The sequence below is a fragment of the Streptomyces sp. NPDC002156 genome (assembly GCF_053593675.1).
The window spans coordinates 1-42,805 of sequence record NZ_JBSFDA010000089.1 but is presented as its reverse complement, the minus strand read 5'-3'; the positions used below and the strand labels follow the sequence as shown (position 1 = coordinate 42,805).

Annotated in this window: 35 protein-coding genes and 3 pseudogenes; 18 read left to right on the top strand and 20 right to left on the bottom strand. The window is 70.6% G+C overall.

All coding sequences use genetic code 11. From position 1 onward, the window contains the following. A pseudogene (locus ACWCRB_RS30340) lies at positions 1-96 on the bottom strand (DNA-binding response regulator); the annotation flags it as partial. 141 nt (positions 97-237) lie between these two features. On the opposite strand from ACWCRB_RS30340, the gene ACWCRB_RS30335 reads away from it, so the two are divergent. Continuing rightward, on the top strand, positions 238-948 hold the full coding sequence (locus tag ACWCRB_RS30335; RefSeq protein ID WP_450999081.1) for a YcnI family copper-binding membrane protein: 711 nt from the start codon (positions 238-240) through the stop codon (positions 946-948). An 87-nt stretch (positions 949-1,035) separates the two neighbouring features. Here the strand turns inward: ACWCRB_RS30335 and ACWCRB_RS30330 are convergent, their stop codons facing one another. Then, positions 1,036-1,830, bottom strand: coding sequence for a CDP-alcohol phosphatidyltransferase family protein (locus ACWCRB_RS30330; protein ID WP_450999080.1), 795 nt, complete (start codon positions 1,828-1,830; stop codon positions 1,036-1,038). Positions 1,831-1,936: 106 nt separating this feature from the next. Here ACWCRB_RS30330 and ACWCRB_RS30325 point away from each other — a divergent pair, with 106 nt between their 5' ends. The 6 genes and pseudogenes from ACWCRB_RS30325 to ACWCRB_RS30300 form a co-directional block, all read left to right on the top strand. Further along, a complete protein-coding gene (locus tag ACWCRB_RS30325; protein WP_450999079.1) occupies positions 1,937-2,914 on the top strand; it encodes a dehydrogenase in 978 nt (325 codons plus the stop codon). Positions 2,915-3,014: 100 nt separating this feature from the next. Next, a complete protein-coding gene (locus ACWCRB_RS30320) occupies positions 3,015-3,413 on the top strand; it encodes a 6-pyruvoyl trahydropterin synthase family protein (protein WP_450408650.1) in 399 nt (132 codons plus the stop codon). Continuing rightward, entirely contained in the window at positions 3,410-4,660 is a 1,251-nt protein-coding gene (locus ACWCRB_RS30315) for a glycosyltransferase family 4 protein (protein ID WP_405534548.1), read from the top strand. Before ACWCRB_RS30320 ends, ACWCRB_RS30315 begins: the two co-directional genes overlap by 4 nt. Continuing rightward, positions 4,657-5,076: a hypothetical protein gene (locus ACWCRB_RS30310; RefSeq protein ID WP_450999078.1), complete on the top strand. Its 420-nt coding sequence runs from the start codon at positions 4,657-4,659 to the stop codon at positions 5,074-5,076. The genes ACWCRB_RS30315 and ACWCRB_RS30310 overlap by 4 nt, the downstream gene beginning before the upstream one ends. Positions 5,077-5,248: 172 nt before the next feature. Beyond that, on the top strand, positions 5,249-6,283 hold the full coding sequence (locus tag ACWCRB_RS30305) for a trans-aconitate methyltransferase (protein ID WP_450999077.1): 1,035 nt from the start codon (positions 5,249-5,251) through the stop codon (positions 6,281-6,283). Next, positions 6,280-7,347 (top strand): annotated as a pseudogene (locus ACWCRB_RS30300) (lysylphosphatidylglycerol synthase transmembrane domain-containing protein); the annotation flags it as partial. The gene ACWCRB_RS30305 and the pseudogene ACWCRB_RS30300, both read left to right, overlap by 4 nt. 80 nt (positions 7,348-7,427) lie before the next feature. On the opposite strand, the gene ACWCRB_RS30295 reads toward ACWCRB_RS30300, so the two are convergent. Further along, positions 7,428-8,210 (bottom strand): creatininase family protein, encoded by a 783-nt coding sequence (locus ACWCRB_RS30295; protein ID WP_369031757.1) that lies wholly within the window; start codon positions 8,208-8,210, stop codon positions 7,428-7,430. Between the two features lie 38 nt (positions 8,211-8,248). On the opposite strand from ACWCRB_RS30295, the gene ribA reads away from it, so the two are divergent. The 5 genes and pseudogenes from ribA to ACWCRB_RS30270 all read left to right on the top strand — a co-directional run bounded on the left by ribA (position 8,249) and on the right by ACWCRB_RS30270 (position 12,590). Beyond that, entirely contained in the window at positions 8,249-8,905 is a 657-nt protein-coding gene (gene ribA, locus ACWCRB_RS30290; protein WP_235473729.1) for a GTP cyclohydrolase II, read from the top strand. Positions 8,906-9,006: 101 nt separating this feature from the next. After that, the gene (locus ACWCRB_RS30285) at positions 9,007-9,987 is read left to right on the top strand and encodes an ornithine cyclodeaminase family protein (RefSeq protein ID WP_450999076.1); all 981 of its coding nucleotides are present in this window, start codon (positions 9,007-9,009) and stop codon (positions 9,985-9,987) included. Positions 9,988-10,061: 74 nt separating this feature from the next. Next, positions 10,062-10,373: pseudogene (locus ACWCRB_RS30280) on the top strand (sarcosine oxidase subunit beta); the annotation flags it as partial. Continuing rightward, positions 10,370-11,425, top strand: a complete 1,056-nt coding sequence (locus ACWCRB_RS30275; protein ID WP_450999075.1) for a saccharopine dehydrogenase — start codon at positions 10,370-10,372, stop codon at positions 11,423-11,425. The pseudogene ACWCRB_RS30280 and the gene ACWCRB_RS30275, both read left to right, overlap by 4 nt. Next, positions 11,418-12,590, top strand: a complete 1,173-nt coding sequence (locus tag ACWCRB_RS30270; RefSeq protein ID WP_450999074.1) for a saccharopine dehydrogenase family protein — start codon at positions 11,418-11,420, stop codon at positions 12,588-12,590. The genes ACWCRB_RS30275 and ACWCRB_RS30270 overlap by 8 nt, the downstream gene beginning before the upstream one ends. A gap of 41 nt (positions 12,591-12,631) precedes the next feature. Here the strand turns inward: ACWCRB_RS30270 and ACWCRB_RS30265 are convergent, their stop codons facing one another. The 3 genes from ACWCRB_RS30265 to ACWCRB_RS30255 are packed head-to-tail and all read right to left on the bottom strand — an operon-like array spanning position 12,632 to position 15,873. After that, positions 12,632-13,858 (bottom strand): serine hydrolase domain-containing protein, encoded by a 1,227-nt coding sequence (locus tag ACWCRB_RS30265; protein WP_450999073.1) that lies wholly within the window; start codon positions 13,856-13,858, stop codon positions 12,632-12,634. A gap of 54 nt (positions 13,859-13,912) precedes the next feature. Further along, positions 13,913-15,295 carry an MFS transporter gene (locus ACWCRB_RS30260; protein WP_450999072.1) on the bottom strand — a complete coding sequence of 461 codons (1,383 nt, stop codon included), beginning with the start codon at positions 15,293-15,295 and terminating at the stop codon, positions 13,913-13,915. Beyond that, a complete protein-coding gene (locus ACWCRB_RS30255; protein ID WP_450999071.1) occupies positions 15,292-15,873 on the bottom strand; it encodes a TetR/AcrR family transcriptional regulator in 582 nt (193 codons plus the stop codon). Before ACWCRB_RS30255 ends, ACWCRB_RS30260 begins: the two co-directional genes overlap by 4 nt. Before the next feature lie 93 nt (positions 15,874-15,966). Here ACWCRB_RS30255 and ACWCRB_RS30250 point away from each other — a divergent pair, with 93 nt between their 5' ends. Both ACWCRB_RS30250 and ACWCRB_RS30245 read left to right on the top strand, forming a co-directional pair. Then, positions 15,967-16,404 (top strand): PPOX class F420-dependent oxidoreductase, encoded by a 438-nt coding sequence (locus tag ACWCRB_RS30250; RefSeq protein ID WP_450999070.1) that lies wholly within the window; start codon positions 15,967-15,969, stop codon positions 16,402-16,404. A 112-nt stretch (positions 16,405-16,516) separates the two neighbouring features. Then, positions 16,517-18,622, top strand: coding sequence for a tetratricopeptide repeat protein (locus ACWCRB_RS30245; RefSeq protein ID WP_450999069.1), 2,106 nt, complete (start codon positions 16,517-16,519; stop codon positions 18,620-18,622). A gap of 152 nt (positions 18,623-18,774) precedes the next feature. Here ACWCRB_RS30245 and ACWCRB_RS30240 read toward each other — a convergent pair whose 3' ends face one another. After that, positions 18,775-20,073, bottom strand: a complete 1,299-nt coding sequence (locus ACWCRB_RS30240; RefSeq protein WP_450999068.1) for a hypothetical protein — start codon at positions 20,071-20,073, stop codon at positions 18,775-18,777. 154 nt (positions 20,074-20,227) lie between these two features. On the opposite strand from ACWCRB_RS30240, the gene ACWCRB_RS30235 reads away from it, so the two are divergent. Continuing rightward, complete coding sequence (locus ACWCRB_RS30235; protein WP_450999067.1) at positions 20,228-20,542, top strand: hypothetical protein; 315 nt, start codon at positions 20,228-20,230, stop codon at positions 20,540-20,542. A gap of 220 nt (positions 20,543-20,762) precedes the next feature. Here the strand turns inward: ACWCRB_RS30235 and ACWCRB_RS30230 are convergent, their stop codons facing one another. Together ACWCRB_RS30230 and ACWCRB_RS30225 are read right to left on the bottom strand one after the other, a co-directional pair. Continuing rightward, on the bottom strand, positions 20,763-22,118 hold the full coding sequence (locus tag ACWCRB_RS30230; RefSeq protein ID WP_450999066.1) for an MFS transporter: 1,356 nt from the start codon (positions 22,116-22,118) through the stop codon (positions 20,763-20,765). 208 nt (positions 22,119-22,326) lie between these two features. Continuing rightward, a complete protein-coding gene (locus ACWCRB_RS30225; RefSeq protein WP_369031768.1) occupies positions 22,327-22,989 on the bottom strand; it encodes a TetR/AcrR family transcriptional regulator in 663 nt (220 codons plus the stop codon). 133 nt (positions 22,990-23,122) lie between these two features. Between ACWCRB_RS30225 and ACWCRB_RS30220 the strand changes: the two genes are divergently transcribed. After that, positions 23,123-24,010: a shikimate dehydrogenase gene (locus ACWCRB_RS30220; protein ID WP_450999065.1), complete on the top strand. Its 888-nt coding sequence runs from the start codon at positions 23,123-23,125 to the stop codon at positions 24,008-24,010. 87 nt (positions 24,011-24,097) lie between these two features. Continuing rightward, positions 24,098-25,882: a TIM barrel protein gene (locus ACWCRB_RS30215; RefSeq protein ID WP_450999064.1), complete on the top strand. Its 1,785-nt coding sequence runs from the start codon at positions 24,098-24,100 to the stop codon at positions 25,880-25,882. A 20-nt stretch (positions 25,883-25,902) separates the two neighbouring features. On the opposite strand, the gene ACWCRB_RS30210 is transcribed toward ACWCRB_RS30215, so the two are convergent. The 8 genes from ACWCRB_RS30210 to tkt form a co-directional block, all read right to left on the bottom strand. After that, positions 25,903-27,366, bottom strand: coding sequence for a membrane-associated oxidoreductase (locus tag ACWCRB_RS30210; RefSeq protein ID WP_450999063.1), 1,464 nt, complete (start codon positions 27,364-27,366; stop codon positions 25,903-25,905). A 101-nt stretch (positions 27,367-27,467) separates the two neighbouring features. After that, positions 27,468-28,067: a histidine phosphatase family protein gene (locus ACWCRB_RS30205; RefSeq protein ID WP_450999062.1), complete on the bottom strand. Its 600-nt coding sequence runs from the start codon at positions 28,065-28,067 to the stop codon at positions 27,468-27,470. Between the two features lie 6 nt (positions 28,068-28,073). After that, positions 28,074-28,949, bottom strand: coding sequence for a phosphogluconate dehydrogenase (NAD(+)-dependent, decarboxylating) (gene gnd, locus ACWCRB_RS30200; protein WP_450999061.1), 876 nt, complete (start codon positions 28,947-28,949; stop codon positions 28,074-28,076). A gap of 1 nt (position 28,950) precedes the next feature. Further along, positions 28,951-30,612 (bottom strand): glucose-6-phosphate isomerase, encoded by a 1,662-nt coding sequence (pgi, locus tag ACWCRB_RS30195; protein WP_450999060.1) that lies wholly within the window; start codon positions 30,610-30,612, stop codon positions 28,951-28,953. Further along, positions 30,605-31,540 (bottom strand): glucose-6-phosphate dehydrogenase assembly protein OpcA, encoded by a 936-nt coding sequence (gene opcA, locus ACWCRB_RS30190; RefSeq protein ID WP_450999059.1) that lies wholly within the window; start codon positions 31,538-31,540, stop codon positions 30,605-30,607. Before opcA ends, pgi begins: the two co-directional genes overlap by 8 nt. Further along, the gene (gene zwf / locus ACWCRB_RS30185; protein ID WP_450999058.1) at positions 31,537-33,135 is read right to left on the bottom strand and encodes a glucose-6-phosphate dehydrogenase; all 1,599 of its coding nucleotides are present in this window, start codon (positions 33,133-33,135) and stop codon (positions 31,537-31,539) included. Before zwf ends, opcA begins: the two co-directional genes overlap by 4 nt. Beyond that, positions 33,132-34,280 carry a transaldolase gene (gene tal, locus ACWCRB_RS30180; protein WP_450999057.1) on the bottom strand — a complete coding sequence of 383 codons (1,149 nt, stop codon included), beginning with the start codon at positions 34,278-34,280 and terminating at the stop codon, positions 33,132-33,134. The genes zwf and tal overlap by 4 nt, the downstream gene beginning before the upstream one ends. Before the next feature lie 19 nt (positions 34,281-34,299). Further along, positions 34,300-36,375, bottom strand: coding sequence for a transketolase (gene tkt / locus ACWCRB_RS30175; protein WP_450999056.1), 2,076 nt, complete (start codon positions 36,373-36,375; stop codon positions 34,300-34,302). Between the two features lie 156 nt (positions 36,376-36,531). Here tkt and ACWCRB_RS30170 point away from each other — a divergent pair, with 156 nt between their 5' ends. Further along, complete coding sequence (locus tag ACWCRB_RS30170) at positions 36,532-37,443, top strand: helix-turn-helix domain-containing protein (protein ID WP_450999055.1); 912 nt, start codon at positions 36,532-36,534, stop codon at positions 37,441-37,443. Between the two features lie 60 nt (positions 37,444-37,503). Here ACWCRB_RS30170 and ACWCRB_RS30165 read toward each other — a convergent pair whose 3' ends face one another. The 3 genes from ACWCRB_RS30165 to ACWCRB_RS30155 form a co-directional block, all read right to left on the bottom strand. Continuing rightward, positions 37,504-38,895 carry a glycoside hydrolase family 16 protein gene (locus ACWCRB_RS30165; protein ID WP_450999054.1) on the bottom strand — a complete coding sequence of 464 codons (1,392 nt, stop codon included), beginning with the start codon at positions 38,893-38,895 and terminating at the stop codon, positions 37,504-37,506. 184 nt (positions 38,896-39,079) lie between these two features. Next, complete coding sequence (locus tag ACWCRB_RS30160) at positions 39,080-40,327, bottom strand: L,D-transpeptidase (protein WP_450999053.1); 1,248 nt, start codon at positions 40,325-40,327, stop codon at positions 39,080-39,082. A 168-nt stretch (positions 40,328-40,495) separates the two neighbouring features. Beyond that, positions 40,496-42,598 carry an MMPL family transporter gene (locus ACWCRB_RS30155; protein WP_450999052.1) on the bottom strand — a complete coding sequence of 701 codons (2,103 nt, stop codon included), beginning with the start codon at positions 42,596-42,598 and terminating at the stop codon, positions 40,496-40,498. Positions 42,599-42,805: the final 207 nt, after the last annotated feature.

The window sequence follows — 42,805 nt, the reverse complement described above, 5'->3', positions numbered from 1 at the left end:
GTCGCGGAGTTCGGCGGCGCGGCGGATCGCCTCGGCGAGGCGTTCCTTGCGTACGGGCTTGAGGACGTAGTCGACGGCCTTGAGGTCGAAGGCCTCGTCTGTCGTCGTCGGTCGTCCGGCCGCGCCGACTGCTCCTCCGATACGCGGTGAGCGGTCGAGGACCGCCGACAGGGATTCCGTACACGCCCTGAAAGTCCTCGACAGCAGTCACCAGTACGGAAATACGGAGTTCCGCCCATGTTCCCCACACGCATCACCCTGCGCCGCGCCGGCGTCGTCACCGGGCTCACCGCCGCCGGTGTCCTCGCGGCGGCCGGTTCCGCCTTCGCGCACGTCACCGTGAACCCCGAGAGCTACACCAAGGGCGCCACGGACGGCGTCCTGACCTTCCGGGTCCCCAACGAGGAGGACACCGCGAGCACTACGAAGGTCCAGGTCTTCCTGCCCACCGACCATCCCGTCCTCGGCGTGCTGGTCACCCCGGAGGAGGGCTGGACCGCGAAGGTCACGACCACCAAGCTCAAGACGCCGATCAAGACGGACGACGGGACGATCACCGACGCCGTCTCCGAGATCACCTGGTCCGGCGGGAAGATCGGGAAGGGGGAGTACGAGGACTTCGACGTCGCGTTCGGTCAACTCCCCGATGACGCCGACCAGCTGGCCTTCAAGACTCTCCAGACGTACTCCGACGGCAAGGTCGTCCGGTGGATCGAGATGCCCGAGGCGGGGCAGGAGGAGCCGGAGAATCCGGCGCCTGTGCTGAAGCTTGTGGCGGCGTCGGCGCCGGCTTCGGCGAAGAGTGGCGCCGGTCAGGCTGTATTGGCCTCGGCCAGTGACTCGACGGCTCGTGGGTTGGGGATCGCCGGGTTGGTTGTGGGGGTGTTGGGGCTGGGTGCGGCGGTGTTCGTGCTGGTCAGGAGCCGAGGTTCACGTTCGTCGAGTTAAGGGTTAGGTGGTTCTTCGGCCGCGGGCCGGTGGGGGCTGGTCGCGCAGTTCCCCGCGCCCCTTTCGGGGCGCTGCGCGCACCCTCATTCACCGGGACACGGACTCGGCCGGTACCAGTGCGCGCAGCTGCTGCTCCACGTCCGCGTACGACGCGACCGGCGTCGTACGCGGACGGGACGTCCGGTACAGCCACAGGATGTCGCGGCCGAACGACCAGACCAGGGTGCCCAGGGCCAGTGCTACGACGGCCTCCGTGGCCGTGTGGGGCAGGTAGCCGGAGGCGCCGACCAGGAGCAGGATGCCCTGGAGGGCGGCCACCGTTTTGCGGGCGGTGCTCGGGGGGAGCGGGGCGTTCAGCCAGGGCAGGACGCGGGCCGCTGCCACGAAGGCGTAGCGCATGCCGCCGATCAGGAGGACCCACGGGCCCAGCGACATGGACACGTACACGCTGAGGACGAGGATCAGGAACGCGTCGACCTCCATGTCGAAGCGTGCGCCCAGCGTCGAGCAGGTCCCGGTGCGGCGGGCGACCTTGCCGTCCACGCCGTCGAGGATCAGGGCCACGGCCGTCAGACCGACGAACAGCGTGACCGGCGGCGAGCTCTCGAAGGAGTCCGCGACCAGGGCCGTCACCCCGCCGACCAGGGTCGCCCGGCCGAGGGTCACACGGTTGGCCGGGCCGAAGGACTTCGACCCGGACCGGTGGAGCGCACGGGACAGAACGGCCCAGGTGGCGAACGCGAACGTCAGCCCGGTCAGCCAGCCCGCCGGGCCCAGACCGATCGCGGAGCCCAGCAGGGCCAGCAACAGGATCTGAATGCCCGCTCCCAGAGCGGTCTCCTGCTGTGCCGGCCTTACGTCGTACGTGTAGTTCAGGGCCACCGCTCGTCCTCCGCCGTATGTACAGAGTGGATCATGCCGCGTACTGTGCGCGGACTGTGCACATCTCGGTACGTGAACAACTTCCCAAGCGTTCAGGAGGACTCCGATGAAGCGCGCCGCACGTGCGTTCTGGATCGGTTCGCCGGACCACGGAGAGATCCGTGACGTCGAGCTGCCGGCGCCCGGCGAGGGCGAGGTGCTCGTCCGCAGTCTGTGGTCGGGCGTGAGCCGCGGCACGGAGACGCTCGTCTTCCGGGGCGGGGTCCCGGTCAGCCAGTACGCGGCCATGCGGGCGCCGTTCCAGGAGGGCGACTTCCCCGGGCCGGTGAAATACGGCTACCTCAACGTCGGTGTCGTGGAGGAGGGTCCGGACGCGCTCGTCGGCCGTACGGTCTTCTGTCTCTATCCGCATCAGACGCGGTACGTCGTCCCTGTGGGCGCGGTGACAGTGGTGCCGGACTCGGTGCCCGCCGAACGGGCGGTGCTCGCCGGGACCGTCGAGACCGCCGTGAACGCCCTCTGGGACGCGGCGCCGCTCGCCGGTGACCGGATCGCCGTGGTCGGCGGCGGGATGATCGGCTGCTCCGTGGCTGCCCTGATCGCCCGCTTCCCGGGTGTGCGCGTGCAGTTGGTGGACGCCGATCCCGGGCGGGCGAAGACCGCCGAGGCGCTCGGCGTCGACTTCGCGCTGCCGCAGGACGCGTTGGGGGAGTGCGACCTGGTCGTCCATGCGAGCGCCACGGAGGCGGGGCTCGCGCGCTCGCTCGAACTCCTCGGCGCCGAGGGCACGGTGGTCGAGCTGAGCTGGTACGGCGACCGGCGCGTCAGCCTGCCGCTGGGCGAGGCGTTCCACTCCCGGCGGCTCACCGTCCGCAGCAGCCAGGTGGGGACGGTGTCCCCGTCCGCGCGCCCCGGCCGTACGTACGCCGACCGACTCGCCCTCGCGCTCGACCTGCTGGCGGACCCGGCGCTCGACGCCCTCATCACCGGGGAGAGCGACTTCGAGGAACTCCCGGACGTGCTGCCGAAGCTGGCCTCCGGGGAGATCCCGGCCCTCTGTCACCGCGTCCGCTATTCCATTTGAACAAGCCGTTGAACAAGCTGCCCTGAGCAGCCGTACTACTCGGCATGCCCCGGCAGCGATCAGCACGGGGCAAGACGCGCCGCACCTGGAGGGTCGTCCGTTGTTCAGCATCACCGTCCGCGATCACATCATGATCGCCCACAGCTTCAGCGGAGAGGTCTTCGGGCCCGCGCAGCGCCTGCACGGGGCGACGTTCCTCGTCGACGCCACGTTCCGCCGCGAGCAGCTGGACGACGACAACATCGTCGTCGACATCGGCCTGGCCACCCAGGAGCTCGGTGCCGTGGTGAGCGAGTTGAACTACCGCAACCTCGACAACGAGCCCGACTTCGCGGGCGTCAACACCTCCACGGAGTTCCTGGCCAAGGTCATCGCCGACCGGCTCGCCGCCCGCATCGAGAAGGGTGCGCTGGGCGAGGGCGCGCGGGGCCTGGCAGGCCTGACCGTCACGCTGCACGAATCCCACGTCGCCTGGGCGAGCTACGAGCGTGCCCTGTGACCGACACGACCCTCGACCGCGCGGTTCCCCTTTCCCCGGCGGCCTCCTCGGTCGCCCCGGCTCAGGTACAGGTACAGGCTCACGTGCAGAAGACGCTCAACTACGTGCCGGTGCAGAACGCGGCCCTCAAGAACGCGGCGATCATCCCCATGTCCCTGCGCTCCGTGCACTTCGTGATGCCGGGCGGCGTCGACGACCCGGCCACGCCGAGCGGCGGCAACGCCTACGACCGGCGGATCAGCCTCGACCTGCCCGGCTTCGGCTGGCAGGTGCACAAGCACGCCGTCGCCGGTGACTGGCCCCGGCCCGGCGCCGACGCCCGCGCGGAACTGGCGCGGACGCTGCGCGAGCTGCCGGACGGCACGGTCGTCCTGCTCGACGGCCTGGTGGCCTGCGGGGTCCCCGAGATCATCGTCCCGGAGGCCGAACGCCTGCGCCTCGCCGTGCTGGTACACCTTCCGCTGGGCGACGAGACGGGCCTCGACCCGGCGGTCGCGGCCGAGCTGGACGCCCTGGAGCGGACCGTCCTGCGGGCGGTGCCCTCGGTGATCGCGACCAGCGACTGGGCGGTCCGACGCCTCGTCTCCCACCACGGACTCGCCCCGGACCGCGTCCACATGGCGGCCCCCGGCGCGGACATCGCCCCCCTCGCCTCCGGCACGGACGGCGTCTCCCGCCTCCTGTGCGTGGCCGCCGTGACCCCGCGCAAGGGCCAGCACCGCCTGGTGGAGGCCCTGGCCGCGGTGACCGACCTGCCGTGGAGCTGCGTCTGCGTAGGCGGCCTCGAACAGGACCCGGAGTACGTCTCCGACCTGCGCGCCCTGATCGCCAAGCACGGCCTGGAGGACCGCCTGCACCTGGCCGGCCCCCAGGCGGGCGCCCAACTCGACGCCAGCTACGCCGCAGCCGACCTCATGGTCCTCACCTCGTACGCGGAGACCTACGGCATGGCAGTCACGGAGGCCCTGGCCCGTGGCATCCCGGTCCTCGCCACGGACGTCGGCGGCCTCCCCGAGGCGGTCGGCCGCGCCCCCGACGGAGGCGTCCCCGGCATCCTCGTACCCCCGGAGAACCCGGCGGCCCTCGCGGCGGAACTGCGCGGCTGGTTCGGCGAGGCGGACGTCCGCCGCCGCCTGAAGGCAGCGGCGCGAGGCCGCCGGGCAGCCCTCGACGGCTGGGCGGCAACGGCACGAAGCCTGGCCGGAGTACTGGGCCGGATCCCCTGGGAACCTCGGAGGGCGGCATGAAGAGGGCGATGACCATGTCGGCGGCCGGACGGCCGGGGCTGGTGGTGCTCGTGGCCACCGACGCCGAAGCGGCGGCCGTACAGGGACGCCGGGAAGTGTCACTGCTACGACGGGCGCTTCTCCCGGGAGTTGAGGAGGCCGACGTGAGTAACGCGACGACGACGCCCTCGACCGGCTCGAAGGCGCTCAGGGACGACGACATCGAGTCGGTCGCCACCCGTGCACGCCGGGTCGCTGCCCTGCGCAGCGCCGTCAGGGTGCTGGGGCGGATTCCCTCGGGAACCTCGCCGGGTTCGGTGGCCTCCGTGGACGCCGACACCGAGCTGTCCGCTGCTCGGGGACGCCGGGTCGCCGCGTTGCGGAGTCTGGTCGGGACGTCGGAGCGGGCTCCCGGGCGAGTGGGGAGCGCGGCATGAGGAAGGCGATGACGGTGGCGGTTTCGGCCGGGTCGGAGGCGGGGCGGCGGGGTTCTACGACGCCCGTGGACGCCGACGTGGAGCTGGTCGCCGCTCGGGGACGCCGGGTGGCCGCGTTGCGGAGTCTCATGAGGACGCCGGAACGGACTCCCCCAGAAGCAAGGAGCGCGGCATGAAGAAGGCGACGACGATCACGACTTCGGCGGCGTCCGAGATCCAGCGACGGGGACCGGTGACTCCGGTGGACACGAACTCCAAGCCCGCCGCCGGGATTCCGGCCCAGCCCACGCACCGGGACGTCAAGGCGGGCGCCGGGCCGGTGGGCCCGGCGGAGCGGGGCACGATCCGGCTGCGCGAGGCCGGGCCCGACGACCCGCCCCGGTACGCCCCCGACTGGCTGGAGCTGCGCGAGGGCGCCGACGCCGCCGCACGCGCCGTCGAACTCCTCGACCCGCTCCGCATCCGGCTGGCCAACCTGCCAGGCAAGGCGGGCGGCCTCGTCGTCCACGACCTGGGCTGCGGCACCGGCTCCATGGGCCGCTGGCTCGCGCCCCGGCTCGACGGCGCCCAGCACTGGGTCCTGCACGACCGCGACCCCTACCTCCTGCACTTCGCCGCCGTGGCCTCGCCGCGCGCCGCCGCCGACGGCAGCCGCGTGACGGTCGAGACCCGGCGCGGCGATGTCGCCCGGCTGACCTCCGACGCCTTGGTCGGCGCCTCGCTGGTCACCGCGTCCGCCCTCCTTGACGTCCTCACCCGCGAGGAGGTCGACGCCCTCGCCACAGCCTGTGCGGGCGTCGGCTGCCCGGCCCTGCTGACCCTGTCCGTGGCCGGCCGCGTCGACTTCGCCGCCCCCGACCCGCTGGACGGGGACATCGCCGACGCGTTCAACGCCCACCAGCGACGGGCGGGACTGCTCGGCCCCGACGCGGTCACGGCGGCCTGCGAGGCCTTCGACCAGCGAGGCGCCACCGTTCACGTCCACCCGAGCGCCTGGCGCCTCGGCCCCGTCGAGGCCCCGCTCACCGCGGAGTGGCTGCGCGGCTGGGTAGCGGCAGCGGTGGAGGAACGCCCGTCCCTGAAGGCGAAGGCCGACAAGTACCTCGCCGCCCGCCTGGAGGCGTGCGCGGCGGGCGAGTTGCGGGTCGAGGTCCACCACAGCGACCTCTTGGCACTGGCGAGGCCGACGGGCGGGACGACGTCATGAGCATCCAGACGGTGGACGCGCCCGAGGTTGTCATGGGCGGGCGCGCGCCAGCGCCCCGCCAGGGGCGCGGGGCTGTATCAATCAGCGGCTCCGCCGCGGGGCGCGCCCAGCCCCCACCGGCCCGCAGCCGACGAACCACACATCTCGCGGCGCACGCCTCGGCCGGCCGCGCAGGAGTCATCGGTTTCGTCGGAGACAGGGTCGCCCCCCAGACACCCCGCCCGAGCCGACTCCGCCGAGCCGCCCGAGCCCTGAGGCCCCACCTGGGAACCCTCGCCGGAGTAACGATCCTCGGCGTACTCCTCTGGCGCCTCGGCACCGGCGTCTTCCTCGACGGCCTGCGCCGCATCGACGTACCGACCCTGTTCATCGCCCTCGGCATCGGCCTGCTCACCACCGTGTTCAGCGCCTGGCGCTGGGCCCTGGTCGCCCGCAGCCTGCGGATCAGGCTCCCCCTCGTCCCCGCGATCGCCGACTACTACCGCTCGCTGTTCCTGAACGCGGCCCTCCCCGGCGGCGTCCTCGGCGACGTGCACCGCGCGGTACGGCACGGCCAGAGCGCCGGTGACGTCGGACGCGGAGTCCGCGCGGTCGTTCTCGAACGGGCCGCCGGACAGATCGCGCTGCTCGCCGTCGGCGCGGGCGTGCTGCTGACCCAGCCGTCGCCGGTGATGGCCGAGGCCCGCCGGGTCGCCCTGATGGCCGCCTTCGCCGCCGTGGGCGCCCTCGCGGTCGTCGCCGCGGTCCGGATGAACCGGGCCCCGAGCGTCGCGGCCCGCAAGGCCCGGGCCGTGCACGCCGTGCTAGCCGAGGCCCGTGGCGCCCTGCTCTCCCGCGAGAACGCGCCGGGCGTGGCCCTCTCCTCCGTGATCGTGCTCTCGGGCCACCTCGGCATGTTCGTGGTCGCCGCCCGGGTCGCCGGATCCTCGGCGTCCGTCGCCGAGTTGCTGCCGCTGGCCGTACTGGCGCTCCTGGCGATGGGCCTGCCGCTGAACGTCGGCGGCTGGGGCCCCCGCGAGGGCGTCACCGCCTGGGCGTTCGGTGCGGCGGGGCTGGGCGCGAGCATGGGGCTGAGCGTCGCCGTCGTGTACGGAGTGCTGAGCTTCGTGGCCGCCCTGCCCGGCGCGGTCGTCCTGGTCGTCCGCTACTTCTGGTCGCCCACGGAGCCCTCGGTGCTCACCGAATCGTCGTCCCCGGACTCGGTGAGCATCGAGAAATACGCCCCGAAGGAGTCGGCGAAGCTCGCCAGCAACGCCTTCCCCTTTTCGGCGGAACCGAGTGAAGGACGGCCGATGACACCGGAATCGGTGTAACCGGCCATGCCCAGGGTCAGGAGATGCCGGCGGTCGTCGGCGACGAAATCAGAGGTCTCATAACCGGGACGGAGCAATTCGGGATGAGCGTGCAGAAGGATGGAGGTCTCGATTTCCCCCGCGTGCATGTCGGTGAGCAGCGAGGTCACCACTCCGGCCCGCTCGCGCGCCGTCTCCCAGTCCTCCGCGGCCGGGAACAGCGCCATCCGCTCACCGCGCGCGGAGGATTCCTGAACGACGTTGCCCAGTACGTAGTTTCCGCCGTGTCCGTTGACGACCACCAGGGCGTCCACGCCCGAGCGGCGCAGCGAATCGGCGATGTCCCGTACTACCGCGTGAAGGGTCACGGAGGAGATGCTGACGGTTCCCGGCCAGGCAGCGTGCTCGTGCGAGCAGGCGATCGTCACCGGCGGAAGGAGGTGCACCGGGTATGCGGCTGCGATCTCCCGGGCTATGGCACACGCGACCAGGGTGTCCGTCGTCAACGGAAGGAAGGGACCGTGCTGTTCGAAGCTCCCGACCGGAAGAACGGCGACCTGTGTTGAGACGCCGGCGGCTCGCGTCCGTACGTCTTCCGTAGTGTCCACCGGCAACCGTATTCCCGAATCATCCATGTTCTCACGGCCTTTCGTCTCTGCTTAGGAACCAGATCATGACAGAAAAAATTGGCGTACTCGGCAAAGCCTCCCAGCCGTCGGGAGTCGAACGCGTCGTTAATGCGCCGTTGCCCACCGTGTACGGCGATTTCCAGGCGGTCGGTTACATGGACCACGATCGCGGTGACGAGCAAGTGGCGCTGGTCTACGGCGAGATCACCGAGGACGACGTACTCACCCGGCTGCATTCCGAGTGCCTGACCGGCGACGCGTTCGGCTCCCAGCACTGCGAATGCGGCGACCAGCTCGACTCCGCACTGCGCGCGATAGTCGCCGAGGGACGCGGCATTCTCGTCTATCTCAGAGGGCATGAGGGCCGGGGCATCGGCCTGCTCGCCAAGCTCCGCGCGATGCAGCTCCAGTCGGAGGGCCTGGACACCGTCGAGGCGAACCTCGCGCAGGGCCTGCCGGTCGACTCCCGCGACTACGGCGTCGCCGCGGAGATCCTCCACGACCTCGGCGTCCGCTCGGTCCGGCTGATGTCCAACAACCCGCGCAAGCGCGAGGCGCTGCTCCGCCACGGCATCAAGATCGCCGAGGACGTGCCGCTGCTGATCCCGCCGTGCGAGAACAACATCACCTACCTGCGGACCAAGCGCGAGCGCCTCGACCACGTCCTCCCGCACCTGGACGCGGTGGCACACTGGTCCTGACCTGACCGGGAGACCCGGCCGGGAGTCCCGATCAGGGGGCACTCGTCGCTTCGCCGTGCGCGGGGAGTGACAGAAGCCCCGATTCCGGAAAGGAAGAGGGAATGACCGACGATGTCCTCTTCCTCTCCCGGGACCAGGTGACAGCCCTCCTCGACCCCGACACGGCGATCGCCTCGCAGCGCGCGGCATTCGGCGCGCTGGGCGCGGGCGGTGCCGGCAGGCCTGATCTGCCCGGGAAGATCATGCACCCCAGCCGCTTCGACGACAGTGTGGTCTTCGCGTACGTCTCCCGGCTGTCCAAGGACACCGGCGCGGTGGCGAAGTTCGGCAGCGTCAACCCCGGCAACGCGGCGGCCGGCCTGCCGACCATTCACGCCGTCATCACCGCCCTCGACCCGGTGACGGGCCGACTCGCCGCCGTCATGGACGGCACGGCGGTCACGACCCTGCGTACGGCGGCCGCCAGCGCGGTGGCCTTCGACGTGCTGTCCACCGCCGACAGCGCCGAACTGGCCCTCATCGGCTCGGGCACCCAGGCCCTCGCCCACGCCCGGGCCGTCGCCCGCGTACGGAACCTGAAGTCCGTACGGGTGTGGAGCCCGACCCCGGAGCGCCGAGCGCGAGCGGCGGAACACCTCGCGGCCGAACTCGGCATCGCCGCCGAGGCGACCGACACCCCGGAGAAGGCGGTGTCCGGGGCCTCCATGGTCGCGACCTGCACGCTCAGCACCACCCCCGTCGTGCACGGCGCCTGGCTCGCACCCGGCTGCACGGTGGTCAGCGTGGGCTCCTTCGAACCGACCCGCAGCGAGATCGACGCCGACGTCCTACGGCGGGCAGCGGCCGTGGTCGTCGACGACCCGGAGACCGCGACGGAGCACGCCGGCCCGGTGATCGACGCCCTACGGGACCGCCTGCTGACCCGCGAGCACCTGATCGGCCTCGGAGACGTCCTCACCGGCGCCCGGACCGGCCGTACAGGCCCCGACGACATCGTCTTCTACAACAGCGTCGGGCTCGGTGTGCAGGACGCGGCGGCGGCCTGGGCTGTCGTGCGAGCGGCGCGGGGAGCGGGCCGATGAGCGCCCCGCGGCGGGCGGGCGTCGTCGTGATCGGCGGTGGGGCGATGGGGGCGGGCATCGCCTGCCGGCCGGCCCGCTGGATCCCCCGCCTGCGCTAGGCGACGGAACACCGGGCGCCCGCCCTGCTCGACCTGCGCCGCACCGGCGGCCGGGCGGGCCGATGCGAGATCACCCCGGACCACAACGTCCTGATCGGCGAGGCCGGTTCGGTCTCCCGTTTGCTCTACGCGACCGGCTTCTCCGGGTACGGCTTCCTCCGGGGACCGACGGTCGGCGAGGTGATCCCGGACCTCCACCTCAGCCGCGTACCCTTCGTCGACATCAGCCCCTTGAACGCCGGCCGTCTCGCGGTCGATGCCCTGCGCCCGGAGGTCAACCCCGTATGACCCAGCTCCACTTGTGGCTGCGCCACGAGACCCGCACGACCGAACGCCGTACCGCTGTCGTCCCGTCCGACGCCCGGCGGCTCGTCGAGGAGGGCGTGCGCCTGACCGTGGAGGAGTCCCCGCAGCGGATCTTTCCGATCGAGGAGTACGAGGCGGTCGGCTGCGAGGTCGCCCAGGCCGGGTCCTGGGTCTCCGCCCCCTCGGACGCGGTGATCGTCGGCCTCAAGGAACTCCCCGACGAGCCGGGAGCGTTGCGTCACCGGCACATCTTCTTCGGGCACGCCTACAAGGGTCAGCCGGGCGCGGCCGAGCTGCTGAAGCGCTTTGTCGCCGGGGGCGGGGCCCTGCTGGACCTGGAGTACCTGGCGGACGACCAGGGGAGGCGGCTGGCCGCCTTCGGCTACTGGGCCGGATATCTCGGCGCCGCTCTCGCCGTGCTCCAGCACCGGGGGAAGCTGACGACTCCCTTGCTGCCCACCACCAAGGAGGCCCTGGAGGCCGAACTCCGGTCGCCCGGAACCCGGATGAGCGCGTTGGTGATCGGCGCCCTGGGCCGCAGCGGCCGGGGTGCGCGGGTCGCGCTCGACGAGGCCGGCGTCGACCCCACCTGCTGGGACCTGGCCGAGACCCGCGATCTGGACCGACCGGCCCTGCTGGCCCACGAGTTGATGGTCAACACCGTCCTCACCACCCGCCCGGTCCCGCCCTTCCTCACGGACGAGGACCTGGACACCCCCGGCCGCCGTCTCCGCACCCTCTCGGACGTCACCGTCGACGTCGGCTCGCCGATGAACCTCCTCCCGGTCTACGACACGGCAACCACCTGGGACGACCCGGTGCGCCTCCTCCGGGACGAGCCCCCGCTCGACCTGATCGCCATCGACAACCTGCCGTCCCTGCTGCCCCGCGAGGCGAGCACGGACTTCTCGGCAGCGCTGCTGCCCCAGCTGCTCGACTTCGAGGTGGGCGGGGCGTGGGGGCGCTGCCTCGACCGGTTCCATCAGGTGTGCCGTGAACTCGGCATCGTCAAGGAGGAGTTGGGCCATGAGTGAGCTGGTTCCCGCGAGCGGCACCGTCCACTGGATCGGCGCGGGCCTGTCCACGGGCGGCGGCCTGGCCGCGCTGTGCGACAGCGACGCCGTACGAGACGTACGGCTGTGGCACCGTACGGAGGACCGCGCGGCCGACGCCCTCGCCCACCTGGGCCTCACCGGCCGCGCCGAACCCCGCGCCTACACCCTCCCCGCGCTCACCGCCGAACTCGCCCCCGGAGACGTGGTCGTCTCCATGCTCCCGGCGCCCGAACACGCCCCGCTGTTGGTGGCCTGCGTCCAGGGTGGGGCGCACTTCGCGTGCTCGAGCTATGTGTCGGAGGCGGTACTTGAGCAAGTACCGGCAGCCGAGGCGGCCGGTCTGGTCGTGCTCACCGAGTGCGGACTCGACCCGGGCATCGACCACCTCTTCGCGCACAGCCTGGTCACCCGCGCCGAGCACGCGATCGGCGCCGGCACGGCAGCCTCGTACCGCCTCACGTCCTACTGCGGAGGCATCCCCGCGGTGCCCAACGACTTCAGGTACCGGTTCAGCTGGGCGCCCGCCGGAGTCCTGAACGCCCTTCGCTCGCCCGCCCGTTACATCGAGGACGGCGCCGAGACGGTCGCCGACCGGCCCTGGGAGGTCACGCGCCCGCATGTGATCGACGGGGAGACCTTCGAGGTGTACCCGAACCGGGACAGCCTGCCCTTCGTCGGCCAGTACGAACTGCCGACGGCGTGGAAGGCGGAGACCTTCGTGCGGGGCACCCTGCGTCTGGACGGCTGGCTGAGTGCCTGGGACTCCGTCTTCGAGGAGCTGAAGGGCGGCGACGACGAGCGGATCGGCGCGCTGGCAAGGGAGTTGGCGGCCCGCTATCCGACGACCGACGCCGACCGTGACCGGGTGGTGCTCGCGGTGTCCCTTGAGGTGGACGCGGACGGTGACACCGGCTCGGGGCGGCGGGCCTGGTCCGGCCGTTATCTCCTCGACCTGGAGGGTGACGCGGCCGAGAGTGCGATGGCCCGTTGTGTCTCGCGCACGCTGGCCCTGGGCGTCCGGCACATCCTCGACGGTTCGCTGCCGCCGGGCCTGAGCCGCGCCGCCGAGACGGCACGGCGTTCGGAGGAATGGCTGAGCGAACTCGGCGGGGAGGGAATGGAGTTCAGGCTCACCGTCGGCTGACGGCGGCGCGCTCCCCGCCTGTTGTCTGCTCCCTGGGGCACCTACTCGGCGACGACGGCCTCGTGCACCAGCCGTCGGAGATCCTGCCAGTACGACTGGCTCGTCCTGTGTCGTACCTGGGTCATGAACTGCACGGTCAGATCACGGCTCGGGTCGACCCAGAACGTCGTCGTCGCCACCCCGCTCCAGCCGTACGTGCCGAGGCCGCTCGGGGCCAGGGTGCGGTCCGGGTCGATCACCACCGAGACCCCGAGGCCGAAACCGACGCCCGCGTTGCCGGGTTCGTCGTGCGGACGGGCGCCGAAGGTACGTAGATCGGCGCCGCCCGGAAGGTGGTTGGAGGTCATCAGGGCCACCGTCTCGGGCAACAGGAGGCGGACGCCGTCGAGTTCGCCGCCCCGGCGGAGCATCTCCATGAACCGGTGGTAGTCGTGGGCGGTGACGACCATGCCGCCGCTGCCGGACAGGAACCGGGGCCGGCTCTTCAGCGGCAGACCGAGGGTCGGCTCGATTCCGCCGTCCTCGGTCTCCCCGTACAACTCGGCCAGCCGGTCCGTCTGTTCGCCCGTCACACAGAAACCGGCGTCCGTCATACCGAGCGGGCGGAAGACCCGGTTCGCGACGAACTCGTCGAGCGGCTGCCCGGACGCCACCTCGATGACCCGGCCGAGGACGTTCGTGGCGACCGAGTAGTTCCACTGGGTGCCCGGCTCGAACTGCAGCGGCAGACCCGCGTACACCGAACAGGTCTCGGCCAGGGTCGAGCCCGGCACCACCGATGACTCCAGGTTGGCCTCGCGGTAGAGGGCGTCGACGGGGTGCGAGTGGTAGAACGCGAAGGTCAGGCCCGCCGTGTGGGTCAACAGATGGCGGATCAGGAGGGGTTGGGCGGGCCGGGTCGTGAGGTCGCCCCCGGAGCCGCCCGCGTACACCTGCGGGTCGGCGAACTCCGGCAGGAAGCGGGACACGGGGTCCGTGAGCCCGAGCCGGCCCTCCTCCACCAGGATCAGCGCGGCCACCGAGGTGACCGGCTTGCTCATGGAGTAGATCCGCCACATCGTGTCCGCCTCGACCGGCAGGTCGGCCGCGATGTCGCGCCGGCCGTGCGTGGTGAGGTGCGCGACGCGACCGGCGCGGGCCACGGACACGAGGAAGCCGGGCAGCCGCCCTTCGTCGACATAGTGGGCGAAGTGCTGGTCGAGGCGGTCGAGCGCCTTCACATCCAGTCCGACCTCGCTCGGATCGACCTCTTGTCGCAGCTGTGCCATCGTTCCCCTCCGGTCGCTTGAAGTGCCGTCCTGTCATACCCCGACAGGACCACCTCAGGCCTCAGAACCCCCATGGTGACGCAGAGAGCGGGCGGCCGTCGCCCTACGATCACCAAGATTCGGCAGTTTCAGGGCGCCCAGAAGCCCTACCACCGCTATACCCGCGAGCACGGGCAACGCCGTCCGCAGCCCGTCGGTGACGGCGGCGAGCGTGGCCGCCGTGGCCACCCCGAGGACCGGTCCGACGTTCATCGCGGTCTGCTGCAACCCGCCCGCCACCCCCGCCGACTCGGCCGCCGCATGCCGTACGACGACGGCCGTCGCGGTCACCATCACGGTGCCGAAACCCGCTCCGAGCAGCAGGAATCCACCGCCGACCGCCCCCGCCCCGGACGCCCGGAACAGCACGAGCACCCCGAGCACGAGCAGCGCCAGCGCGGCCACGGTCGTACGCCGGGCCCCGTACCGACGCAGCAGCACGGCGGCCACCGGCGCCCCCAGCACCATCGCTGCGCCACCCGGCAGCGCGGCCAGACTCGTCCGCAACGGGTCCATGCCCAGCTCGTCCTGGAGCACATAACTGGCCACGAAGAGTGTGCCGAACATCGCAGCCGACGCGGCCACGAGAATGCCCAGCGCGGCCCGCACGACCGCCGACCCGAGCACGTCCGGCGGCAACAGCGGGTCGGCGGTACGCCGCTCATGGCGTACGAGGAGAAAGCCCGCGCAGGCCGCCGTGAGCAGCCCGAGGACGGCCGACGCACTCCAGCCGAGCTCCGGCACACCGACGAGCGTGTACACGAGGCAGGCGAGGGCCAGCGCGAGCAGGGCCGCCCCGGGGAGGTCGAGCCGCGCAGGTCCGGCCTCGGGAGCCCGGTGCCGGTCCGGAGCGCGTACGACCAACGCCAGGACACCCAGCACCAGCGCCGGTACGACATTGAGGAAGAACACCGACCGCCAGCCCAGGTGGGTCACCAGCACCCCGCCCACCAGCGGACCGGCCGCCGCGGCCACCCCGATCGCACTGGTCCGCCACGCGATCGGCATCCCCAGCCGGTCGGGCGGGAACGCGGCGCGCAGCATCCCGAGCGTGGCGGGTTGCAGCAGCGCGCCGAACACGCCCTGGACGACCCGCAGTCCGATCACCCAGCCCACTCCGGACGCGACCCCGATACCCGCCGACACCGCCCCGAAGCCCAACACCCCGATGGCGAACAGCCGTTGATGCCCGTACCGGTCCCCGAGCCGCCCGGCGAACACCAGCAGACTCGCGACCGCGATGAGATACCCGGTGCTCGTCCACTGGACCTCGGCGAAGGAGGCGTGCAGGTCCTGTTGCAGGGTGGGCTGCGCGATGGTCAGCACGGTGCCGTCGAGAGCGACGACCACCGCCCCGATCACACTGCTCGCGAGAGCGACCCGCCGATGCGCGCTCACTGCTCCTCCGACCCGAGGTGCGCGTCGAGGGCGGTACGCAGCAGGGGTGCGAAGTCGTCGGCCCCGGTGGTGAGTTGGAGGCTGCCCCAGGCCCACAGCTGGGCGATGCCGTAGAGGTTCGCGAGCAACGCGCCCGAGACGAGCCGGGCGTCGGCATCCGGCCGGACCTGCCCGACGAGATCCACCAGCAGGGCGAAGACAGGCAGACTGGCCTCGCGCAGCCCCAACGTGTTGCTCTCCAACAGATCGTGACGGAACATCAGCTCGTGCATGCCCCGGTTGGCGAGCGCGAAGTCGAGGTACACACGCCCGAGCAGGGCGATCTGCTCCCGGGGCCCCGCCGTACCGCCGGGCCCACTCTCCTCGATCGCCTGCGCTCCCCTGGCCGCCAGCTCGGTGAAGCCACGGCGGGCGATGGCCGACAGCAGCTCCAGATGGGTCGGGAAGTAGCGGCGAGGGGCGCCGTGGGAGACACCGGCACGGCGGGCGATCTCCCGGAGGGTGAGCGCGTGGATGCCTTCCGTGGTCACCAGGTCGACGCCGACATCGATCAGGCGGGTACGCAGGGAGTCACTCATAGACACTGTCTACCAGTGCGCGGTAGACAGTGTCTACTCCGCATCGTCGGACCGATCGGAATGAAGGATCGGCGGCGCATCGTTGATGTAGGCATGACTCAGGACGACACGCAGGACGCGCTCCTCAAGCTGCTCTCCGAGTACGACGGCGGAGTGCTGACGACCCTCAAGGCGGACGGCCGCCCCCAGCTCTCGAACGTCAACCACGCATACGACCCCGACGAACGCACCGTCCGCGTCTCCCTCACCGACACCCGCGCCAAGACCCGCAACATGCGCCGGGACCCGCGCGTCTCCTACCACGTGACCAGCGACGACCGCTGGGCGTACACCGTGGTCGAGGGCGCGGCCGACCTGACGCCGGTGGCGCGGGACCCGCACGACGAGACGGTCGAGGAGCTGATCCGCCTCTACCGTGACGTGCGCGGCGAGCATCCCGACTGGGACGACTACCGCGCGGCGATGGTCCGGGACGGGCGGTTGGTGCTGCGGATCAGGGTGGAGAGGGCGTACGGGGTGGCGCGTCGCTGAGTGGGCGAGGGTGGGTGACTCTCCGTCAGGGTGCCTGTTCTGCCGCTAGGGTTGATCCACAAGGCGGCGCAACGGCCGTGCTGGGCACGGGAGACGGGGAGGGCGCGGGATCATGGATCCGATGTCGATGGGCGCCATCGGTGCGGTACTCGGAGCCGTCGGATCGGGCATGGCCAACGAGGCCGGACGGTGGGCGTGGGAGTCCGCCGGAGGTGTGGTCCGCCGTATCGCAGGGCGCGAGGTCGTCGCACCCACGACCCCCGGACAGCTGACCGAGGTCGCCCACCTCGTCCACGACCGAGTGCGGAACGACCCCCAACTCGCCCGCGCCTGGACCCTGTTCGCCCAGGGCGTGCCCGCACAGGGCGCCATGTCCGGCACCTTCGCGGGCCGGGCCGGACTGCCGGCCTCCCCGCGTTTCTTCACGGACCGTCAGGAAGCCCTGAAGGCCCTGGACAAGGAGGCCACCCGCGCCTTCGACGGCCGCCCCCGGCTGGCCCTGCTGCACGGCCCCGAGGGAATCGGCACCAGCACCCTCGCCATCCACTGGGGCTGGCGGCAACAGACCCGCTTCCCCGACGGACAGCTCTACGCCGACCTGCGCACCCTCGGCCCCGACGCCGCCCTCGGTACCCTCCTGCGTCAACTCGGCCTGCCCGACGAGGAGATACCGCCCGCCGCGGCCGACCGAGCCGACCTCTTCCGAAGCTGCCTCAGTGACCGACGGCTCCTCCTGGTCCTCGACCACGCCCAATCGGTGGGCCAGGTAAGGGCGTTGCTCACCTCGACACCGGGCGTCGTCACCGTCGTCGTCGCCCGGCAGCCGCTCGCCGGTCTCGACGCGCTGCGCGTCCCGGTCGGCCCCCTGGCCCGCAAGGACGCCAAGCAGTTGCTCACTGACCTGGTCGGCAAACCGGCGATCGGCGCGGCCCGCGCCACCCTGCCCGGCGTACTGGACCGCTGCGCCGGCTCCCCGTACGCCCTACGGGCAGCGGCGCCCCGCCTGACCGCAGAGGCCCCCGCCCCTGAGAGCCGCGCCGTCGATCCGGCCCTGGACGCGGTGGGCAGGGCAGCCGAGGACTCCTACAGCCTGCTGCCCCCTGCCGCCGCCCGCCTCTACCGCCTGGCAGGCCTGTACGCCTGGCCTGCCCTGGATGCCGCCGCAGCCGCACGGGCCGCCGACCTGGACGAGTCGGACGCGGCCCGCCTCCTTGAGGAACTGGCCGCCGCGCTACTCCTCGACCCCACGGACGTCAATCGCTACAGCTACCGCCCCGCCGTACGCGCCCACGCCGAGCGCACCGCCGCCGCCACCGACGGCATCGCCGCGTGCTCGGCGGCCGTCACCCGCACCGTCGAGCACTATCTCCACCTGGCGGTGGGCGCCGCGCAGGCCGCGCTCCCGGAGAGCTGGCGCGTCCCCGCCGGAACCTCGCCGATCTCGTACGGAGACCGGGGCGCAGCCGTCGCCGCTCTCACCGCCGAGGCGCAGAACCTGGTCCAAGCGGTGCGCGCGGCGGAGGAGTTCAGCGACTGGGACACCGTCGTACGCCTGTGTCAGGCACTGTGGCCGCTCCAACTCAAGGCGGGCCACCACGACATCCTGCTCCCCGCACTCCAGGCAGGCGCACGAACCGCCGACGCCCACTTCCCGGGCAGCCGAACGGCAGGTTCGCTGCACGCCCAACTGGCCCACACCTACACGGAGTTGCGCCGCTGGGACGAGGCGGAACCGGAGGCTGTTGCGGCGGCCCGTGCCGAGCGGGCCGCCGGCCACACACGCGGCCACGCCTCCGCCGTCGAGTTCCTGGGCCTGCTCCGCCTACGCCAATGGCGCTTCACCGAGGCACACGACTGCTTCGACGAGGCGTACCGCATCCTCGACGGCATCGGCCCCACCGACGAGGGCGCCGCCGATCTCCCACGCGCCCGCGCCCTGTTGGAGCGTCACAGGGGCCGCGCGCTGCGGGGCCTCGGCCGCCGCGAGGAGGCCCGCCAACGCCTGGAACAGGCACTGCGCTTCTTCCGGGCCACCGGTGAGGCATACAACACGGCCCGCACCCTCACCGACCTCGCCGAAACCCACCTCGACGACGCGGAGTTCACGGCCGCCCTGCCGCTGGTCGAGGAGGCGATCACGTCTCTGGGCCAGGAGAACGCCGGTTACCACCTCACCCACCTGCGGAGGCTGCGGGAGCGGTGTGTGAGCGGCGGGTGACTGCGATTCGGCGATGCATCGGCTTCGCCGAAACCCGCCTGGTCGGCGCGGAGTTCAAGGGGGTGCTGCCGTCGACGAGGCGATCGCGGCCCTCGGCCAGGAGACTGCCAACCACCACCTGGCCCACTTGAACAGTTTGCGCCAGCCGCGCGTCAGCGCCGCGTGACCGTGGCTCGGTGGGTGACCTCGCCCGTCCGTACCGTCAGGCCCTGGGTGATCAGCTCGTCCAGGGACTTGCCTGCGGCCAGCCACGCATACAGGGCCGAGGCGTATGCGGACGGGTCGGCGTCCGAAGCCGACTCGGCGTGCAGGGCCAGGAGTTCGCCCCCACGTGTGCGGACCGTGCAGTCGCCGGGGCCGCTGACATAGGCGGCAAGCCCGCACTGCGGGTGCAGGGACAACGCCTCCTTCGTCCACTGTTCCGGTGAGCCGAAGCGCGGGTCGTCCGGTTCGCCGTACCGGAACACCACGTCCGCCAGGGCGAGTTGGTGGGTCTCGCGGGTGTCCTCGTGTGCGGCCGTGTGCAGCTCGCCGGTGCTGTCGGCGGGCGGGTGCGGTCCGGCGTACCGGGTGACCTCGATCTCGCCGGCGCCCAGCAGCCGGGTGAGTACGAGCAACGGCACGGTGTGCGAAGGGGGTTCGTACGGCGGCAGGGGGAGTGGTTCGAGCAGGGCGGGTTCGTCCGGTTCGGGGATACCGAGGGCGTCGTAGAAGAGGCGGCGCAGCCGGGTGGCCGACTCGCCGGGTGCGGAGCTGATGAACTCGGCGGGTTCGGGGCGGGGTCGGTGATCGCGGACCACCCGCTCCAGCTGGATGCGCAACGGGAGCGCAGGGTCGAGACGCGGGGCGTCGCGCACGAAGTCGTGGACGGGGGCGTCGGGCGCGAGGCCCGAGAGGGGAGCGGCGCCCAGCAGGACGGGGGTGCCCAGGGCCGCCGCGTAGTACGTGACCGAGCCGTGGTCGCCGATCACCGCGTCGGCCGCGATCAGCGCCTGCCGCCAGCCGTGCAGAGGGTCGATCAGCGCGAGCCCGGCACGCCGTGCGCGGTCGAGCCAGGCGCGGATCTGCCCGGGACCGTGGCCGTGCCAGATGTTGGGGTGCAGCACGGCCGCGAAGCGGTACTCGTCGGCCGGGAACTCCGAGGCCAGCCGGGGGAGGAGCGACGGAAGGACGTCATCCCCGCCACCGTCGCCGAACAGCGACTCGGGGTTCCAGGTGGAGTTGAGGAGTACCAGTCGTTGGCCCGTCCTGACACCGAGAGCCCGGCGGAAGCGGGCGCGGTACGGGCGCGCCGCGAGGATGCGGTCCCAGCAGGGGTCCCCGGCGAGCACTGCAGTGGGCACGGCCTCGGGGCAGGCGGCGCGCAGTCGCTCGTACTGCTCCGGATGCGAAAGGACGAGCGCGTCCGCGACGGGAACGCCGTGCTCGTCGAGCAGCCACTCGCGCGACATCCCGAAAACCGGCCCGCCGACTTCCGAACTCCCGCCGCCCGCCGTTGGGTGTTGGGTGTTGGGTGTCGTCAGCCTCTTAGTGTATCCGATTCCGTGGGACAATACAGCCAAGTGTCCGATAATGTCCGGTAGTTGACCGCCGAAGCTCGCCGATATGGCCAACGAGACCGGCGTCTCGACAGCCTGTTCCCACGGCAGCACCGGCACCCCCGTCCCCGCCAGCAACTCCTCGACACCCGACCTGAACGCCGACGACTCCGTGCAGGTCACGAGCAGTTGGACCCTGAAGTCGTCGTCGAAGAGCGGCATTATGTCGAGCAGTCGGGTCGCCGAGGTCACGTTGTGGACGACGAGCAGGACCTTGAGGCTCCGCCCCCGCGTGGCCCAGCGTGCCGAGTCGTCCCCGACCGGCACTCGTATCCACCCGGCCCCCGACACTCCCTCGCCCGCCCGCCTCTCGCGCCTGTGATCGGGCAACGATAGGTCAACGGCGGAACCGCGCGCACCGGCCGCCCCTGAAATCGGCCGGTACGCGCGGAGGCTCTGTTCTTTTGTGCTCGTTTTGGCCGATGTTCTTGCGTGAAATGTCAGCTGTCAACCATGCGGTAGACATCAAGTGGGGCATTCCGGCGGGAAATGCCGAAGTCCCCGAACAGCTCAGGGCTGTTCGGGGACTTCGGAGGACAGGATCAGGCGGAGACAGTCGCGCGTTCCGCGACGGTCTCGGCGCCACGCTCACCGAGCCGCTCCGTCGGCACCCGGTGCGTCTCACGTGCCGTGATCGCGGCCAGCACCGGCGGGATGCACAGCGCCGCCGTGAACAGGGCGACGGAGAACCAGTCGTCCCCGTCAGGACCGGCGATCTCCGCGGCGAAGGTGACCGCGAAACCGGCGACGGCGAAGCCGATCTGCGTACCGATCGCCATGCCCGACAGACGCACCCGGGTCGAGAACATCTCGCCGTAGAAGGAGGGCCAGATGCCGTTCGCGGCGCTGTAGACCACACCGAAGGTGACGATGCCGAGGACCAGGATCAGCGGGTAGGAGCCCGTGGAGATCGCCCACAGGTAGACGAACATCATGACCCCGCTGCCCGCGGCGCCGGCCAGGAACACCGGGCGGCGGCCGATGCGGTCGGAGAGCGTGGCCCAGAGCGGGATCGCGGCCAGCGCGACCAGGTTGGCGAGCGCGGCCACCCACAGCATGGACGAGCGGTCCATGCCCACCGCGTCACTGGTCGCGTACGCCAGCGCCCACACCGTGAAGATCGTCGAGACCGAGGCGACCAGCGCACCCGCGATCACCCGCAGGACGTCCGCCCAGTGCTCGCGCAGCAGGATCAGCAGCGGCAGCTTCACGACACCCTCGGAGGCGGCCTGCTGGGCGAAGGCCGGGGTCTCCTCCAGCTTGCGGCGGATGACGTAGCCGACGACGGCGACCGCGATGCTCAGCCAGAACGGGATGCGCCAGCCCCAGGCCAGCAGCTGGTCCTCGGGCATGGCCGCGATCGGGATGAAGACCAGGGTGGCCAGGAGCTGGCCGCCCTGGGTGCCGCTCAGGGTGAAGCTGGTGAAGAAGCCGCGCCGGCCCGGTGGCGCGTGTTCGAGGGTCATGGAGTTCGCGCTGGCCTGCTCACCGGCGGCCGAGATGCCCTGGAGGACACGGCAGAGCACGAGCAGGACCGGTGCGAGGGTGCCGACCTGGTCGCGGGTGGGGAGGCAGCCGATGAGGAACGTCGAGACGCCCATCAGGATCAGCGTGAAGACCATGATCTTCTTGCGGCCGAGCCGGTCGCCGAAGTGGCCGAGGAAGAGCGCGCCGACCGGGCGGGCGGCGTAGGCGACACCGAAGGTGGCCAGGGACAGCAGGGTCGCGGTGGCCGGGTCGGACTCGTCGAAGAAGACCTTGGGGAAGATCAGGGCGGCCGCGCTGCCGTAGATGAAGAAGTCGTAGTACTCCAGGGCGCTGCCGATCCAGGCGGCCGTGGCGGCTTTCTTCGGCTGGCCGCCCGGTGGGGCGTCGAGGGGTGCTGCGGGGACGGACACGGCGTGCTCCTTCGAGGGAACTCCAACGTAGGCGGAGTGAGCGGAGGGGAGAAGTGCCGGATCCCTGGGGTGATGGGACGGCCGTGCCGGGAGCTGCCGCTACCCGGCTAATTAACCCACTGGATAGTTAGTAGCGGTTGGCTACGGATGTTGCGCTCACGTTTCCCGGGTGTCAAGAGGTCATGCCGAAGGATCTTTCCGCCGGTCCTCAGGCCGTACGGTCCGCCGTGAGGTAGGCGATGACCATGTCGCCGAGCATCGTCCGGTAGTGCTCCCGCTGGTCCGGGGCCGTCAGATCGCGGCCGAACAGCGCGCCGAAGGTGTGCCGGTTGGCCACCCGGAAGAAGCAGAAGGAGCTGATCATGGCGTGCAGGTCCACGGCGTCGACGTCGGCCGTGAACAGGCCCGACTTGCGGCCCGACTCCAGGATCCGGTGGATCACCTCCAGCGCCGGCGAGCCGATCCGCCCGAGCTGCTCCGAGCCGGCGATGTGCTGGGCCTCGTGGATGTTCTCGATGCTCACCAGGCGGATGAAGTCGGGGTGCGCCTCATGGTGGTCGAAGGTCAGCTCCGCCAGGCGCCGGATGGCCGCTACCGGGTCCAGGTGCTCGACGTCGAGGTCCTGCTCGGCCTGCCGGATCACCGTGTACGCCCGCTCCAGAACAGCCGTGAACAGCTGTTCCTTGCCGCCGAAGTAGTAGTAGATCATGCGCTTGGTGGTGCGGGTGAGGGCGGCGATCTCGTCCACCCGGGCCCCCGCCAGACCGGCCCGGGCGAACTCCTTGGTGGCCACGTCGAGGATCTCGGCCTTGGTGCGGACGGCGTCGCGGATGCGCCCGCCGTTGTGTGCCGGTTCTTCGACGCTGGTCATCGGGTTCCTTCGGGCGAGGGGCCAGTGCCGTGAATTCTAGAAGCACACCGAGGGGCTTCTCCGGGGGCTTCCCCGTGGCCCTGTCCTGCTGATATAGCTAACGTACTAGTTCGTACATTAGTGGAGGTCGGTCGTGGCCAAGGACTCGTTTCTCGTCGGGCTCATCGGCTCCGGCATCGGTCCGTCACTGAGCCCCGCGCTGCACGAGCGGGAGGCCGACCGGCAGGGGCTGCGCTATCTGTACCGGCTGATCGACATCGACACGCTGGGCGTTCCGGCGCAGGCGGTCGGCGATCTCGTACGGGCCGCCCGTGACCTCGGGTTCGACGGGCTGAATATCACGCACCCGTGCAAGCAGCTCGTCATCGAGCACCTGGACGGCCTCGACGCGCAGGCCGAGGCGCTCGGTGCGGTCAACACCGTGGTCTTCGAGGACGGCCGTGCGGTCGGCCACAACACGGACGTGACCGGGTTCGCCGCGTCCTTTGCGCGCGGGCTGCCCGACGCTCCGCTGGAACGGGTCGTCCAGCTCGGTGCCGGTGGGGCGGGGGCGGCTGTCGCGCATGCGACGCTCACTCTTGGGGCGGGGGCGGTGACCGTCGTCGACGCGCTGCCTGATCGGGCCGCCGACCTTGCTGGCGCCCTCAACCGGCACTTCGGTGTCGGTCGCGCTACCGCTGCGACGCCCGATCGGTTGCCGGCGCTGATCGGCCGGGCCGATGGCATCGTGCACGCGACCCCCACCGGGATGGCCGCCCATCCCGGGCTGCCGTTCCCGGCGGAGGTGCTGCATCCCGGGCTCTGGGTGGCCGAGGTGGTGTATCGGCCGTTGGAGACGGAGCTGTTGCGTACGGCGCGGGCGGTTGGGTGCGCCACGCTCGATGGGGGTGGGATGGCTGTGTTTCAGGCTGCTGATGCGTTCCGTCTCTTTACTGGGCGCGAGCCCGATTGCGGGCGGATGTTGGCTGATATCGCGGAGTTGGCTGGGGCTGCGGAGAGCTCGGCAGGAACGGTTGTGTGACGGCTGCGGGCTGTCTGTGGCTTGTCGCGCAGTTCCCCGCGCCCCTGAAGGGGCGCCTGCAGTACCCCATTTTCAAGGAGCGGGTCCATGCGTACATCCATCGCCACCGTGTCGCTCAGTGGCTCCCTGACCGAGAAGCTCACCGCCGCCTCCCGGGCGGGGTTCGACGGGGTCGAGATCTTCGAGAACGATCTGCTGGCCAGCCCTCTCACCCCCGAGGAGATCCGGGCCCGCTGCGCCGACCTCGGTCTCACCGTCGATCTCTATCAGCCGATGCGTGACATCGAGGCCGTGCCCGAGGACGAGTTCGCCCGGAATCTGCGCCGTGCCCGGCACAAGTTCGAGCTGATGCGGCGGCTCGGCACCGACACCGTTCTCGTCTGCTCCAGCGTCTCCCCGCTCGCCCTCGACGACGACGCCCTCGCCGCCGCCCAGCTGAGCCGACTGGCCGACCTGGCCCAGGAGTTCGGCGTCCGCGTGGCCTATGAGGCGCTCGCGTGGGGACGGCACGTCAGTACGTACGACCACGCCTGGAGCATCGTCGAGACGGCCGGTCACCCCGCGCTCGGCACCTGTCTCGACAGCTTCCACATCCTCTCCCGAGGGTCGGACCCCAAGGGCATCGAGGACATCCCCGGCGAGAAGATCTTCTTCCTGCAGCTGGCCGACGCCCCGCTGCTCGCCATGGACGTGCTCCAGTGGAGCCGCCACTACCGCTGCTTCCCGGGGCAGGGCGGCTTCGACATCGCGGGCCTCCTCCAGCACGTCATCAGGGCCGGATACGACGGTCCGCTCTCCCTCGAAGTCTTCAACGACGTGTTCCGGCAGGCCGAGGCCGGACCGACCGCCGTGGACGCCCGGCGCTCCCTCCTCGTCCTCCAGGAGAGCATCGGCCTCGCCCCGCTGCCCGAGCCCGTCGTCCCCACCGGCATCGCCTTCGCCGAACTCGTCACCCCGGACGCCGAACCCGTCTCGGCGGTCCTCGGCGCACTCGGTCTCACCCGTACGGCACGGCATCGCAGCAAGCCCGTCGACCTCTGGGAGCGCGGCGAGGCCCGCATCCTCGTCAACACCGGGCCAGCGGCCCGACGTGACGGCACCGGGCTCGCCGCCGTCGGCCTGGAGTCCCCGGACCCGGCAGGCGCCGCCCGCAGGGCAGAGGCTCTCCTCGCCCCCGTTCTGCCCCGCCGCCGAGCCCCCGAGGACGCCCCGCTCGACGCGGTGGCCGCCCCCGACGGCACGGAACTCTTCTTCTGCGCCACGGACCGCCCCGAACTCCCCGACTGGCGCACCGACTTCGAGACCCTGGGGACAGCCGAGCCCGGCGTCGGCCGCATCGACCACCTCGCCCTCACCCAGCCCTGGCACCACTTCGACGAGGCCGCCCTCTTCCACAGCAGCGTCCTCGGTCTGAACGGCCGGGAGAGCGTCGACGTCGCCGACCCGTACGGCCTCTTCCGCAGCCGGGCCGTCACCAACTCCGGTGGCAGCGTACGGATCGCGCTCGCCGTCGGCCCCGCACCCACCGAGGCCGAGACCCGCGCCCAGCACATCGCGCTGGCCATCGACGACGTGGTCGCCGCCGCCCGGCGCTTCCGGGCGGCAGGGGGCCGACTGCTCCCGATGCCCGCGAACTACTACGACGACCTCGCGGCCCGATACGAGTTCACCGAGGGCGAGTTGGCGACCTACCGCGAACTCGGCATCCTCTACGACCGTGACGCACAGGGCGAGTTCAGGCACTGCTACACCCAGACCGTGGGCCGTGTCTTCTTCGAGCTGGTCCAGCGCGACGGCGGCTACCAGGGCTACGGCGCCCAGAACGCACCCGTGCGGCTCGCCGCTCAGCACGCACAACGCCCGGTTCGCTAACGAGAGTTATCCCTGTTCCGCTACTGCCGAGTGACGCTCCTGCTCACACCGGCGATGACGGTCGTCGCCAGGATCCAGCCGGTCAGGATGAGGACGTACGACAGGTACTGGTATCCGTCCACAGGAGCGAAGGCCCCCTCCTGGCCGAAGGAGATCACCGGGAGGAGCAGGTCCAGGGTGTAGAAGACCGGGTTGAACTCCGGGGCCTCGGACGCCTTCAGCGGACGCGGGTGGTGTACGGCGTACGCGATCGAGCCGGCCGTCAGCAGGGACAGGAGCCAGACGGCTGCGCGCAGCGGGCGGAAGCCGTAGCCGACGGTGAGGTCCTGCAGGTGGCCCCACAGCCGGCCGAGCCAGGGCAGGGTGGTCCGGTGCCGGCGCAGCTTGGCGAGCTGAACGCGGCGGGCCGCTCCCTCGTCGCCGACGTGACGGTAGGCGGCGGCCAACTGCTCGTAGGCGTACGGGACATAGCCGTCGCCGTCGCGTTCCAGCAGGGGCAGGCGACGCTCGGCGGGCTCGTGCGGGGTGAGCGTCGTGTAGGTGAGGTTGTTGAAGAGCACCTCGCCCGGGGCGACCTCCGATTCGAAGCCCAGGACCTCGATCCGGGAGCGGCGCAGATGCAGCCGGCCCTCGATCGGCTCGCACCGGTACAGCCACAACTCACCGATGGTGCAGCTGCTGGCCCGCAGCGCCATACCGCCGGGGTTCGACAGCCGCGCCCGCGTGAAGTCGAGGCACCCCGCGATACGGGAGCCGCGCAGATCGATGCCGCCCTGGGTACGCAGGGTCCGCGCTCGTACGTCGGCCCGCACCTCGATGGACTGGGCACGCAGGACATGGCCCCCGGGGTTGCTCAGTTCGGCGCCGTCCAGCGCGATCGACCCGCCCACCGTGGCACCGTCGAGGAGCATCTCGCCCCGCACCCGCAGTCCCGGCGCCGCGAACCCGTCGCCGAGCACCGCCTGATGGAGCTGGAGCACCGGCACGGACGGGTCGGACGTGGTGAGTTCGGCGCCGTCCATGAAGAGAGCGCCCGCTATCTCCGCACCGGCCAGCCGTACCGGCCCCCGCACCCGGCAGTCCGTCATCCTCAGCGGACCGTCGATGCGCGTACTGGCGAGATTGACGGCCGGGAGCACCGAGCCGCGCAGATTCAGCTGGCGCAGCCGGGTGCCGTAGAAGTCGGGCGACTCGTCGAAGTGGCAGTACCGGAGGTGGAGCGGGTGGTCCACGATCGCGTACATCAGGTTCAGATGCCCGGTGATGCGGGCGCCCGAGAGCCTGAGCCTGGGGATCTCGCCGTCCTGCTGCTGGGTGCTGAGCAGCAGGGTCCGCAGCACCGGGGCGCGTACGCTCCGCTCCGGTCCCCAGTCCGCGCCGTCGGCCGCGTTGTCGCCGCCAGCCTCACGGAAGTCCACGGGCTCACCCGTGCGGAAGGCCTGCCACACCCGGGCTTCGGCCGCAGTCAGCTCGTTGATCTCCACCGGGGCGACTCTGACGCGCCCCCGACACACATGTCAATCGGGCCCGGGGACAATGCCCCGGACCCGATCGCCACTTCAGCCCGCCGATCCGAACGGTCGGCTCAACCAGCCGCTCCCTGGCGGGAGTTCCACTCCGCGACCACCGGACGGTCGTGCTCGGTGGAGAGCCTGCTGACCGTGCCCGTGGCGAGCTGGAACAGTCGTCCGTCGGCGGCCGGCAGCCCGAGGTAACGGGCTGTCAGCACACGCAGGAAGTGCCCGTGGGCTACCAGGACCACGTCACCCTCTTCGAGCGCGTCCTTGAGGTGGGTCAGGACGCGGTCCGCGCGCCGGCCCACCTCGTCGGGCGACTCGCCCGGATGCCCGTCCGGACCTGGCGGCACGCCGTCCGTGAACAGATACCAGTCGGGCCGGGTGCGATGGATCTCGGCGGTCGTCACACCCTCGTACGCGCCGTAGTCCCACTCGTACATGTCCGCGTCGGTCAATACCCCGGACAGGCCCGCGAGTTCGGCGGTGCGGACCGCGCGGGCGAGCGGGCTGGCCAGGACGCGTGCGAAGGTCCGGCCGGCGAGGAGCGGGGCGAGGGACCTGGCCTGTTCCTCGCCGTGCCGGGTGAGGGGCAGGTCGGTCCAGCTGGTGTGCTGTCCCGACGCGCTCCACTCCGTCTCGCCGTGGCGGACCAGGAGGAGGTCACCCACGGTTTCCTACTTGGACTCGACGGCGTGGCCGCCGAACTGGTTGCGCAGCGCCGCGATCATCTTCATCTGCGGGGAGTCGTCCTGCCGGGACGCGAACCGCGAGAAGAGGGAGGCCGTGATCGCGGGCAGTGGCACGGAGTTGTCGATGGCCGCCTCGACCGTCCACCGGCCCTCGCCGGAGTCCTGCGCGAACCCGCGCAGCCGCTCCAGGTGCTCGTCCTCGTCGAGGGCGTTGACCGCCAGGTCGAGCAGCCAGGACCGGATGACCGTACCGTCCTGCCAGGAACGGAAGACCTCGCGCACATCGGTGACGGAGTCGACCTTCTCAAGGAGCTCCCAGCCCTCGGCGTAGGCCTGCATCATGGCGTACTCGATGCCGTTGTGGACCATCTTGGAGAAGTGCCCGGCGCCCACCTTGCCCGCGTGGACGTAGCCGTACGGGCCCTCCGGCTTGAGCGCCTCGAAGATCGGCTGGAGCCGCTCGACGTGCTCCTTGTCGCCGCCGACCATCAGGGCGTAGCCGTTCTGCAGGCCCCACACGCCGCCGGAGACACCGGCGTCGACGAAGCCGATGCCCTTGGTGCCGAGTTCCTCGGCGTGCTTCTCGTCGTCCGTCCAGCGGGAGTTGCCGCCGTCGACGACCGTGTCACCGGACTCCAGAAGCCCGCCGAGTTCGTCGACGACGGACTGGGTGGCGGCACCCGCCGGGACCATCACCCAGACCACGCGCGGCGCTTCGAGCTTCTCGACCAGTTCGGCGAGGCTCGCCACGTCGGAGACCTCGGGGTTGCGGTCGTAGCCGATGACGGTGTGGCCGGCACGGCGGATGCGCTCGCGCATGTTGCCGCCCATCTTGCCGAGACCGATCAGACCAAGCTGCATGTCAGTTCACTTCCTGAGCGTGACGAAGAGTGCGGTACGTGGCCACGAGGGCGGCGGTGGAGGAGTCGAGGCCGGGGACATCGGCCCCGGCGGTGAGCGCGGGTTCGATCCGCTTGGCGAGGACCTTGCCCAGTTCGACGCCCCACTGGTCGAAGGAGTCGATGTTCCAGACGGCGCCCTGGACGAACACCTTGTGCTCGTAGAGGGCGATCAACTGGCCGAGCACGGACGGGGTCAGCTCGCGCGCGAGGATCGTGGTCGTCGGGTGGTTGCCCTGGAACGTCTTGTGGGCGACCAGTTCCTCCGGGACCCCCTCCGCCCGCACCTCTTCCGGTGTCTTGCCGAAGGCCAGCGCCTGTGTCTGGGCGAAGAAGTTGGCCATCAACAGGTCGTGCTGCGCCTTGAGTTCGTCGCCCAGCTCGGCGACCGGTTCGGCGAAGCCGATGAAGTCGGCCGGGATCAGCTTCGTGCCCTGGTGGATCAACTGGTAGTAGGCGTGCTGCCCGTTGGTGCCGGGCGTGCCCCAGACCACCGGTCCGGTCTCCCACTCCACCGGCAGCCCGTCACGGTCGACCGACTTGCCGTTGGACTCCATGTCCAGCTGCTGCAGATACGCGGTGAACTTGGAGAGGTAGTGCGAGTAGGGCAGTACGGCGTGCGACTGGGCGCCGAGGAAGTTGCCGTACCAGATCCCCAACAGGCCCAGCAGCAAAGGCGCGTTGGCCTCCGCCGGAGCCGTCCGGAAGTGCTCGTCGACCAGCGCGAAGCCGTCCAGCATCTCCCGGAACCGGTCCGGGCCGATCGCGATCATCAGCGACAGCCCGATCGCCGAGTCGTACGAGTACCGCCCACCGACCCAGTCCCAGAACTCGAACATGTTCGCCGTGTCGATCCCGAAGTCGCCGACCTTCCCGGCGTTCGTCGACAGCGCCACGAAGTGCTTCGCGACCGCCTTCTCCTCGCCACCGAGACCTGTGAGGAGCCAGGAGCGGGCCGAGGTGGCGTTGGTGATCGTCTCGATCGTCGTGAACGTCTTCGAGGCGATGATGAACAGCGTCTCGGCCGGGTCCAGGTCCCGCACGGCCTCGTGCAGGTCGGCGCCGTCGACGTTCGACACGAACCGGAAGGTCAACTCCCGCGCGGTGAAGGCCCGCAGAGCCTCGTACGCCATCGCCGGACCGAGGTCCGAGCCGCCGATGCCGATGTTGACGACGTTCTTGATGCGCTTGCCGGTGTGCCCGGTCCACTCGCCGGAGCGCACCCGGTCCGCGAAGGACGCCATCTTGTCCAGGACCGCGTGCACGGCCGGGACGACGTTCTCCCCGTCGACCTCGACGACCGCGTCGCGCGGCGCCCGCAGCGCGGTGTGCAGCACCGCCCGGTCCTCGGTGATGTTGATCCGCTCGCCCCGGAACATGGCGTCCCGCAGCCCGAATACATCGGTAGCGGCGGCGAGTTCCTGGAGGAGGGCGAGGGTCTCGTCGGTGATCAGGTGCTTGGAGTAGTCGATGTGCAGGTCGCCCACCCGCACGACGTACCGCTCCGCGCGCCCGGGATCGGCGGCGAACAGCTCACGCAGCTGCGGCTGGGGGAGTGCGTCGGAGCGGTGGTCCTCCAGCGCGATCCACTCGGGGCGCCGGGTGAGCCTGGGGGAGTCAGACATGGCTGGGGGTCTCCTTGGTGCCGTTGGCCCGCAGAGCGACGGCGTACATCTCGTCGGCGTCGAGGCGGCGCAGCTCCTCGGCGATGAGTTCGGAGGTGGGGCGCACCTTCAGCGCGAGGGTGCGGGAGGGCTGGCCGGGCAGGGTGAGCGTGGCGAGCGGGCCCTCAGGGCGGTCGATGACGATCTCGCCCTTGTCGGTGCCCAGGCGGACGGCCGTGACGACCGGGCCCGCGGTGACGACGCGGTCCACCTTGACGTTGAGTCGGGCGCCGAGCCAGCGGGCCAGCAGTTCGGCGCTCGGGTTCTCGGCCTCGCTCTCGACGGCCGCCGAGATGATCTTCGTACGGGCCTGGTCGAGGGCCGCCGCCAGCATCGAGCGCCACGGGGTGAGCCGCGTCCACGCCAGGTCGGTGTCGCCGGGCGCGTACGAACGCACCCGGGCCTCCAGCGCGATCAGCGGCTTCTCGACCGCGTACATGTCGGTGATCCGGCGCTGGGCCAGCGCGCCCAGCGGGTCCTTGGCGGGCACCTCGGGGGCGTCCACCGGCCACCAGACGACGACCGGCGCGTCCGGCAGCAGCAGCGGCAGGACGACGGAGTCGGCGTGGTCGGACACCTCGCCGTAGGTCCGCAGGATGACCGTCTCGCCGGTGCCGGCGTCCGCGCCCACCCGTACCTCGGCGTCGAGGTGGGAGTTGGTGCGGTCGCGCGGGCTGCGGGCGTGCCGCTTGATGACGACCAGGGTGCGCGAGGGGTGCTCGTGCGAGGCCTCCTCGGACGCCTTGATCGAGTCGTAGGCGTTCTCCTCGTCCGTGACGATCACCATCGTCAGGACCATGCCCACGGCAGGGGTGCCGATGGCGCGCCGCCCCTTCACCAGTGCCTTGTTGATCTTGCTTGCTGTGGTGTCGGTGAGGTCGATTTTCATGGCCTGCGCCAGCTCCGTCCGTCTCGTGCGAGCATCTCGTCGGCTTCCTGCGGGCCCCAACTGCCCGAGGCGTACTGCGCGGGCCTGCCGTGCGTGCCCCAGTACTCCTCGATCGGGTCGAGGATCTTCCAGGACTCTTCCACTTCCTGGTGACGGGGGAACAAATTGGCGTCGCCGAGCAGGACGTCCAGGATGAGCCGTTCGTACGCCTCCGGGCTGGACTCCGTGAAGGACTCGCCGTAGGCGAAGTCCATCGTGACGTCCCGGATCTCCATCGAGGTACCCGGGACCTTGGAACCGAAGCGCACGGTCATGCCCTCGTCGGGCTGGACGCGGATGACGATCGCGTTCGCGCCGAGCTCCTCGGTGGCCGTCGAGTCGAACGGGGAGTGCGGGGCGCGCTGGAAGACGACCGCGATCTCCGTGACCCGACGGCCAAGACGCTTGCCGGTCCGCAGATAGAACGGGACGCCCGCCCAGCGCCGGTTGTCGACCTCCAGCTTGACGGCCGCGTACGTGTCGGTGCTGGACTTCGGGTTGATGCCGTCCTCTTCGAGATAGCCGAGCACCTGCTCGCCGCCCTGCCAGCCTCCCGCGTACTGCCCGCGCACGGTGTGCTCGCCCAGGTGCTCCGGCAGCTTCACCGACTTCAGGACCTTGAGCTTCTCGGTCAGCAGCGAGTCGACGTCGAAGGCGAGCGGCTCCTCCATGGCGGTGAGGGCCATGAGCTGGAGCAGGTGGTTCTGGATGACGTCACGGGCGGACCCGATGCCGTCGTAGTACCCGGCCCGGCCGCCGATGCCGATGTCCTCGGCCATCGTGATCTGTACGTGGTCGACGTACGACCGGTTCCAGATGGGCTCGTACATCTGGTTGGCGAAGCGGAGTGCCAGGATGTTCTGGACGGTCTCCTTGCCCAGGTAGTGGTCGATCCGGAAGACCTGCTCCGGGTCGAACACGTCGTGCAGCACCTTGTTCAGCGCACGGGCGCTCTTCAGGTTGTGCCCGAACGGCTTCTCGATCACCGCGCGCCGCCAGGAACCCTCCGGCGCCTTGGCCAGCCCGTGCTTCTTCAGCTGCTGGACGACCTTCGGGAAGAACTTCGGCGGTACGGAGAGATAGAACGCGTAGTTGCCGCTCGTACCCCGGGACGCGTCCAGCTCCTCGACGGCCGAGCGCAGCTGCTTGAACGCCTGGTCGTCGTCGAAGTCGCCGGGGATGAACCGCATGCCCTCGGCGAGCTGCTGCCAGACCTCCTCGCGGAACTCCGTACGGGCGTGCTCGCGCACCGAGTCGTGCACGATCTGCGCGAAGTCCTCGTCCTCCCAGTCCCGCCGGGCGAACCCGACGAGCGAGAAGCCAGGCGGCAGCAGACCCCGGTTGGCGAGGTCGTAGACGGCCGGCATCAGCTTCTTGCGGGACAGGTCACCGGTCACCCCGAAGATGACCAGCCCGGACGGCCCGGCGATCTTGGGGAGCCGACGGTCGCCGCGGTCGCGCAGCGGGTTCTCCCAGTCGGCGGCGGCTTCCACGGCCGCTTCGATGTCGGCGGTCGCCTTGATGTCGGCGGCCGGCAGAGTCGGTGCCTCGGTCATTCCCCGTCAACTCCCTTGCTGTTCAGCGACTTCGTCACGGCGTCGAGCAGGTCGTTCCAGGCGACCGCGAACTTCGCGACGCCCTCGTCCTCCAGCTGCTTCACGACCTCGTCGTACGAGATCCCGAGCCCCTCGACGGCCGCGAGATCGGCACGGGCCTGGGCGTAACCGCCGGTCACCGCGTCGCCGTGGATGTCACCGTGGTCGGCGGTGGCGGCGAGGGTGGCCTCCGGCATGGTGTTGACGGTGCCGGGCGCGACCAGCTCGTCGACGTACAGGGTGTCCTTGTACGCGGGGTCCTTGACGCCGGTCGAGGCCCACAGCGGACGCTGCTTGTTGGCGTGGGCGCCGCCCAGGGCGGTCCACCGCTCACCCGCGAAGACATCCTCGTACGCCTCGTAGGCGAGCCGCGCGTTGGCCAGCGCCGCCCTGCCCTTGAGGGCGAGGGCAGCGGCCGTGCCGAGGACCGTCAGGCGCTTGTCGATCTCGGAGTCGACGCGGGACACGAAGAAGGAGGCGACGGAGTGGATGTCCGCCAGGTCGAGGCCCTTGGCCTGCGCCTTCTCCAGGCCGGCCAGATAGGCGTCCATGACCTCGCGGTAGCGCTCCAGGGAGAAGATCAGCGTGACGTTGACGCTGATCCCGAGGCCGATGACCTCGGTGATCGCCGGGAGACCGGCCTTCGTCGCCGGGATCTTGATCATCACGTTGGGCCGGTCGACCAGCCAGGCCAGCTGCTTGGCCTCGGCGATCGTCGCCGCCGTCTCATGGGCGAGCCGCGGGTCGACCTCGATCGAGACACGGCCGTCCCGGCCGGCCGTGGCGTCGTACACCGGGCGCAGGATGTCGGCGGCGGCGCGGACGTCGGCGGTCGTCATCATCCGTACGGCCTCGTCGACCGTGACCCTGCGCGCGGCAAGGTCGGCGAGCTGCTCCTCGTACCCCTCGCCGGAGCCGATGGCGGCCTGGAAGATCGACGGGTTGGTGGTCACGCCGACCACGTGGTGGGTGTCGATGAGGTCGGCGAGGTTGCCGGACGTGATGCGCTTGCGGGACAGGTCGTCCAGCCAGATCGAGACGCCTTCGTCGGAGAGGCGCTTGAGTGTTCCCGCGGTGGTGGTCGTTGTGGTGGTCACTATGATCATCTTCCTTCTGGCGAACGGATCAACCGCGGGCGGCGGCAAGAGATTCCCGCGCGGCCTGGGCCACGTTCTCGGGGGTGAAGCCGAACTCGGTGAACAGGGTCTTGGCGTCGGCGGAGGCGCCGAAGTGTTCGAGGGAGACGATGCGTCCGTTGTCACCGACGTACCGGTACCAGGTGAGACCGATTCCGGCCTCGACCGCCACGCGTGCCTTCACGGACGGCGGCAGGACACTCTCCCGGTACTCGCGCGGCTGCTCCTCGAACCACTCCACGGACGGCATCGACACCACGCGGGTACCCACACCCTCGGCTTCCAGCGCTTCGCGGGCGGCGACGGCGAGTTGGACCTCGGAACCGGTGGCGATCAGGACGACGTCCGGGGTGCCGGTCGACGCCTCGCGAAGGACATAACCGCCCTTCGCGGTGTCCTCGTTCCTGGCGTACGTCGGTACACCCTGACGGGTGAGGGCGAGGCCGTGCGGGGCCGGGTTGGTGGCGTGCCGCCTGAGGATCTCGGCCCAGGCGACGGACGTCTCGTTGGCGTCGGCAGGGCGCACGATGTTCAGGCCCGGGATCGCACGCAGGGAGGCCAGGTGCTCGACCGGCTGGTGGGTCGGGCCGTCCTCGCCGAGGCCGATGGAGTCGTGCGTCCAGACGTACGTCACGGGCAGCTGCATCAGCGCCGACAACCGTACGGCGTTCCGCATGTAATCGGAGAAGACCAGGAAGGTGCCGCCATAGATACGGGTGTTGCCGTGCAGCGCGATGCCGTTCATCTCGGCGGCCATCGAATGCTCACGGATACCGAAGTGGACGGTACGGCCGTACGGGTCCGCCTCCGGGAGCGGGTTGCCCTTCGGGAGGAAGGAGGACGTCTTGTCGATCGTCGTGTTGTTCGAGCCGGCCAGGTCGGCCGAGCCGCCCCACAGCTCGGGCAGGACCGGGCCCAGCGCCTGGAGCACCTTGCCGGACGCGGCACGCGTGGCGACGGACGTGCCCTCCTCGAACACCGGCAGCGCGTCCTCCCAGCCCTCGGGCAGCTGACCTGCGACGACCCGATCGAACAGCTGCGCGCGCTCGGGGTTGGCACCGCGCCACTCGGCGAGCCGCTTGTCCCAGGCCGCGTGCGCCTCGGCGCCCCGGTCGAGGGCCTGGCGGGCGTGGACGAGGACCTCGTCGGCGACCTCGAAGGAGAGCGACGGGTCGAAGCCCAGCAGGCGCTTGGTGGCCGCTATCTCCTCGGCGCCGAGGGCCGAGCCGTGGGAGGCCTCGGTGTTCTGGGCGTTCGGGGCGGGCCAGGCGATGATCGTGCGCATCGCGATGATGGAGGGGCGCGCGGTCTCGGCCTGCGCCTCCTTGAGCGCCGTGTACAGCGCGTGTACGTCGATGTCGCCGCCGAGTTCGGGCTCGATCCGCTGCACGTGCCAGCCGTACGCCTCGTACCGCTTGAGCACGTCCTCGGAGAACGCCGTCGCCGTGTCGCCCTCGATGGAGATGTGGTTGTCGTCGTAGACGAAGACGAGGTTGCCGAGCTTCTGATGGCCCGCCAGCGAGGAGGCCTCGGCGGAGATGCCCTCCTCCAGGTCGCCGTCGGAGACGATCGCCCAGACGGTGTGGTCGAAGGGGGAGGTGCCCTCGGGTGCCTCGGGGTCGAAGAGGCCGCGCTCGTAACGGGCGGCCATCGCCATGCCGACCGCGTTGGCGACGCCCTGGCCGAGCGGCCCGGTGGTGGTCTCGACGCCGGCCGTGTGGCCGTACTCGGGATGACCCGGGGTCTTCGAACCGTGCGTCCGGAACGCCTTGAGGTCGTCCAGCTCCAGCTCGTACCCGGACAGGAACAGCTGGGTGTAGAGGGTCAGCGAGGTGTGCCCGGGGGAGAGGACGAAGCGGTCACGGCCCGTCCACTCGGGATCCGCGGGATCGTGTCGCATCACCTTCTGAAAGATCGTGTACGCGGCGGGGGCCAGGCTCATCGCCGTACCGGGGTGGCCGTTGCCGACCTTCTGCACGGCGTCGGCCGCGAGAACACGGGCTGTGTCGACGGCACGTCGGTCGAGATCGGTCCACTGGAGGCTGTCGGATGTCTGCGTACTCATCTTCAAGAAATCCTCGATAGGGCGGCGCGAACCGCTACGAACTGCTCGGGCGTGTTCAAACTTAAAAGTCTGACTTTTACGGGGCCAGGTGCCTGTGTGTCACCCTTTGGTGAAAGTGGGACACGGGCAGCGGGGCCGAGTCGGCAAGAGAAGGACATGGCGGACAGAACCACCCAAGACACCGGCCGGGACACTCTCCGGGACGGCGACGGCATCAGGACGTTTCCCTTCCCGGTCGGTCTGAGCGTCCTGGGCGTCGGCATGCAGGTCGGCCCGATGTCACCCGACCGCACCTGGCACGAGGACGCCCCGCTCGACCGCGTCCACCGCATCGACTTCCACGTCGTGATGCTGTTCGACGAGGGCCCGGTCACCCACATGATCGACTTCGCCGAGTACGAGGTGACTGCGGGCGACCTGCTGTGGATCCGCCCGGGTCAGGTCCACCGCTTCTCCCGCACCAGCGAGTACCACGGCACCGTCCTCACCATGCAACCCGGCTTCCTGCCCCGCGCCACCGTCGAGGCGACCGGCCTCTACCGCTACGACCTGCCTCCGCTGCTGCGCCCGGACGCTCCCCAACTCGCGGGCCTGCAGGCGTCCTTGGCGCAACTGGGCCGCGAGTACGAGGACACGGCGACCCTCCCGATAGGCGTGCACACCTCGGTACTGCGCCACTCCCTCACCGCGTTCCTGCTGCGGCTGTCCCATCTCGCGACGAGTTCGGCGGAGGCGGCGCGCGGCCGGACGGACACCACGTTCACCCTGTTCAGGGACGCGGTGGAGAAGGGCTTCGCCACCAATCACAGCGTCAGCGCGTATGCCGACGCCCTCGGTTACTCCCGGCGCACGCTCGTCCGCGCGGTGCGCGCCGCGACCGGTGAGACACCCAAGGGGTTCATCGACAAGCGCGTGGTCCTGGAGGCGAAGCGGCTGCTGGCCCACACGTCCCTGCCGATCGGGCGGGTGGGCGTGGCCGTCGGCTTTCCCGACGCGGCGAACTTCTCCAAGTTCTTCCAACTGCACACCGGGAGCACGCCGGTGGCGTTCCGGGCGGAGCTGCACTGAGCGAACAGAGGAGGGGCGGGCCACCTGGCCCGCCCCTCCTCCGGCAACGCAACGACCTTCTCAGTGACCGAAGTTGAACCAGTTCACGTTCACGAAGTCCTGCGCCTGGCCGCTGGTGAAGGTCAGATAGACGTCATGGGTGCCGGTGACGGAGCTGATGTTCGCCGGTACCGTCCGCCAGCTCTGCCAGCCGCCCGTGTTGCCGATCGAGAAGCTGCCGATCGGGGTGTTCGTACGGCTGTCGAGACGCACCTCGACCAGGCCGCTCACGCCCGTATTGGCACCGCTCGCGACCCTGCCGACGAACTGGGTGGCCGCCGTGGAACCGAAGTTGACGCCCTGGTAGAGCGCCCAGTCGCCGTTGGCGAGCGAGCCGATGTTCTGGCCTCCGCCGGTGTCGGTGGTGGTCTCCGTGAGGGTGCCCGACTGGCTGTTGTACGACTCGGCCTGGATCGCGCTGTACGCGTCCCGGGAGCCGGTCGGCGGGGGAGTGGTCGTACCGCCGCCGGTGGTCGACTGGAGCACCTGGACGTAGTCGACGACCATCGGGCGCCCGGAGACCGTGTTGGCGTCGGGGCCGCCGCCGAACGCGGCCGGGAAGGCGCCGCCCATCGCCACGTTCAGGATGATGAAGAAGCCGTGGTTCGTGGCGTTCGACCAGGTCGTCGCGTCGACCTGGTTCGCGGTCACCGTGTGGTAGTTGGTGCCGTCGACGTAGAAGCGGATCGCCTCCGGGCTCACCGAGCGGTCCCACTCCATGCTGTACGTGTGGAAGCCGGCCTGACAGGTGGTGCCGGAGCAGGTGGTCGTACCGCCGAGGCCGGTCGTCTCGTTGCAGGGGCCGCCCGGGCTCGTCCCGCAGTGCAGGGTGCCCCAGATGGTGTTGAGACCCTGGGTGTTCTCCATGATGTCGATCTCGCCGACGCTCGGCCAGTTCTGGTAGTTGCCCCGGTAGGGCGCCCCGAGCATCCAGAAGGCGGGCCAGTAGCCGAGCGCGGACGCCCCGGTGACGTTCGGCACCTGGAGGCGGGCCTCGACGCGCAACTTGCCGCCCGCCGGGGGCTGGAAGTCGGTGCGGTTAGTCTCGATGCGGCCCGAGGTCCAGTTGCCGGCGGAGTCGCGGATCGGGGTGATCCGGAGGTTTCCGCTGCCGTCGAGCGAGACGTTGTTCGTGCTGTTCGTCATCGTCTCGATCTCGCCGGTGCCCCAGTTGGCCGGCCCGCCGGGATACGAAGTCCCGGTCGCGTACTGCCAGTTGGTGGTGGAGACGCCGGTCCCGGCGGTGCCGTTGAAGTCGTCGACGAAGACCTGCGTCCAGCCGGTGGGGGGTGTGGGCGCGGAGGCGTCGGCGGGGAGGGTGGCCGCCGTCGCCACGGCGGCGGCCAGACCGAGGGTGCTGAGGACGGCGACGAGAGCCCGTCGCCGTCTGGGTATGCCGGAGGTTTCACTCATGGGGGTGCCTCTCGGGTACGGAGAAGTGAGCGCGGGTGTCTTCGAGAAGGCTTGAGAGCGCTCTCAAAGTGGGCCCAATGTGCTCCTGGTGGCTCCGGCCGTCAAGAGGTGAAACCCAGAATTTCCTTCCGTCACAGGTGAGTTCACCCGATGAAGACACGAATGTGCTGGGGAAAGGCGGGCTTCAGACGGCGCTGCCCGCCTTCCAGTCCGCCCAGGACAGGTTCCAGCCGTTGAGGCCGTTGGCCGGGTCCACCGTCACCTCGCCCGAGTTCTTGACGATCACGACGTCCCCGAGCATGGAACTGTCGTAGAACTTGTAGCCCGGTACGGAGGTGTCGTTCGCGCCCTTCGTGTCGTGCAGGCCGACGCAGCCGTGACTGGTGTTGGCGCTGCCGAACACCGAGGTCGAGGCCCAGTAGTTGCCGTGCACGAAGGTGCCGGAGGTGGTCAGGCGCTGGGCGTGCGGGACATCGGAGATGTCGTACTCGTCGCCGAGCCCGACCGTCGACGACTCCATCCGCGTCTGCTTGAACCGCTCGCTGATCACCATGATCCCGGACCAGGTGGTGTGCTCGGCGTCGCCGCCGGAGACGGGATAGGTCGCCGTGGTCGCGCCGCCCCGCTGGACGGTCATGGTCTTCGCGGCCAGGTCGACCGTGCTGATCTGCTCGCGGCCGATGTGGAAGGTGACATCCTTGGACTGGGTGCCGTAGACCCCGTCCGCGCCCTCGACGTCCTTGAGCCGCAGCCCGAGCGTGATCTTCGTACCGGCGGCCCAGTAGGTCTCAGGCCGGAAGTCGAGCCGGGTGTCGCTGAACCAGTGCCCGACCACCTCGACGGCCGGTTCGGCGGTCACGGTGATCGCCTTCTGGACGGCGGCCCGGTCGGAGACCGCCTCCGTGAAGTTGATCGACACCGGCATGCCGACGCCGGAGGTGGAGTCGGCCTCCGGCGTGAAGTACCCGACGAAGGTCGCGGACGGCGAGGCGGTGGTGAAGGTCGCGGTGTGCGTGGCGGCGTCGGTGACCTGCGCGGACACCTTGTACGTCGTCCCGGAGTACGGGTTCCCGGTGGACGTCCACTTCGTACGGGCCGCGTCGAGGGCCCCGGCCAGCACGCTGCCGTCGCCGCCGGTGACCGTGACGGAGGCGAGGGTGCCGTCGGTGACGGTGACCTCGACGGGGGCGGCGAAGTCGGCGTGCTGGGTGCCGTCGGCCGGGGTGACGGTGACGACGGCCTTCCTGGCGGCCTTCGCGGAGGCGCTCGCGCTCGCCTTGGTCGCGGCCGAGGCGTCGGCGGAGCTGCTGCAGCCGGTGAGCAGGGCGGCGGCCGGTACGGCCCCGAGCGCGGCGAGGATTCCGCGCCGTGACCACGCCGATGGCTGCTGTCCGCTCGGCTCGGACGGGTTCGATATGTACGGAACGCCCACGGCACGCCTTTCTGAAACGACCAGGAGTGATCGATGCTGCGCGTGCATGGTGCGCTTTCTGTATGGGTTTGTTCTTTGAAACGGGGGCTCGCCGTCTGAGATTCAGGTAAGGACGCCGGAGCGCGCCAAGGGGCGGCCCCACCAGGGACCGCCCCGCACTCCGGGGGCTCAGGCGTCGGCCGGCACCCGCTCCGGGGCCGGCACCTCCTCGTGCAGTCCGAACCGGTCGTGCACGCGACGCAGCGGCGGCGGCGCCCACCAGGCCCGGCGTCCCAGCAGCGCCATGGTCGCCGGGACCAGCAGCATCCGTACGATCGTCGCGTCGATCAGCACGGCCAGCGTCAGCCCGAGCCCGATCTGCAGGATGGGCGCGAAGCCGCCCGTCATGAAGGCGCCGAAGACGACGGCGAGGAGCAGCGCGGCGCAGGTGACCACCCGGCCGGAGCGGCGCAGCCCGGTCACCACGGCCTCACGGTCGTCACCGCTCTGTGCGCGGGCCTCGCGCATCCGGGCCAGGATGAACAACTCGTAGTCCATGGCCAGCCCGAACGCGATCGCGATGATCAGCGGCGGCGCGGTCAGGCTGAGCGAGCCCAGCTCCTCGGAGCCGAGGAGCCCGGCGAGATGACCGTCCTGGAACACCCAGACCACCACACCGAGCGCGGCACCGAGGCTGAGCAGGGTCGTGGCGATGGTCCGCAGCGGGATCAGCACCGACCCGGTGAAGGCGAACAGCAGCGCGAAGATCCCGATCAGGACGGTGACGGCGGCCCAGGGCGCCCGGTCGCTGAGCATCTTCCGGAAGTCGACCAACTGGGCGGCGGGACCGGTGACTTGCACGGGCTCGGCACCGCGGACGTCCCTGATCCGCTGGACGAGATCGGTCGCGGCCTTCCCGTCGACGCTGCCGCTCGGCTGGAGTTCCAGCACGGTCGTCCCACCGGGCAGCGTACGGGCCTGGGTGGTCGGCGAGAGGGCGCTGATCCGGTCGGCGGTCGCGGGGTCGGCGCCCGGCTTCAGGACGACGGTGATGGGCGTGACCCCGACACCGGGCGGGAAGTGCGCCCGTACGGTGTCCTGCAACTGCCGTGCCTCGCTGCTGGTCGGCAGCTGGGTCGCGTCCCCGAGGTTGATCTTCATGCCGGTCACCGGCAGCGCGAGGACGAGCAGCACGGGTACGACGGCCATCAGCACGGCGATCGGACGGCGCGCGGCGAAGGTGGCGAGCCGGGCGAACACCTTGCCCTCCTCACCGTCGGCCCGCACCTTGGCCGGGGCGATCTTCGCGCCGAACCGTGTCAGCAGGGCGGGCAGCAGGGTGAGCGCGGCCAGCATGTCGACGACGACCACGGCGGCCACGGCCAGCCCCATGCTGCGCAGGAAGGTGCTCGGGAAGACCAGCAGCCCGGTCAGACAGACGGCGACGGTGAGCCCGGAGAACAGCACGGTCCGACCGGCGCGGGTGACGGTTCGGTGCACGGCCTCGACGATGTCGTCGGTGTGCCGGCGCTCCTCCCTGAACCGGACCACCATCAACAGGGCGTAGTCGACGGCGAGTCCGAGCCCGAGCATGGTGGTCACCTGGATGGCGTGCACGGAGATGTCGGTGACCTGGCTGAAGAGGAACAGCGCGAGAAACGCGCCCGCGATGCCACTGACGGCGACGAGCAGGGGCAGCCCGGCGGCACGCAGCCCGCCGAAGATGAGGAACAGCAGCACGAGCACGACCGGCAGGGAGATCAACTCGGCCTTCTTGACGTCCTCTTGCGCCTGCCCGCCCAACTGCTTCCCGAGCAACGGCCCGCCGCTGACATGTACTTCGGGCGCGTCGATCGCCTCGATCCGATCGACGGCCGAGTCGATGACGGAGTCCTCGGCATCGTCATCGAGCCCGCTCTTCAGGGTGACGGGGATGATCACGGCCCGCCCGTCCTCGGCGACGAGCCCCTCGGTGACATACGGGTCGGGCACGGCGGCGACACCGTCGACGGCACGCAACTCGGCGACGGCCCGCTCGACTTGGGCCCGCAGCCCAGGATCGGACACGGCGAGTCCGGCGACGACACCGGTGAGGGTCTCCCCGGTTGGGGACACCCCGTCGAGATAGGCGGCGGCCACCTCGGACTCGGTCCCCGGAACGTCCGGAACATCGTCGGACAGCTTGCCGAAGACACCGGTCCCGAGACCGAACCCCAGCAGCAGAAAGAGCACCCAGACGGCAATGACGGTGAGCGGGCGGCGAGTTGTCGCCCGGGTGAGTGTGGAGAGCACGGTCCCTCCCACAGGGATCGGTGGACTTCGCGTCACCGAACAGGCTGCTGTGGGGTGGGGGGTCGGGGGATCGCCGGGGGGAGGGGTATTGGGGGCTCGTCCTTGCGGGGGAGGGGCGGGGTGGGGTCGCTCGCTCGGGGGAGGGGGCTGTTTTTTCGCCCCCGCCGCCCCTACCCGTCCCATCCTTCTGGGGCTCCGCCCCAGACC

Coding starts and splice junctions, on each gene's coding strand:
- ACWCRB_RS30235 (WP_450999067.1), top strand. CDS start 20,228: ATGGCCAACGAGACCGGCGTCTCGACAGCCTGTTCCCACGGCAGCACC.
- gnd (WP_450999061.1), bottom strand. CDS start 28,949: ATGCAGCTTGGTCTGATCGGTCTCGGCAAGATGGGCGGCAACATGCGC.
- ribA (WP_235473729.1), top strand. CDS start 8,249: ATGACAGAAAAAATTGGCGTACTCGGCAAAGCCTCCCAGCCGTCGGGA.
- zwf (WP_450999058.1), bottom strand. CDS start 33,135: ATGACCGAGGCACCGACTCTGCCGGCCGCCGACATCAAGGCGACCGCC.
- ACWCRB_RS30240 (WP_450999068.1), bottom strand. CDS start 20,073: ATGTCGCGCGAGTGGCTGCTCGACGAGCACGGCGTTCCCGTCGCGGAC.
- ACWCRB_RS30325 (WP_450999079.1), top strand. CDS start 1,937: ATGAAGCGCGCCGCACGTGCGTTCTGGATCGGTTCGCCGGACCACGGA.
- ACWCRB_RS30170 (WP_450999055.1), top strand. CDS start 36,532: ATGGCGGACAGAACCACCCAAGACACCGGCCGGGACACTCTCCGGGAC.
- tal (WP_450999057.1), bottom strand. CDS start 34,280: ATGATCATAGTGACCACCACAACGACCACCACCGCGGGAACACTCAAG.
- opcA (WP_450999059.1), bottom strand. CDS start 31,540: ATGAAAATCGACCTCACCGACACCACAGCAAGCAAGATCAACAAGGCA.
- ACWCRB_RS30250 (WP_450999070.1), top strand. CDS start 15,967: ATGACTCAGGACGACACGCAGGACGCGCTCCTCAAGCTGCTCTCCGAG.
- ACWCRB_RS30215 (WP_450999064.1), top strand. CDS start 24,098: ATGCGTACATCCATCGCCACCGTGTCGCTCAGTGGCTCCCTGACCGAG.
- ACWCRB_RS30335 (WP_450999081.1), top strand. CDS start 238: ATGTTCCCCACACGCATCACCCTGCGCCGCGCCGGCGTCGTCACCGGG.
- ACWCRB_RS30245 (WP_450999069.1), top strand. CDS start 16,517: ATGGATCCGATGTCGATGGGCGCCATCGGTGCGGTACTCGGAGCCGTC.
- ACWCRB_RS30295 (WP_369031757.1), bottom strand. CDS start 8,210: ATGGATGATTCGGGAATACGGTTGCCGGTGGACACTACGGAAGACGTA.
- ACWCRB_RS30265 (WP_450999073.1), bottom strand. CDS start 13,858: ATGGCACAGCTGCGACAAGAGGTCGATCCGAGCGAGGTCGGACTGGAT.
- ACWCRB_RS30270 (WP_450999074.1), top strand. CDS start 11,418: ATGAGTGAGCTGGTTCCCGCGAGCGGCACCGTCCACTGGATCGGCGCG.
- ACWCRB_RS30305 (WP_450999077.1), top strand. CDS start 5,249: ATGAAGAAGGCGACGACGATCACGACTTCGGCGGCGTCCGAGATCCAG.
- ACWCRB_RS30275 (WP_450999075.1), top strand. CDS start 10,370: ATGACCCAGCTCCACTTGTGGCTGCGCCACGAGACCCGCACGACCGAA.
- ACWCRB_RS30255 (WP_450999071.1), bottom strand. CDS start 15,873: ATGAGTGACTCCCTGCGTACCCGCCTGATCGATGTCGGCGTCGACCTG.
- ACWCRB_RS30225 (WP_369031768.1), bottom strand. CDS start 22,989: ATGACCAGCGTCGAAGAACCGGCACACAACGGCGGGCGCATCCGCGAC.
- pgi (WP_450999060.1), bottom strand. CDS start 30,612: ATGTCTGACTCCCCCAGGCTCACCCGGCGCCCCGAGTGGATCGCGCTG.
- tkt (WP_450999056.1), bottom strand. CDS start 36,375: ATGAGTACGCAGACATCCGACAGCCTCCAGTGGACCGATCTCGACCGA.
- ACWCRB_RS30165 (WP_450999054.1), bottom strand. CDS start 38,895: ATGAGTGAAACCTCCGGCATACCCAGACGGCGACGGGCTCTCGTCGCC.
- ACWCRB_RS30285 (WP_450999076.1), top strand. CDS start 9,007: ATGACCGACGATGTCCTCTTCCTCTCCCGGGACCAGGTGACAGCCCTC.
- ACWCRB_RS30310 (WP_450999078.1), top strand. CDS start 4,657: ATGAAGAGGGCGATGACCATGTCGGCGGCCGGACGGCCGGGGCTGGTG.